The following is a 45,940-nucleotide window of genomic DNA, read 5'->3' as shown; positions in this document are numbered from 1 at the left end:
AAATGTTTTGATCTTCTCTTTGGTGCTCATATCTTGCTTTATAAGCTCATAAAGGTGTTTTTCCAGTTCTACGATAAATACTGAAATGATCTCAAAAACGATATCCTCTTTATTGCTGAAGTACTCATAGACCGTACCTTTACCTACACCGGCACACTCCGCTATTTTAGATATGGTAATGTTTTTAATGCCATGTTCAAGCAACAGGCTTTTGGAAGCAAGCGCTATCGAACGGCGTTTTTCTTCTTTGTTTACAATGATTGCCATACTGCTCCTTTATATGACTGACCATCGGTCAATTAAAAAAGTATAACACTTTTTACATACAAACATCATTGTTTGGTCTGCTCTTTATTGTTCTAGTACTTCTCTATGTTGTATGGTGCTTTGTATAGAAGGCTTATACGGTATGCATGAACCTTTTGACCAATACTACAAAACTCACCCAAAAAAGCCCAAGCCCTATACCTGCGATGACATCACTCAGCCAATGCACATCCAGATAGACGCGTGAAAAAGAGATCAAAACGATCCAACTGATACAGAGGGCCAGCAAGCACACTCTCACACTGACCCTGTGTACCCTTTGACTGAAAATGAAGTAAACAGCCATTGCCATGGCTGTTGCCATGGTCGCATGCCCTGAAGGGAACGAATAGGTTGATAGAGAAAGAAGCTCTGAATCCGGTCTGAGACGCTGTACGATCATTTTAACGGTCACAAAAGCTGCGTTGGCACCCACCACTGAAACCAGATAGAACCAAAGTTCTTCATACCATTTCTTAGAGAGAAACCAGAGTACCATACCTGCCGAAAAGACAGAGATACCTATAGTACCATTGAAATTGGTGAGTGCAAGCATCACTGTGTTGAACAGCGGAGTCTGCACTGCATTGATATGCATACTGATCCATCTATCGATCACCACAACATATTCTTTTTCGATCACATCCTCGGCCATCTTGGCAAATAGATACGATCCTAAAAGATTGACCCCGATAATTGCTTTGTTTTTAAATAGAAATGAAAAAAGTTTATATTTCATGATCTGGAAAAGTACTTAGTAACATACTAAAGCTCCTTCACCCCTCTGGCCACCTCTTCTTCCAGTTGCGCGAATGCGCTGTTCATAGCGTCAACGATACTTCCGGCATCCGCTTTTGTTGGCACCGTCGTACTGAACAATTTAAGCGCTCTTCTGTCTGTTCGCATATCTTTGACTTCCCAACTGGCATCAAGATAGACAGTCTCTCCTTGTGCTATGAAGCGTGTGACATGTACTTTTATCTTGATATCCGGCTGTCTGTCTGTGCCCCAGGGGTACCCATACACACCTGGGTGCTGGAACTTTTTTTGCAAAAAGGCTATCAATCTGTGGGTTAGACCCGTATCCATATCTTCAGCCCATTGCGAACCGCTTAGAAAGGTCACCTCACTGGATGATCTGGCTACAGCGATCTCTCTTTTAAAAAGATACTCAGGCACCGTGACCTTCTCCACTCCTATCACTTGAGGCTTATAGGCATAGCTCTCTTTGGGTTGTGACGCGGTAGAAAGCACATAATAGTTGCTGAAGGCACAGCCGCTTGCTAGAAACAGGGCACTCAATATGAGCAATAGCTTGATTCTTGTCATTATTTATCTCCAAAGATCAGTGAATTGGGTTTGCGGTTCATCAGTTTCAGGAACTCCTGCATCTCTTGAGAGGTCTCCGTCACCTCTTTGAGCGTCTGCGAAACCTGATGCGTCAAGAGCGAATCGCTGTCATACCCCTTGAGCACCTTCTGGGCTGTCTTGAGCGTTCCGTTCAACTCTTTCATCGTTCTGTTCAGTTCATCCGGCATCGTTTTAAATGCACTTGTACCGGTCATGGCATTGAGGTGATGCACCGTCTGCTGCAGTTCTGAGACTATTTTCTGCAGCGGTTCTGCATTGTCATCGACCACTTCGTTGAGAGATGCGAGCAGTGCTTCTACCCCCTCTACCAGACCTCTTGCATCATTGGGAAGAGAAGGAATACGTACGTACTTCTCTCCTTGCTGTATGCTTCTGCCCGTCGTGTTCCTGTCAAACACCAGATCAACAAAAAGCGTACCGGTCAAAGGGTCTGTAGACGATATTTTCGCACTCAGCCCCTCCTCCAGTGCCTGGGTGAACTTGTTGCTGCAGCGTGTCATATCATCCTCTTTCAAAGCGAAGGAAGAGAGATCGATATCGACCAGTACCTGTCCGAGTATCTTATGGGTATCCTTGTTATACGAAAGTGCTATCTCTTTGACACGGCCTACTTCATACCCTTCATACTGTACCAGTGCATCTTTTTTCAGTTTTGCGATAGAGTCCTCGGTCAGGATCTCAAAGGTCGTGATAAAATCCCCGCCCTTTCCGATCACCTGACCTTCTGCAAGCGTGGCGTTTTTATGCAGGTGGAAAACAAATTTATCAGGTACTCTGTCAGAGACATTCTCTCCCGTGGAGGAGAACTCTATACCCCCCTGCACCAAATGCGTCACAGGTGCTACGCTGACATCCAGCCTGCCATGCACAAAACTTACCTCGACCGCACTCTTCACCCAGAACTTGGAACTCCTGTGCACATAGGGTACATAGAGCTTGTTGACAAAGACCACGAACTCGACGCTCTGCCCATCGATGGAGATATTCACATGCTCTACCTGTCCCGCCTCGATATTTTTAAAGTACACCGGTGTGCCCTGTTTGACACCGTAGCTCGAAGGGGCGCTTAGCTGAAAGTATTCACCCTCTTCCGTATATCTGTATGGCTGTGTCAATCCCGGAAAAGTCTTTTTGGACTCTCCCCCTTTCTCGGAGTACATATCGATATAAGTACCGGATATCAACGTCTCCAGACCTGACACACCGCTGATGCCCACTTCGGGTTTGACGATCCAGAATCTCGCATTGCTATTAAGGTATCTGGTTGCAGATTTTTCCATTCTTGCGATCACCGTCACCCCTTCACCGTCCTTCTGCAATACGATCTTTTTGACCGTTCCTATGGGGACATTTCTGTATTTGATCTGGCTCTGTCCCGCGATCAGCCCCTGGTTTTCCGGAAAAACGATCTTTATTTCAGGTCCCAGTTCAGAGAAATACTGATAGGCCAACCAGCCCGCTATGATCAGTGCGATGAAAGGTACGATCCATATGGAGGTGATCAAATTGAATTTGCTGGATTCATCTATCTGTGGTATCTCAGTTGACATCTATCTATTTTCCTTAATGAGTCGTTCATCGAATGCATGGGCAGCCAAAAGGGTAAAAAATACTGAAATGGCAAATGCCGTTGCCGCTGTGCCCGCAATGATCTCGATATTGGCCAAATGTATAAGCGCTGCCAGTATCGCCACGACGAACACATCGATCATGGACCATGGTCCTACGGCTTCGGTCATAAAGTACAGTGTATGTTTACTGACCTTTTTATCTTTCCCTATGGGGTATTTTACACTAATAAGCAGATAAATCAAAACAAGGAACTTTAGTACCGGAATGAGGATGGAGGCAACAAAGATGATCAGGGAGATCGGATAGGAACCCTGTTCCCACAGCATCACTATACCGCCGAGTATCGTGCTGCTCTGCACTGACCCGAACTGCTTGGTGATAAGCATAGGGTAAAGGTTCGCAGGAATATAGGCGATGATCGCCGTAATGAGATAGGCCCAGCTTTTTTCTGTACTGAAACCGCGGTGTCCATAAAGAGAAGAGCCGCAGCGTCGGCATTTGTTCTCTTTACCCTTGTCTATATTGACGGCCCCGCATACGGGACAGCGTATGAGTTCATCTTGACTGACCTCTATCATGACCGGTCCTCTTTCGCAGGGCTGAGATCCGTGAAAATTCTTTTCCTTGCCCTCCACAGCTCTGTGACATGTATGCGTTTGGTAAGATAGAGGTCGGTCAGTACCAGTGCCATCAAAGCCCAGAATGCCATTCCCATATGTATCTGGGCATATGCTATCAATTTTACCAGTGCCACAAGTATGCTGATAAAAAAGATGTCGATCATGTTCCACGGCTTGATGTGGGAGAGCAGCAGCAGTAGCTCTTTGCTGAGATTTTCCCCGCGTTCACGCTTCAAAAGAATGAAAAGCAGCATATGGATGGAAAATATCATTAACGGGAATATAAAGGTAAGAAAACTGCAGAGGAGTCCGACCAGATAGAATCCGCTTTCAAAGAGACTGATGAATGTCTGCGTGATGGTAATGAACTGTTCATGCCCCAATATCTCTATTTTCACCAAAGGGAAGAGATTCGAAAGGATAAAAAAGATAAGCCCAGTGATGCTTAAAGCCAGCCCTTTATCGATCAGCTTGCTGTCATACCTGTAGAGCATCGCGCCGCATTTGGAACAACGGGCCGTTGTGCCATCTTTGAGAGGGATCTCTTCATGCAGGGTATGACACTGCTTGCATAGTATAAGGTGGTCAAGTGCATCTTCATTTTCAAGTTTCATAGCTATAATTATATCTGATATAACTAAGGAGAGACATGCGTATTCTTTCTATCGGCCAAAGACTCCAGCACGCTGCACTTCCTATCACTTCGATAGAAGCATCCGAGCTGGCTGGACATGAAGATATACCGCTGTATGACTATATCATTATCTCCGGCGGGGACGGCACGATCAGGCGGGTGATCAACACGTTGCAGCATATCCCGCACTCAGCCGCATTCATTCTCAACCCGACAGGTTCTTTTAATGTGGTGGCGAAACTGCACAGGGTACCGAAAGTGGAAAAGGTCCTGAAACGTTTGGCAGAGGGTGAGACTCTTCGCACCCAAAAACACCGCTACTATACGCTCAATCAGGAGGTATTTCTCTTCTCTGCAGGGAATATGGGCGACCTGCAGCATATCTTTCTTGCCGAAACACTGCGTTTTGGTCTGCTCAAAGGAAATATGCTGAAGTATCTATTGGCTGTGCTGTTTCTTCTCCCGCTGCATCTTGTGATGACCCCCTTCATGCTTTTGAGCGCCAACCGGTTTTTCATCTTCACCCCGGCATCGTTCATTAAAAAGTTCGGCAGTTTTTACGGAGAAGTGAAGGAGTTGCGTATAGATCTGGGGAACAGCTATAATTTTGTAGAGCTTGACGGGGACATCGTCACCATCGAGGAACCTCTCCTACACATCAAGCCTGCAGGCGATATCGATATCGTCATTGCGTACTGAGACGTTCGTAGTACTGTACCACACGCGGATCGACGTTGATCACCCTTTTGAGATACTGTGTCAGATCACCCCTGTTGAAATCGATCCTTAAATGTTTGGGATTGATGGCACGTGAGATCGCTACATAGAACTGGCTCGGTGCAAAAATGTTATCTACGTTACATACCAAATGGTCTATGCTCATGCCCTGGGATTTGTGTATCGTCACCGCATAGGCCAGCTTGAGCGGAAACTGTGAAAGTGTCGCAAGAGACACGGTCTCTACGGTGCCGTCCTCTTTCACCAGCATATCGACCAGATCGAAATCATGTCTCTCCACACGCACGAACTCATCCTCTTTTTCTACGATAAGATGGTCCTCTTCTATTTTTCTGAGTATCCCTCTCTCACCGTTGACGAATTTGCCCCACTTGTTCACCGTAAAAAGAACGGGAACCCCCTCTTTCAGGGTAAGCTGTTCTGAAATGGGCAGCATGTTTTTCCATCCCGAAAGTTTCTTCTCATGCACCGAACCGAACATCTCTATGTTGGCAAAGAGTATGGTCTCTTCGCTATCGAGTTCATTGATCTTCGCCCTGTTGGTCTGTTCTACTTCCAGATTGCGCCCGTACAGATAGGTCGGTTCTTTTTCAAGTGTTTCCGTGTTCCAGAGCCTGGTCATGTAGTGTATGACCTCATCGTCACACACTCCTTTGCGTACTTTGGAGAGTATATGGGTAAATTCCGCGTCTGTCGTACGCTTCATCTCGGTGAGTTCTATGACCATCAGTTCAAAACGCTCCCAGGCCATGCTCTCAAACGCGTAGAGCTTCTCTCCGAAAATGTCATTGCTGCCCTGCTGTTTTTGTACAGGAGGCAGCTGAAAAAAGTCTCCTACAAAGAGCACCTTTCCCAGGTATCCGTAATGGTTGAGTCTGTAGGCTATCATCTCCATCAGGTCCGTACTCACCATCGAGATCTCATCGATGATGATAAGGTCCGTGGCCTTGAGCACTTTCTTCAGGTCTGCAAGCCTTTTCTTGGCCCGTTTGTCTCCCGCAACCAGTGCTTCAAAATTGTTAGCGATCCCGAACACAAAAAAGCTGTGTACCGTAAATCCGCCTATATTCACTGCACTCACACCCGTGGATCCCAGGGAGACCACCTGCTTTCCTCTTTGGCGGTAGTCAGCGATCACCTCATTGGTAATATAGCTCTTTCCTACGCCCGCGCCGCCTGTCAGAAAAACATTCGTGTGTTTCAGTGCTTCCAGCACCTCTGTCTTGTCGCTCAAAATCCAGCCTTGTCTACCGGTACGTCCTGGAACGGACCGGTCTCTTTGTTTCCGTTATTCATACGGGATATCAACGATCTCTTCTGCATCGTATCGACAACGCATGCCGTCCATGGAGGCTTGCGTTTGTAAAGAGGGTATTATACTGTAATAAGATTGAACCCCCGAACACTCCTTCAGAGGCTTTTGTAAGATTTAAAAGTGGGAGAGGATCTCGGAAGTACGGGTATTGATCAGATCAGAGGCTACATTTTTTACCAGCACAGCTTTTGTTTCCTGTGTCAATGCATCGATCAGTTGGGCATTTGTCTCCTGTGGAAATGCCAGCAGCAGCTGTTTCGGTTTTTCATTTTTGACGATCATGTTGATATCATTGGCTACATCTTTAATGGAACGTCTTTTTCTCTCGTTTTCAAGGTTATGAGGTTCGCCTGTTGAGCTTCCCCATTTCCCGGCATTTGGAGTTCCTGAGGTCCCAAGTCTGCCTGCACTGTCGCTTACAACATCCTGAACTCTTTTATGCGCATCGATATAGCTGATGTCATTGAGCATTTCAAGCGAATAGGAGATCTTCAACTCATTCTCTACCATTCCCTCATTTTTCTTTACGTGAAACGCTTTCAATTCTCCCAAATCAGCAACAATCACCATAGTATCTTCATAGTTCATCTTGTTCTCCTTCTATTTGATTTATAAAACCGCAACAGTTCAACTGAATGTATTTTTACTGTTATTTTATCATAGCATATTTTATGAAATAAAACACTGTCTTCTATAAAAACTTTTCTTTCAGACAAAAAGCAAAAAAACAAAAGGTCCTCCCCTGCGATACCATCAAAACCACTCTCACTTTTGAGTGAATTTTAGATACCATAGCAGTATGATATTTGATACCCTAGAGACACTACCTACCCAGTTTGGAAATAAGCATAAAGCTCCCACGGCCATACGGCGTCACAGATCCAACATGATGCTCAATCCTCTCAATCTTAAGCATCTGAACCGTATGGATGAGAGCCGGGCCGATATGATCACCCTGAACCTTGAAGATGCCATCGCCCCTTCACGCAAGAAAGAGGCCCTGCACAACATTGCGCTTTTCCTTTCCCATATGGAACGCTCCGACTCCTTCATCATCGTGCGAACCAATCCTCTCCATGAAGGCGGCGCGGAAGAGATCGCATTTTTAAATGATTTCGGCTTTGATGCCGTACGTGTGGCCAAGATCAAAACCCAGACAGAGATAGCCCAGGCACTGACCCTGCTCTCAGAAGACAAAGAGCTGCATATCTCCCTGGAGACCAAAGAGGCGTTTAACAGCTTGAGCACACTTCGCATAGACGAACGCCTCACCACGGCCAATCTGGGCATTCTGGACCTGCTTACTTCCCTTGGGCTGCCTCAGTCCATCGTGACACTGCAAAATCCTACCATAGATTACATACTCTCCAAGTTTTTGGTGGATACCAAGACCGCCGGGATCCATCCGGTCTCTTTCATGTTCCAGGAGTACAATGATACGGAAACGTTCAAGGCATGGTGCGAACGGGAAAAAATGATGGGGTTCGAGAGCAAAGCATGCATGGGGCCCAAGCAGGTGGAGATAGCGAACCGCATCTTTCATACCGACAGCGATGCCATAGAGAGGGCCCTGCATATCAAAGAAGCGTTTGAAGCCCGTTCGGCAGAAGGGGTCAATGGATTCATGGATGAGAAATACGGATTCATTGATGAACCCATCTACCGTGACAGCCTCCTGGTACTTGCGAAAACAGAGGGGGCATAGATGAAATTTCTCAAACGCTGTCTACTTGTCATGCTGCTGCCGCTATGGCTTTTTGCCAATGAGGACCGTCCGCCTGTCCCCTATGATTTCCTGGCCAAAAAAGAGGTCAGAGCGTTCATCGACATGATGGTCAACAAACACCATTTCAAACGCAGCTATATGACCGCTGTCATGAAAAAGGCAAAGAAGGATCGGGATACCCTGGCGCGTTATACGGGAAAATACAGGGTAGGAACCACCAACGGACCATGGGAACGCTACAAGGCGCATGTACTCGACCCTGTCAGCCTGAAAAAGGCCAAAAAGTTCAAAAAGAGATACTACAATACCCTGCTGCGTGCAAGCAAAGAGTACCATGTCGATATGGACTATATCGTAGGTTTTATCGGAGTGGAGAGCAAGTTCGGAGAGTACAGCGGAGACTATAGTGTGCTCGATGCCCTGGCCACGCTCGCCTTTCATCCCAACCGTATGAAGAAGTTTTTCAAATCGGAATTCGGACATCTTTTTCTGATGGCAAGAGAACAGGGGTATGACATCACCGCACTGCAGGGATCGTTTGCCGGGGCCATGGGAGTGGTACAGCAGATGCCGTCCGTATTCAGAAAGTTCGGTATGGATTATAACCGTGATGGTCTCAGGGATCCATGGGACCTGGAAGATGCCATCGGTATTATCGCAAGATTCATGCAGCAGAACGGATGGAGAAAAGGTGCATTGGTCGCAGTACCGACCAGGTTCAAAGGAAAGCGCTACACGGCACTCAAAGCAAGCCACAGACGTACGCTGCCTCTACGTACGATCCTGAAACACGGCATTACACCGCTCGAGCCTTTTAATGAGCCCAAAGCATACCTGCTGAAAAACCAGAACCTGACCCATGATGATATCTGGCTGGGTGCTAAGAACTTTCGCGTGCTCACACGCTACAACAACTCGACAAGCTATGGTATGGCCATCCATCTTATCGCCCAGTCTGTGAAGTAAACGCTAGTTCAAAAGGTAGTTCTCTTCAAATTCACCTTTTGGAATGACATTTCCAAAATAAAAACCCTGATAGAGATCACACCCATTGGCCGAAAGGAAATCGAACTGTTCCTCTGTTTCAACGCCTTCGGCCACAATCGTCAGATCAAAATTCTTTGCGATAGAGATAATGGTCTTGATCATATTTCTATTACTTTCATCCTTGCCAGACTGCTCTATGAACGATCTATCGATCTTGAGTTCTGTGACAGGCAGGGTATTTAAGTAGCTCAAAGAGGAGTACCCCGTACCGAAATCATCGATCGAAAAGAAAATACCCAGTTTTCTTAACTTATGCATGATCTCGAGCACATTATGTACGTCTCTTGCAAAAATGCTTTCTGTGATCTCAAACACTATTTTTTGGTCACTACTTTGCAGTTGGTACATCTGCAGTAAAGCCTCTACCTCTTTGACAAAAGAGTAATGCAGCAGCTGTTTGATACTGACATTCACAGATACATGTTTCAATGCCACTCCCCTTACATTCCAGTCATGGAGGGTTTGGAACATTTCATTCATCACATAACTGCCCAGATCAATGATCAGCCCTGTCTTTTCTGCGATAGGTATAAAGACATCCGGTGCTATGACACCGAAGCTTTTATCCTCCCACCTTATCAATACTTCACACCCTATCATCTGCCGTGTACTGTCAAATTGCGGCTGATAATAGACATCCAGCTGATGATGTTTAAGCGCCGAATGAAGTTTCTGTTCGATCATCAAGTGTTCATTGATCTCATATGACAATGATTCATCGAACAGCATCACCGTATCACGTCCTTTGGTTTTTGCATCATACATGGCGATGTCAACATTTTTAAGCAGTGTCATGCTGTCCAGGCTGTCAGGATGTATCTGATGCACCCCGATACTTGCAGAGACATAAAGATGATGCTGGTCCACGATATACGGCTCCCGGATATTGTCTAACAGACGCAAGGCAAAATCGTAGGCATCCTCTTCACTACAGCTCTCTTTGCTTACCAGGACAAATTCATCACCGCCTAATCGTGCCAATACATGCGTATCTTGAGAAAAAAGCTTGATGCGTTTTGAGACTGCGATGAGCAGTTCATCTCCGATATCATGACCCAAAGAGTCATTGATCGTTTTAAAATAATCCAGATCGATCAGGTAAATATGTACGGTTTCTCCTGTCTCATACACCCGCTTAAGGAGTTCATCCATATAGTCCAGAAAATACCTTCGGTTATACAAACCCGTCAGTTCATCCTGGTTTGCCTGGTAGTAGTTTTTTTGAAGCAGGGTATAGGTATTGTTGGACGCATAAAGAAGGACGATCAGCAACACCAATGAAAAAGAAGAGAGGATATAGCCATACCATGTTCCGATCAGAAAAAAATATCCTGCCAGGGGGAGTATCATAGTGAACAGGATAGGCACAAAGATCTTTTTATCCGAAACCAGCAACGCAGAAGCCACAACAGAAGCACCGATCTGTGTAAATATCGCTATATAATGCAGATCGTATTCCGATTTGCCAACATAGAGTAAAAAGACGACTGTCCATAAAGCAAATATGCTATACATAAAGACTCTAACGCCGTCATACCAATGCTTTAAGGTTGCTTCGTTCATTTTAAGGGATTGAAACTGTGTATAAAGTTTCCATCCGTACAAAGAGACAAGGAGCATCAGCGCATACCAGATCAATGCTGGCATCATGATGCCGAATATCCATCCGGCAAACAGATAGACGACACCCGGTATCAGGGAGAGGGCGATCATCACAAGGATCTGTTGTTGAAAAAACGTATAGTATTTCTGCTGTCTCATAGAGAGATTATATAATAAATTTAAATAATTTAAAAATCTATTATTTAATCTTCGAAAATAATAATATCGTAAGAGCCTTTGGCAACCAGCGCCTTGCTCGAATGTACAGAACCGTTACGGTTTGCTTTGCTGAGCTCGTCACGCAACTGGTCTATCTCTTCCTGCATCTGGTCCATCTGCTCTTTGAGTTGAAGCACCATGTCCACGCCTGCAAGGTTCACACCCATCTGGCGTGTCAGACGTAAGATCAGCTTCATACGCTCAATGTCCCTCTGGGAGTAGAGGCGCATACGCCCCTGCGTCCGCGAAGGTTCCACCAGACCTTCACGCTCATACTGTCTGAGTGTCTGGGGGTGTATGTCGAGCATTGTAGCCACTACGGAGATAAGATATACCGGTTCATCATAACTATGCATCAATAATCCTTTATAGTTTTGCTTCCATCATCGTTTTAAGTTCCTCATCCAATGTATCCACATCAGGCAGAACCACATTGGCTACAAGATAGAGATCACCTCTCAAGGCTGTCTTTCTATCAGGAACACCTTTTCCTTTCAGTCTGAACTTTTGACCGTTTTTGGTATTTTGCGGTACTTTGAGAGAGACCTCTTTTTCTGGGGTATCGACTGCGATCTTGCCGCCGAAGAGTGCTTCTTTCAACGGAACGTCAAAGGTTTTGTAGAGGTTGTCGCCTTTTCTTTCATATTCGTCCGAAGATGCCACTTCTATCTGTATCAGCAGGTCGCCGGCATGTCCCTGATACTGTTTGCCTTTACCGCGGACACGCATCGTCTCACCGCTTTTGATCCCTGCAGGTATCTTGATATCAAAACTTTGCCCCTGTACCGATACCGTATGCTTTCCGCCGTTGACAGAGACCATAAAAGGTACCGTGATACGTGTCTGCAGATCCAGATTCGGACCGCCAAAGCCGCCGAAGCCGCCAGCACTGCCGCCGAAACCGCCTCCAAAGCCGCCTCCGCCGCCACCGAACATTTGTCTGAGTATCTCATCAAGGTCAACACCGCCGCCCTGTCCTCTTGCAAAGTCATGAAAGTTCTGTCCGCCGAACATCTGATCACCGAACTGATCATACTGTGCTTTTTTCTCCGGGTCAGAGAGCACTTCATAGGCAGCGTTGATCTCTTTGAACTTTTCTACCGCACTCTCGTCTTTATTGATATCCGGATGATATTTTCTTGCGAGTTTTCTATAGGCTTTTTTGATCTCATCCGCCGAGGCATTCTCTTTTACACCAAGTGTTTCATATAAACTTTTTGACATAATGATCCTAAAATAATGGTATTGTATTTTTAAGGATTATATCAAAAAAGTTTAGTCTATGTCAATCAAGTTTGGTCATTTTATGGCTGATAGGGTACTGTTCTGTAGCCCTCATAGATCATTTTCATGATACCGCCCTGAAGGTTTATGACCCTGTATCCCAGTCTCTCCGACAAAAACTCAGAAACCATGGCAGTGCGGCTCCCTACCCTGCATATCAGGGCAAACGGCTCATCCTTCTCTACCACCCTGTCCAGCTCCTTCAAAAAGGCCGCTACATCAAAGCCTCCCTTTTCATCAAAGAACATGATGGTATAAGAACCTTTCACAATGCCGGTTTCTCTCCACTCAGCAGGCGTGCGGATATCTATGATCTTTATATTCTTTTCCGCAAATGCCGGTGTTGCCCAAACCTGTTGTAATTCCGCCATTACTACGGTCATGGTCACAAGCAATCCCACTAAAATCTTTTTCACGAAGATTCCTCTTATAATTATTATAAATTTTTCATATTATAGCAAAATCAAAGTGCAATCATTGTGAATTTCTGTACAATACCTCCATGAATTTTATACAGATCAACGACATACACGCCAAAGAGCTGGAGATCTACCATCAGTTCCGTGAACATGCATTTCAGGCTGACGGAAGTTTTGTCGCAGACAGTCCGAAAGTAGTGAACCTGCTGCTGGAACAGGATATAGAGGTGAAAAGCATCCTTGCCACGCAAGCGTACTACGATACCTACCGATCGCTGTTGGCATCGAGGCACACTGCCACTTTTTATGTGGCCACCAAAGAGCAGATGCAGCAGATCGTCGGCCACAAGATACACCATAACGTGATGATGCACGGTATACGTCCGAAAGAGACCCCGCTTGATAGACTAGGTGATCAGATCATCATGCTCGATGAGATCAGCTCCACGCAGAACATAGGCGCGATCGCACGCTCCGCTGCTGCGCTGGGCGTCGACTCCTATCTGCTGCCAGGACATGGGCCGCATCCCTACTCGAGAAGGGCCCTGCGTGTTTCCATGGGGCATGTCAGCATGCTCAAAGTGCATATCTACAATGAATTGAAAGAGACACTGGCGGCACTTAAACGACAAGGGTACCGACTCTATGCCGCTGAAGTGACAGAAGACTCCACGCCTCTCTCTTCCGTCAAAGTGTCAGACAAATGGGTACTTCTGATGGGGCATGAAGGATCAGGGCTCTCAGAGGAAGTACTCTCCCTCTGTGATGAAGTCGTGACGATCGAGATGACCGAGGGTGTCAAGAGTTTTAATGTGGCTGTGGCAGCCTCCATCATGATGTATCAGTTCAGACACAGGAAAGATTAAAAAGTGATCACTTTCCAGTCCTCTTTCAATGCCTGGGTCAGTATCTCTCCGGTATGGACCATCTCTATGCCCATCGACCCCAGCTTTTCGGTCACACCGTAGTCATCACTGCATACCACACAGCATGAGAGTTCAACACCCGTCGCTTTGACACGGTCCAGCATCTCCTGCAGTTCGCTGTTTTCTGATAAAAGTTTCGCAGAGGGGCCCCATATCATCAAATGCGCTTTGTCCCAGTATCCTCTTGGAAGTATCACGCTCGAGTAGAGCAGTACCATCTTTTTGGCCACTTCTATCTCGGCCGTGCTCCATACGATAAGCAGTTTGTCCATAGTGGTTCCTAGTGTTTTGATGATCTATTATACTCTTTTAGAGAAGATCAAAAAAGGGAGAAAAATAAATAAGTAAAAAGACCGTACCCGGCCGGTACGGTCCTGCCATTAATGCAGGAAGTGTCTTACCGTCGTAAAGTAAAGCGAGATACCGTGTTCGTTGGCAGCCTCGATCACTTCATCATCCCTGATGCTTCCGCCAGGCTCGATGATCGCTTTGACTCCCGCAGCCGCCGCCGCATCGATACTGTCACGGAACGGGAAGAATGCCTCGGATGCCATCGCCGCACCCGATACGTCAAGGTCCATCTCTTTTGCCTTTTTAAGGGCACACTGCGCCGCATCTACACGGCTGGTCATACCCATACCCACAGCGACCATCGCCGAGTCTTTGACATACACCACACAGTTGGACTTTGTAAGCCCGGCCACTTTCCATGCGATCTCCAGGTCTTTCATCTCCTGCGCTGTGGCTGCAAGTTTGGATTTCTGCTGTGCATTGTGTACTTCGTTGTCACAGATACAGTCTGCATTCTGATAGACGAATCCGCCATCGACATGTTTGAAGTCATGGCTGTCATTTGACATGACCAGTTTCGTACCGCCCTGCGCAAAGAGTTTCAGACGCTTTTTCTTTTCAAATACTTCCAGTGCTTCCGGCTCGAAATCTGCAGCCATCACCACTTCTAGGAAGATCTCGTTCATTTTCTCTGCAAGTTCCTTCGTGACGATCCCATTGACGGCTACCACCCCGCCGAAGGCAGAGACAGGATCGCATTTCAGTGCTTCTGTATAGGACGCCAACAGTGTCTCTTTGATCGCAAATCCGCACGGGTTACCGTGTTTGACGATACATACCGCATTTTCATCCCCGAAGCTTGAAGCGATCTTCAGTGCACCGTTCACGTCATTGATGTTGTTGAAGCTTGCTTCCCCTTTGACCTGTTTGAAATGCTTGGTGAAGTGGTTGTCGAACTCATAGAGTGCACCTTTTTGATGCGGGTTCTCTCCGTAACGTGTCTGGAACGATTTTTTTCCTGTAATGAACTGGTATGCACCGAAACCGTCATTGAAACGGCCGTTCATATAGTTGGCGATCATCGAATCATAGGCTGCAGTATGTTCAAAGGCTTTGATCATAAGCCCGCGTCTGAACTCCAGTGTATCTTCCTTCTTCTCAAGTGCCGTCAGTACCGCACCATAATCGCCGGCATCCGTGACGATCAGCACATCATTGAAGTTCTTCGCAGCACTTCTCACCATCGTAGGTCCGCCGATATCGATGTTCTCTATGATCTCATCGAAGTCTTCCGTTCTCTCAATGGTCTCTTTGAACGGATAAAGGTTCACGCAGACAAGGTCGATACCTTCCACACCCAGCTCTTTGGCCTGTGCCACATGTGCCTCATCGCCTCTTTTATGAAGGATCCCCCCATGCACATAGGGGTTCAGTGTTTTTACACGCCCTTCAAAACACTCCGGAAACTTTGTCACTTCATCGATCTCGATCACTTTGACACCCGCTTCATTCAGCTTCTTATAGGTACCGCCGGTAGAAATGATCTCCCACCCCAAACGCTCCAAACCTTTGGCAAACTCAACGATACCCGCTTTGTCACTTACACTTAATAACGCTCTCATTTTTTCTCTCTTTTAAACTTTTCTTTACATTTTTATGTCACTTTTCACTGAGTGTGCCGATGTGAAGGCGCAAATATTGCGAAGCATGCGTCGTAACATTGAAGCACACTTGAAAAGTGACGCTTTTTTGCTCTACTTTTTTTTAAAAAAAGTAGAAATAAAACTCTCATCCTCAAAATAAAATTAAAAATGCATACATCAATCCAAACAATAAACTCAAGTATGCACCCCAAGGGTACTTCCTCATTTCATTCACAGCGCATTCCCACTCAGGAGAGTGGGAACGAGGTCAGATCAGACGATTACAGGTCCTGCTCGATCGTACGGGCAAAGGTATTGAAGTAGATATCTTTGACCTTCTCAAGCGGAAGGCCCACATTATTGACCTTCACCATGTCGCCGCCCACTTCACCGATAGTGGTCACTTTAAGCCCCAGCTCCATTGCCATACGAACCACGCCTTCGACATTCTCTTCGGAAACTTCCAGCAGTGCTCTGCTTTGTGACTCATCGAAAATATGTTTACTCTGATCCAAAGCGATCTCAGCAGTGATACCTTTGTTCGAAACCGCTGCCATTTTGGAAAGCGCTATCGCGAGCCCACCGACGTTCACATCTTTTGCTGACCGTAAAAGTCCTTTTTTGTTCGCTTCGATCACAAGCTCCCAGAGTGCAAGTTCAGACTGGTAGTCAAAAGTCGGCAGGGAACCTGCCGTTTCGCCATGCAGTGCTTTGATGTAGAGTGAACCGCCGAATTCCCCTTTGGTCTCACCGATGAGAAGCACCTTGCTTCCCTCTTCCTGAAAAGCAGAAGGAAGTACCCTGTTCTGATCCTCGTTGAGTCCTACCATCGCAATGGCCGGCGTAGGGAATACGCTTACCCCGTTCGTCTCATTGTAGAGAGAGACGTTCCCGCTGACCACCGGTGTATTGAGCGCCGAACATGCCTCTTTGATCCCTTCACAGCCCTGTGCGAACTGCCACATCACTTCCGGGTTCTCCGGGTTGCCGTAATTGAGACAATCCGTAATGGAAAGCGGTCTCGCTCCGCTCATCGCCACGTTACGACCAGACTCTACTACGGCAAGTGCCGCACCTTTCTTCGGATCGATGTAGCAGTAACGCGGGTTACAGTCTGAGCTCATCGCCAGTGCTTTGCCGTTCTCTTTGATACGGATACAGGAAGCATCCAGACTTCCCGGCCCCTTGGTCGTATTGGTCTGCACCATCGAGTCATATTGGTTGTATACCCAGGATTTATCTGAAACTTCGATGTTCGAAAGCAGCGCTTCATAGGCTTGCTGATCCTCAACTGCCGGATAGCTCTCTACTGTTTTTGCATTGACCTCGTCAAGGTACTTCGGTCTTGCCACAGGTCTGTCGAGTACCGGAGCTTCCTCGCTCACCGGTGCGATCGGCATGTCTGCACATTTTTCACCGTGCCAGAAGAGCTCCATACGGCCCGTATCTGTTACCTCGCCGATCACAGCAACATCCAGGTCCCACTTCTCAAAGATCTCGATGATCGCCTGCTCGCTTCCCTGTTTTGCACAGATCAGCATACGCTCCTGAGACTCGGAAAGCATGAAGTCATAGGGTGTCATCCCCTCTTCGCGCGCAGGCACTTTATCCAGATGCATGATCAGCCCCGCTCCTGTCTTACCTGCCATTTCAAATGAGGAAGAGGTCAATCCCGCTGCACCCATGTCCTGAATACCGACCACGTGGTCCGTTTTGAACAACTCCAGACATGCCTCAAGCAGCAGTTTTTCAGTAAACGGGTCACCTACCTGAACGGTCGGACGGAGTGATTTGGACTCTTCGGTAAAGCTGTCTGAACTCATCACCGCTCCACCAAGACCATCACGTCCAGTTTTGGATCCCACGTACATGACCGAGTTCCCTACACCCGATGCGACACCCAGGAAGATCTCATCAGCCTTTACCAGTCCCAATGAAAAGGCATTGACAAGGATGTTCCCGTTGTAGCTTTCATCAAAGCTCACTTCACCGCCGATAGTAGGCACTCCCATACAGTTACCATAGCTTCCGATACCGTCTACCACACCGCGAACAAGGTGTCTTTGATACTTTGCGGTATCGCTGTTGCCTGTCACGGTACCAAAACGCAGCGCATTCAGGTTGGCCACCGGTCTTGCACCCATCGTAAAGACATCACGCAGAATTCCTCCAACGCCTGTTGCTGCCCCCTGGAACGGCTCAATAAAGGAAGGGTGGTTATGGCTCTCCATTTTAAATACGGCCGCCATACCTTCACCGATATCGATCACACCGGCATTTTCGCCGGGCCCCTGTATCACCCATGGCGCTTTGGTCGGGAACCCTCTAAGATATTTTGTACTTGATTTATAGGAACAGTGCTCTGACCACATTGCAGAGAAGATACCTATCTCAACAATATTCGGATGACGACCGTCAAGGATGCGCAGGATATCTTCATACTCGGCTTTGCTTAGTTTGTGGTTCTTTAAAACTTCATCTAGATTTTCGATCTGTGCCATGTTTTTCTGTCCTTTTTAAGGCGGTAAATAAGGGTCATATTATAATGAAAAAGTACTAAATAAGTGATGAGGCGTGCGAAGTAAATGACAATCTGCTGCATTTTTTATTCCTGCGATAAAACAAAACCGTGATGGGCGTGGAGGCAAGGCAATTTTTGATACAATCACAGACAAGAATCAAACGACGGGAATTTTTCATGGACAAAATTTTACAGATGCTGCTTTTGCAACAGGAACTCAATGATGCGACCAACGGTGAAGGTTGGGAAAAAGGGATCACCAAGAACGGCAAACGTATCGATTGGAAACGCTGCACCTATCTGGAGTGTGCAGAGCTCATAGAGTCCTATCCCTGGAAACACTGGAAGAATATCGATGCCCAGCCCGATTATGCGAATATCAAGATAGAAGCGGTGGATATATGGCACTTTATCATGTCTCAGGGACTCGAGGACTATAAAATACAGGCGCTTGGAACGATCGAAACACTGGCCGAAACGATCAATGCACTGCCGAACTTTCCAACCTTCTCTGCCGAGATCACCCCCACCACCAAGGACCATTATGGCCAGATAGAAGTGGTAGAAGACTTGATGAAAACAGTTTTTTGCGGGGAGTCTACAGAAAAACTGATGGAGGCATTTATCGATGTGGCAGTGCAGTCGGGATTAAATCTTGATGCGCTCTATAGCCTCTATGTAGGGAAAAACATCCTGAACAAGTTCAGACAGGACCATGGATACAAAGAAGGTACCTATATCAAAATATGGAACGGAGAAGAAGATAACGTCGTGATGCAGCGTGTGCTTGAGGAGAATGACACTGTCACGCCTGAAGGACTCTATCAGGCATTGGAAAGCGCCTACCCGAAAGGGTAAAATAGCCGACCGGCCGGCCGTTGACGGCGATCCGCTACTCCAGGTTTTTTGTTAGGTCTTGGGTGACGACCTGCTTGCCTACGACCCTTACTCTGGTCGCTATACGTATATTTTTCATACTCTCATAACCGCACTCCTGCCCGCACTTCACCGTCCCTATCAGATAGTAGCTTCCTGATGGCACCCCGTAAAATGCGAACTTGCCGTTCTTGTCCGAAGCGGTGAACTGCAAGTAGTTAAAGAGTCTGGGGTCCGCCTCTTCCATCTTGGCTCCGCCCAGATAACTCTCTTCATACCACTGCTGGGAATAACTTGTGATAGGGTTCAGGTACAGCCTTGTATTCTCCCCTACGACTTTCTGGGCATAGAGATCCCTGATATAGATAGAACCCTTGATCGTACCCCTTCCTATTCGTCCCAAACGGCTGTATTCTGACACAGGGAATTCGATGCGCGCCATCCTGTTGGCTTCATCGCCTTCTGTCAGCATCATTTCAGACTCAGTGAGGTTTTCATCAAAGTCTGACATATCGACATCATCCACGTTCGTCAGATCAGCCCAAAAGTTCTGGCTTGACTGCTTCTTATTTACAGTGAGATCCGTCTGTACACATCCGGTAAATAAAAACATTGTCATCAAGGACAGTATCATGATAGTAACTATTTTAAACATTTTAACACCTATTTGTAATTTCGCTATTATACACAATTTACTTTACGCTTTGTGATTAGCAGCGTTTCTTTTTACGAATCTTCTCTAAAAACTGCTTTGCTTCATCATGACCGGAAAAAGCGGCTTTTTGATACCAGAAGGCCGCTCTGTCGCAGCTTTTCTTGACCGCATCGCCCTTGTGGTACCTTTGGGCCAGAGATTGTTGCGCTTCCGCTTCACCCTCTTTGGCAAAGCGGTGCAGATGCTTCACTTTTCTTTTTTCACCCTTGTAGTAGGCAATGGTATTTCGAATGAACCAAAGCGTAAAAAGAGACAGCCCTGCTATCATATACAACTCGAACGTTCCATTGTAATCAAAATATTCCATGATCTGCACCTTATTTCCCCAGACAGAACTCACCGAACATTTTGTCCAGTATCTCTTCACTGTCGTAGGGTTTTGAGATCGAAGAGATGGACTTGACCGCTTCTTGCAGATGGTAAGAGAAGAACTCCAGTTCTCCGTCCATCAGAGGGGTCTTTGCTTCTTCTATCGAGGCTTTTGCCTGATTGACCGCTTCGATCTGTCTGGCGGAGATCAGCATGAGCTCTTCCCCCTCTCCGATACTGTCAAACAACGCTTCGAGTTTTTCTGTCAATCTTACAAAGGCTTTTTTGGCACTGACCTCCAGCGGGTCAAAAGAGCGGAGTCTCTCTGTATCGAGTACCCTGGGAAGGTCCGACTTGTTCAACGCGACCACTATGTGCTTCCCCTCAAGCGCTTCAAGGATAGAGAGTATCTTTGCATCTTCTTCGTCAAATGCACGCGAACTGTCGAAGAGTGCCACGATGACATCTGCATCGGCTACAGAGGAGAGTGAACGCTCTATCCCGATCTTTTCGATGGTATCCTCCGACTCACGTATCCCAGCTGTATCTACCAGCCTGATGATATGCGAGCCTATACGTACCTGCTCCTCGATCGTATCCCTCGTCGTTCCCGCGATGTCACTGACGATAGCCCTCTCATAGGAAAGCAGCGCATTCAGCAAAGAACTTTTTCCCACATTGGGCTTCCCGATGATGGCCACCTTGAACCCTTCGATCAATCCTCTTCGTCTGTAGCTTGCCGTCACGATCTTCTCTATCTGCTCTGTCAGGCCATCCAACTGTTTGCGGATGCTCTGCATGATGTCATCAGGGATATCTTCTTCTGCATAGTCGATCATCACTTCAGAATAGGCCAGAGCCCTCAACAAAGCATCCCTGCTCTCATCTACAAAGGTTTTAAGCTCCCCCTTCATCTGTTTGGCGAGTATCTTTGCGGCGTCGACACTTTTGGCCTCTATCAGTTTTGAGATCGCCTCTGCCTCGGTCAGGTCTATCTTGCCGTTGAGGAATGCCCGTTTGGAAAATTCGCCAGGCTGGGCGAGTCTGACACCATAGGAGGTAATGGTGTCCAGTATCTCCTGAGCCACGATCATCCCGCCGTGGCACTGGAACTCCACCACCTCTTCCCCGGTAAAACTGTGCGGCGCGGCAAAATAGATCATGATCGCCTGGTCTATCAGTTCATCGTTGAAATTGTAGAGGGAAGTAAGGTGCGCATACCTCGGAGTGATGTGATCCCTGTGGGAAATTTTATGCGCGATCTCCAGGGCAGCATCCCCGCTTATCCTGATGATGGAGATGGAAGAGACACCGTGTGCGGTGGCAATGGCAGCAATTGAGTTATTCATGGGACTTGTGGTTGTAAAATTCGTTGATGACCACGAACTTTTTACCCTCACGGCTTGTCTTCACGGCGACATATTTGTCGGGAAATCTTTCACGCAGCTGTTCCAGGGCTATCTGCACCAAGATGCCGTCAAGAAAACGCGTTTTGCCTTTACCCTGCTTTTCAACGGTTTCGATGACCGGCTTGATATAGTTACGGATCATCTCCTGCTGCGAGGTCAGGAACTCTGCGATCTCAAGCTTAATGAAAAGTTCATATTTGGTGTGCAGCCAATTGAAGAGCATGTAGGAGAGCGCATTATAGCGATATCCCTCTTTTCCTATCAGCAGTGCTGCATCCTCGCCGTCTATAAAGATAAGTGCGGTATTGTCCCTCACGTCCACTTCGACCACATCGATATCAAAACAGGAATGGGAAAGCAGTTCTTTGAGCTGCTCCTCGATCAGGCGGGCCAGCTCGTCATAGACCATCTCTTCGTCTTCAAATGCCTCATCCTCGTGACGGTCCGCGTCAAAGAAACTGTCGACAATGGCATCTTTTTCAAAGGTAGGTTCTGCAGGTGCCGTATACTCTTCTTTCACGGTGGCAAGGATCTCAGCGGCCACACTCTCTTCTGCGCTTGGGGCAGCAAGCGTTTCTTCCTGTGATGCTTCAGGCTCAGCCTCTTTTTGTACAGGAGGTTTGCATGCGGCTACGATGATCGCATTTTTTTTGAAAAAGCCCAGGATACCTTTAGAGGGATGTTGCACGACTTCTGATTGAAGTTCGGAGATAGAACATTCTAACAATTGGGAAGCTTTTTGGTAAGCTTCTTCCAGTGTCGGTGCTTCAACCTTCCGCATACACTAGTCCTTTGCCTTTTTGTGCGCTGCGATAGCAGCTGCTTTGTGCTTTTCATACATATGGTTGATGAAGTATTGCTGTGCAATGGTAAAGAGGTTGTTCACCAGCCAGTACAATACCAGACCCGACGGGAAATAGATAAAGAACACGGTCATGATCACCGGGAACCATTTAAAGATCTTCTCTTGCAACGGGTCGGTAAAGTTGCTTGGCGTGATCTTCTGCTGGAACCACATCGATGCACCCATCAATACAGGCAGTATGAAGTACGGGTCCATCACGGCAAGATTCTCTATCCAGAGTATCCACGGCGCACCCTGCAGCTCATCCGCATTCAAAAGCACACGGTAAAGTGCAAAGAAAACAGGGATCTGGAGAAGCAGCGGAAGACACCCGCCCATCGGATTTGCCCCGTGTTTTTTGTACATCTCCATCATTTGGGCATTCATCTTTGCAGGATCGCCCTTATACTTCTCTTTGATATCTTTCATTTTAGGTGCCAGGTCTTTCAGCTTCTGCATAGACATCATCCCTTTATAGGAAAGCGGGAAGAGGACCACCTTTACCAGCAATGTGAAGAGAATGATCGCCCATCCCCAGTTACCTACATAGTCATTGATCCACAGCAGGACGGTAAAGAACGGCTTTGCAAGGAATGAGAACCAGCCGAACTCAATGGCATCGGTCAGTTCCGGATGAATGGCTTCGAGTATTCTCTGCTCTTTGGGACCGATATAGGCACTGAGGGTCAAGGTATCTGCCCCTTGCACAAAGATGAGCGGATCCCCGTTCGCCTCTTTTAAGATAGAAACATTCAACCCTTTGTCGAAATCAAAGAAGATCGAAGCGACGTATCTGTCGAAGGCAGAAGCTATTTTGGCATTTTGGAACTTTTCATACCCTTCCGCATCACCGTCTTCGATCGTATGGATGATGTTGTCTGCGCCTTTGATCAGTGCACCCCTTACCAGCATATACATAGAGTGGTCAGCTTCAGGTCTGTGGCCCGGTGTGATAAAGTACGGTGTTGATGCAGAGGTCGCTACGGTCACACTGTACTCACCGGTAGGCTTGAAGGTGATCTTTTTGGTGACTGTCACAGAAGAGAGCGTCTGCGTCAGGGTAAGCGTTTGCTCACCTTCACCCAGATCTATGCTCTGATTTCCAGCGTTCACATAAGGCGTCTTGAATGCTTCTTCGTTCAGCTTGGCATCAGAGAACCTTACTTCCAAAGGTTTGACCTTGTCGACATTGAGCATCTTTAGATTATTCCCCTCATCATCACGATACTTTGCCTCCAGCAGTTCCACTTGAGCGATACGTCCGAACGCATCCACGGTGATAATGAAGTTTTCAGATCTCACCGTTGCCAAAGGGGCAGTTGCGGTTTGTACCGGTGCAGTTGCGGCCGCTGTAGCACTGCTTGCTGCAGGTGTACTCGTATCAGATGCGGTATCGACCGAAGGCGTTTGATGGGTAGAGGCTGCTGTCTGTTGCGTACTTTGTGAAGGTGTCGGGGCCGGGAAAAAATAACTGTATCCTATGAATACAAAAAAAGAGAGTGCCAGTGCCAGAAGAAGTCGTCTGTTTAGATCTTGTTGTTCCAAAATTGTGCCTTTAATAATATATGATTGATAGTATAGTGTTTACTGGGTTAAATTATGTTGCAGCCACACTTCTTAAGTGCATGTAGATACGCTTTACTGGTCACAGAATAGTTTTCTTTTATCAGTGCAGGTTTTGCAACCAAGACATAACTACCTTGCGATAAGAGGTCAATATTTTCGATGAAATGTGCTCTTAACAAACGTTTTGCTCTGTTTCGATGAACTGCATTTCCAATTTTCTTAGAGGCAACAAAACCTACTTTGTACGCTTCATTCTTTTTGAAGAAAAGTACAAAGTAAGGGGTATGCCACGTTGCTGTAGCGTGTTTGTATACGCTGTTAAACTCTTTACTGGTCTTGATCCTAGTAAAATGTTTGATCGAGCTTATGATTTTATACCGGTCGTTTTATACGGCTAATCTTTTTCTACCTTTAGCTCTTCTTGCAGAAATCACTTTTCTACCGTTCTTTGTCTTCATTCTTGTTCTGAATCCGTGTGTTCTTTTTCTTGGTGTACTATGCGGTTGGTATGTTCTTTTCATGCCGAATCATCCTTAATATGTTTTTACCTGCATTCCTGCGGTATATTTGGTCGGGATTTTACTGTAAAATGCCTTAAAACCTACTAATTAGTTAAGGCTTCTGAAGACAATTTCATCCGACTGTTCTCCCTGTTTGCTTTTGACAAATGTCTCAAGCAGTTTTAAGATCACCTGTTTGGGGCTGTAATGTCTCGATCGTATCTCCAGTTCCGTACAGTAGATCTCCTTCCCCTTCTCTTCCTGAATGTTCCGGATGATCCTTTGTGCAAAATGATATCCGCCGTCCACCTTGGTATCCTGGCAAAGCATGACATACAGCGCATCCTCTTTGTCGATCTCGAACAGGATATCGGTATCGCGTTTCTCATTCTCCAGCAGCGTTCCCAGGTCCATCTCCCTGGCAGACACCAGCATAAGCACGAACGTTTGCTCATCCTCATGCTCCATCAGATAGTAGACGATATCGATAGTGGTCTGCAGTGATTCCAACATCTTGGCAGCAAGCTGTATCTCTTTACCGTTAAACCTCAAACTGTTCTTACGATTTTCATATTCCCTTGTACTCATGACGACCTATCCCCCTAAAATATTTTTTTCATTATAACAAAATTTTTTGGATTCTATTGCTATAATGTGTCATGAACAAGATACTATCAACTTTACCTTCCCCCTGTTGGCTGCTTGAAGAGGAAAAACTTCAACATAATCTCGAACTGCTCAGTGCTGTAAAGCAACAAAGCGGCGCTAAAATATTGCTTGCGCTCAAAGGGTATGCCCTATGGAAAAGTTTTCCGTTCATCAGACCCTATCTTGACGGATGCTGTGCCAGCGGTCTGCATGAAGCGAAACTGGCAGAGGAGACCTTCGGCAAAGAGGTGCATACCTACTCTCCTGCATTCAAAGAAGAAGAGATAGAGGAGATAGCTTCCATCTCCCACCACATGGTATTCAACTCGCCTGCACAGTTCCACAGGTTCGCCGCACAGGCAAAAGAGATCAATCCCGCACTCTCCCTGGGCCTGCGCGTGAATCCGGAGTATTCTGAATCTCCCAAAGAGATCTACAACCCCTGCGGACTCTACTCCAGGCTCGGGACGACCCTGGAAAATATGGATGAGTCCATCTTAAGCCTCTGTGACGGGCTGCATTTTCATGCACTCTGTGAGCAGGACAGCAGTGCCCTTGAGAATGTACTGAAGAACTTTGAAGAGAAGTTCGGGTCTTATCTGCCAAAAATGAAATGGATCAACTTCGGCGGAGGGCACCATATCACACGCAAAGGGTATGATACGCAGAAACTGATAGCACTCATCCAAGCGTTCAAGAAAAAGTATGGTGTAGAGGTCTATCTTGAACCCGGAGAAGCCGTAGGATGGGAGACAGGCCCTCTTGTCACCACGGTACTCGACATCGTACACAACGGTATGGATATCGCCATTCTCGACTCTTCAGCGGAAGCCCATATGCCAGATACGATCATCATGCCCTACCGTGCAGAGGTCCGGGGCGCAGGAAAAGCAGGAGAAAAAGCACATACCTACCGTCTGGCGGGCAACACCTGTCTCGCAGGAGATATCATGGGAGACTACAGTTTCGATGCACCTTTGAAGATAGGAGATAAAGTGATCTTCGAAGACCAGATGCACTACACGATGGTGAAAGCCACTACCTTCAACGGGGTCAAGCTTCCCTCCATCGCGATCAAAAGAATCGACGGCAGCGTAGAAGTGGTACGCGAATTCGGGTATGAGGATTTTAAGAACAGACTCTCTTGAGAGCCCTTCGCCTAGGCTGAAAGCACTTCACTCTCTAGCTCTTCTCAACGATCCTGTCTTCAAAATACTTTATCAAAAGCGCTCGTAAACTGTCCAACTCTATAGGCTTGGAGAGAAACCCGTCCATACCGGCAGAGAGATACATCTCTTTGTCGCCGACGATCGCATTGGCCGTCAGTGCGACGATAGGGATATGTCTTTTCTTATGTTCCCTTTCGTGGCTGAATATATTTGCCGTCGCTTCCAGGCCACCCATGACAGGCATTTGAATATCCATAAAGATCATGTCATACTGGTTATTCATACGATGTTCCAGCGCTTCTTTTCCGTTATTGGCGATCGTCACCTCTATGCCGAACCCGTTCAGAACATGTCGTATCAGCTTTTGGTTGATGAGATTGTCCTCTGCTACCAGCATATGCAGATTGGCGAACTTGATCTTCTTCGTACTTTCCGAGACCTCCTCTTTCTCACTCAGTATTTTGAGTGTTTTGGTAAAGTTGATCGGCTTATAGAGTACTCTGTGTATACGTGACTTATATTGCTCAAGGAATCTCTTTTGGTTTCCTGTGGACATCAACACTATTTTGGTATCAAGGTCCAGGAACGGCTCGAGTTCGCCCTGGCGTGAACGGAACTTATGATCAATGAAGAGAATGTCCGGAAGCGCTGAAGTACCTTTTAGCGCCAATAGGGATTCATCCGTATAATGTGTGATCTTCGCACCCGTAGAAGCGATATAGGCTTCGAGGTTCCTATCTATCTCATACTCGGTGCCCAGATGAGGGTCAAGGATACCCACAGAGAATCCGCTCATATCGATCACTTCTCTTCTCTTGGCCGCTTTAGGCTTCTTGAGCTTTATAGTGAAGTAGAACGTAGAACCTTGGTCCTTGACGCTTCTGATCTTAAGCTCTCCCCCCATCATATCGACAAATTTTCCTGAAATGGAGAGTCCCAGGCCTGTACCCCCGTACTTTCTGCTGGTACTGACATCTGCCTGTGAAAATGCTTCAAATATTCTATCTTTTTGCTCAGGTGTAAGCCCGATACCTGTATCCGATACGGAGAACTTGATCTCAGCACTGTTATCATTTTCAAACAGCTTCTCGACCCGTACATTCACTTCACCGTTCTCCGGAGTGAACTTGATCGCATTACTGATGAGATTGACAAGGACCTGAGAGATCTTGGTGGGATCGCCTGAAAGCAGTGTAGGCAGTTGCGGATCCAAAAAGATATTGAAGTCAATATGCTCTTCGGCTGCCTTGGCCGCATAGGATTCTACGGCCGATTCAAAGCTGTCCACAGGATCGAACTCTATCGTTTCAAGCTCGACCTTCTGCGCCTTGATCTTGGAGAGGTCCAGGATATCGTTCACGATCGTCAAAAGATTTGCAGAACTCTTCTCTATCACGGAGATGAACTCTTCTCTCTCTTCTTTCGAATCGGCATCTTTCAGCAGTTGTGTAAATCCGAGGATACCATTGAGCGGTGTACGGATCTCATGGGACATACTGGCAAGAAAAAGATCTTTGGTCTGATTGGCATCCTTGATCGCCTGAATCAGGAATTTATAGATATAATCGACTTTTCCGCTGTCGATCAGCCGCTGTATCTCCTGCTGCTGTTTTTTATCAAAGATCAGCTCTATCTCTTTCATGGTATCATCCGAGATCTGTCTCTCTTTATTGGTTTTCAATCGTATCATAAAAAGCTGGATCAGCAGCAACAGCAGCACCAATATGGCTGCTCCGTACTTTATCAGGCCATCCCTACTCTCTGTGATACGCTCTTCTTCAAGGTTTTTGATCTCGCTATGCAGCAATGACAGGATCTTCCCGAAGTAGGCCGTCTTTTCTTCTATCTTGTTCTGCCATCCCGGAACAGAAACCGAATAGTTGCCTCTTCTTGCTTCGGCCAGGATCATTTCGCGCTCTCCAGAGATGATGGCGCGGTACGCTTTATTTGAGAGCAAGGCTCCCATTTCAGCACCTGCGATGCTCTCTTTCAGGCTCTCTGAGGAAGGCAGGCTGTCCTTGGCGATCGTTTCCTTCCAAAGTGCGATCTCTTCACTCCCCATCGTCCGTGACCCCAGCAGCACTGGATAGACCACCGTATGCTCTGCAACCGTGTTCTCCTTGAGACCCGTGTACGTCTGATACTCCGATAGATACTTTTTGATCTTCTTCACATCCTGCATTGCAGAAACAGATCCCAGCATCTCCAATAACGATAGGGATATCTTCTGGTAATAGCTTTGAACCTGCATGTTTCTGCGCCCGTCATTCAGCTGATCCAGCTCTTTTCTTGCAGTGGAGAGTTCTTTGGCGGTCCTGTCTATCTGCTTGATATACGCTTCATACCTGGGATGGTCATAGGCAAACGTTTCCAGATCCCTCAATGCAAGATCGGTGCTGTTTCTTGCCTCTTTCAGTTTTCTAAGGTTGCTTTTGCTCTGTACTGCGAGGTACGCGGCACTGCGGATCCTTTCCGATACTATCTTCTCCAGTGCAGGTTCGAACACATCCAGGAAGGAAGAAAGTTTTGCACTCTTTTTTACCGAAGTGTAATGCTGATAAGCAAGATAGGTATAATACGATGTCACCCCGAGTGCCACGATCATGACAAGTTTGAGTACATTGAGCATTATTTTATTCTTCAGTATTTTCATATCTTTCCTTTACGTTGATCAGACTTGCCTATTGCCAGTGTTTCCCGTCTGATAAAAAATCTTTATACTTGGATTTTTTAATTATATAATATTAAAATATAAAGTATACAGATAAAACGGGTATTTCAGACCTGATACGCCAAATATGGACCTACCAGTATCATCTTTTCTGCAATTCGCTCTTAAAAATCCTTCTTATAGATGATATCGTAGGATTGGGACTCTTCACTCACCCCTATGACACTCTCCATGCGCTTGCCGTGCCTGTATTTAAGTTTTACCCTGGAAATCTCATCTTTCACGTAGATAATAATGATGTCCTCAGTCAACTTTCTACCTACTTCCACACTGTTTCCCTCACCTATGACAAGATGATCAAGCTGCACGCCCAAGTTCGAAAGCGCGGATTTTGCCATCGCCCCACCCATCATTTTCATCATCTCTTCACCGCTGTTCGTCCCCGCGCCTCCTTCAGAGTCAAACAATATGATCGAAAGTATCTGTTCTTTGGTCAAAGCCGGTTTGGAGGAGAAGTTGATATTGGGGGAATCTGCCGTACCCGTGACGGCAATGGTGATCAAATGATCCAATGACCTGTAGTTGACGCTGGCTTCAATGAGGGGTCTATTGGGGTTACCTGTGAAGTGTACATAGCTTTTGTCAAATACGAACTTTTTGTCTTCGAACCTGTAAGTGCCGCCTTCGTGTATCTCAACGGATCCCAATACCATTAACTCTGACTGTTCCGCTTTAAAAATGTTCACATCTACATCGGCCCTGATATCGATATCGCCTTTGTTATAAACAAGCGGTTTTTCTGTTTTGACCTGTATCGACGTACTGAGATACTCCATAAATGGACTCTGTTCTTTCTCTTTCATCTCCTGGACAATGATAATATCACTGTCTGACGCATAGGTCTTTTGACCGAGGTCATAGTGGATGTTTCCGCCCAAAAGCGTGACCTTCCCGTTGACCGATGTCCTGTTCCCATCCAGCTCGGTCTTGAGGTTCACCCTGCTGTCCAGATCGATGATCTCATGTGCAATATGCAGTTTCTCCGCCTCGGCGTCAATGGTTCCTTTGCGCTCTATGAGATCATATTCGCCTGTGACCTGCAATTCGTCATTGATCCAAAGCGGTGCGATGGTCACCCTGTCCTCTTCCAGTGTCATCAGCGAAGGCTTGGTGGAGAAAAGTTTCTGTTTCGCATAGGTAAGCCTGTACTCTTGCAGTTCAACCCTTGAATCTTCCAGATGGAGCGTCAGGGCGATATCGTTCACAGCTTCTTCTGTTTTACTGTCGGCCTGATAGATGATCTCAGGTGATGCAAGTCTGATATCTACGGCTTCAAGTTCGCTGATCACAACGGATATGTCAACCCTTCCCTTGAGAGGGGGAACCCCTTCCATACTGTAGATCTGATCGATATTCTCTTTCAGGGAAGCCAGAGAGTCTATCTTCGTATCAATATTGATCTTTTCATCCGCGACCCCTGAGATAGCTGTATAGAGGCTTCCCAAAGCGATATTTCCCTCTATTTTTTTACTCTCTAACAGATATGCTGCTTTGGCGGACAAGGGCCCTGCGGCAAGCTCCCCCTCAACCTGATCCTCTTTCATTGCAGCCTGAAATGCAATAGGGCTCAATTGGTCCCATTTGACCTCTTTATTGAACGCGTACAAAGGAGAGTCCTTGGGGATAGAGACGAGTGATCTTATCTGCAGGTTCTCTTCATAGCTCACATTTGCATCCATCCTCAGCAGATCGGAATCTATGTTTACCATGGCTGCCAGTGAAAGATTCCCATCAAGATCCATAGGTACGTCTATCTTCAGGTCTGCCCTGCTTTGGTTCAGTTCGGCAGGCAGAGAGATAAATGCATTCAGCGGCAGTGCCTCCTTGCTCTCCAGATGCAGTAAGGCTTTTTTCAGATCAGGTGAAGTGAACGTACCTTGCAGGTTCCGTGCTGTAATGTTGGCGTCGATCCCCTGCATGTCACCGCTATAGTCTATTTTCAGGTCATGGAGCGGTTTGACGAACTTTGCCTCCACGCCTGTGATCTCCGGCACATGTATCTCACCGCTGTAACGTATAGTGTCGTCCATCATCAAACGGTTCGTCAGCAGTAACTCTTTTCCATAAGGGGTAGTGAGGATGACCCTGGAGTCTGCCCTGGTCGTCATACGCTTGATATCATACACTACATGCGACTGCAGACGGTCTATATCCAGGTTGAAAGCGTCTTTTTCACCCTTGAGCAACTGTTTCATCTGGGTATCTATGTCTGCCACTACCTCTTTTTCCGAAGCAGTGAAGTCGATCACGATATCACCCACCGCTTCTTTTCTGACCGGCAGTGCATAACGTTCGAAAAGCACTTTACCGGGACTGATCTGTACTGCTCCTGCCAAAGTATTCTCTTCGATCTTTGCATTCACCGTCACATTCATCAGATCGGAGTCTGCTTTCAACTCGATGCTGTCCGCATCCAAACGCTCATTGCCGTACTGCAGACGATTGACCTTCAACGCAATGGACGAAATGGTCATATTCTGCTCCACGAAAGGATCGATAGTGACCAAAAGATGATCGATCTCTACACCAAAGGCAAAAGAGGCAGTGCCGTTGCTTTCACTGCTCTCATTACGCTCCGTATCCTGAAAAGAGGCGACCAGTCTTTTGATCGTATCGACATTGGCCTTTTCTATCTGGATGGTATTGACAATGATGTTTTTATGCAGCAGCCCGTTGGGATTCCATTTCAATGTCACTTTTCCGGCCAGAGGATCACCCTTATAGGCCAGCTCATCTATCTCTACTCCCGTCAATACATTACCGTGAATGCGGCTGTAGGAGATATTATGATCCGGTGCGAATCGCTCCGCCGCTTTTTTGATGACCCACGGCGAGTTGGCAGCGAAATAGACCACCAACCCCGATATGATCGCTGTCAGCAGAAGATAAATGACGACCTTTCTCAGCCAAAGCAGTGGTCCATAGAGCAATAGCTGTTTCAAAATGACTGTCCTATCTGAAATGAGATACCGTACTGCGCATGATCTTCAACGTTAAACCCGATATCGAGTTTGAACGGTCCTATGGGTGTCATGTACCTTACCCCCACCCCTGCGGAAGTGATGACCTCCCCTGCAAAATCATAGCTCTCCTCTGTCAGCATGGTATTGTCCGTGAAAACCGCTCCATAGATATCGCCCCAGACCGGGTAGTTCGCTTCTAAAGAGAGGTTGGCCATCGTGGAGGCACCCTTGATCGTATCTTCCGTAGGCGAAACGATCACACCGATCTCTCTAAAACCGTAGGCACGGTTCGAATAGACCCCTCCTCCAAAGAAATATTTTGATTCAGGCAGACCCTTGTCGGACTCATCATCCAGCACACCCACTTTTCCTACCGCTGCCAGTGTCAGCTTGTCAAAGGTATGGATGATCCTTCCTTCCAGCTGTGTCTTCATATAGACACTGGGGTCATCCCCTCTGGAGAGTCCGAACTCACTGTAGGCAGCAAGGTAATATCCGTACTTCGGATTGAGCTTGTCATCCCTGGCATCGTAGACAAGGTCCACATAGGGATAGAACAAGTTGAAGGTCCCTTCGTTCACCGCCTGCGACAACGTTTGTCCCGCAGCAAGGTCCAGTGCCTCAATGATAATGTTCTCCAGCGCAATACCTGCTCTTAACTTCAGCCTCTCTGCTTCATGTTCCAAATAGCCTCTGATGAATGTTTTTTCTTCTCTAAACCCCTCAAATTCGAAATTGGAATATCCCAGGTTTCCGCCTGTATCAATATAATAGCCCCAGATATCAAAGAGTGCAGGCTTGAAGTAAGCCAACCTGATCAGCTGCTCTCTCTCCGACCAGGCCGCATTGAGCTTTAGCTGCTGGGCATTGCCCAGAAAGTTGTTTTTGGTGATCTCACCATGCACACGCATCCCCACAAAGGTATCATATCCCACCCCGGCTTCCAAATGGTAGGGTTTTTCCATTTCTGAGAATGTGATATCCACCGGCACGACATTATAAAATTTCCGGTCCGCATTGATCACGACACTGTCAAAGGCATTCAGCCTGTACAGGTTGTTGGATGTGTCCTGTATCCGTTTCGTACTGAACCTTTCACCCTCTTTCGCTTTGACACGGGAGAGAATGACCTCTTCATCGATCGTCTCCAGCCCCGAAGTGGTCAATTTCCCGAAGGTACACACGCCGCCTTTTTGCAACTTGTAGCGCAGATCGACGGTATGCTGCTCCAGGTCCACGTAGGCTTTCGTGTCCAGGTCATAACTGCAATACCCGTCATTGAGCAACTGTTTCGTGATCTCGCTTTTGATCACTGTAAATGTCTCCGCCCTGAAAATTTCACCTTTTTTCATCGTGACCAGAGAGGCAATGTCATAGTCGCTGCTTATGTTGATATCCCTGACCTTCACCGGTTTGTTTTCATTCACCGTCACAAAGAGGGTCGTATTGGTCTCTCTGATGGTGAAGTTGGCATCATAGAAGCCTTCGGATTCATAAAAGCTTTTTAGAGAGAGTGCGAGCGTGGGGATCAGTTTGTCTTTAATGCGCGGGATATCCTCTTTCCAAAACTGAAAAAAACCAGGTGTATCAACGCCTAGCGCATCCTGAAGGCTCTCTTCGTCAAAATGCTGCTGTCCGGTAAAATAGATCTCATGGGTAGGCAGTTCGATCTCCTCTGCAAAAAGAACAGTAAACGTACAGGCAATGATGAATATTTTGATGACACGGTACATCCACTCTCCTCCTTAACTCAAGGTATTGATCTCACATTAACGCAAAAGGTCCTTGACACTTTCCATAGGATCTTTGCCCTCTTCTATCATAGCATACACTTCTTGAGCGATGGGAAGATAGATCTTTTTTTCTTCTGCTATTTTATGGATCGCTTTCGCCGTCGGTACCCCTTCAGCGACTTCACCCAGCTCTTCGAGTATCTGATCCATGCGCTTCCCTTTGGCAAGCCCGAGTCCCACCCGGTAGTTGCGCGAAAGCGTAGAGCTGGCTGTCAGAAAAAGGTCCCCTGCACCGCCCAGGGAAAGAAAGGTTTCGATCCTTGCACCGAAGGCTTCGCCAAAGCGGGTCATCTCGACCAGCCCTCTGGAGATCAGGGCCGCTCTGGCATTGTTCCCCAGTCCCAGTCCGTCACACACCCCGCCGGCGATAGCGATGACATTTTTATAGGCACCTGCGACTTCGGCACCCACCACATCATCGTCGACGTAGCCTTTAATGAAGTCAGGGAGTGCCTCTGCATAGGTTTTCGCCAATTCCAGGTTCGTTGAACTGATCTTCAGTGCCGTAGGAAGTGATCTTTGGACCTCTGCCGCAAAGGAAGGGCCGGAGATGAATGCAAGCCTGTCCGAAGAGACGAACGAGCCGTAGACCTCATTGAGAAATGCCCCTGTGGCGGTCTCGATCCCTTTGGCCGCAACCAGTATCTTTTGTCCATGGTCCACAAAGTTTTCCTCCATCCATCCTCTGACAGCCTGCGCAGGAATGGCGATCACCAGGTATTCACAGGCCAGCGCCTCGCTCATCGGCACAAAGTTCTCCAGCTTCTTCGTATGCCTGGAAGAGATGACCACTTCATTCTTTTGACTGTAGGCATGGTACAAGGCCTGCCCCCATTTTCCCGCACCAATGATCGCTATTTTCATCATGAAATTCCTCTTCTGAACATAGCCATGTGACCTCTCACATACGGTTGATGTTCTCTAATAATCTTTTTCATTTTTCAGCCTCTCTTGCATTGGTTTCGATCATTTCAACGAACTGCGAAGCACTCTCTTCATACATATCAAAGATCATGCTCACACCTGCCAAAAGGAGTTTTCTGTTATCCTCTTTCGTATCGGACAGCGCCACGATCTCATCCCTGAATCCATTCGCACGCAAAGTGATCGTATAGTAGACATTGAAGGTTTCATCATCCATCGCACACACCACAATACCCTCCTCTATCTCGGGTACATCACTGCTTTTTTTGTCGATCAGGGTGACATCGGTGAACCCGTCACTTTTGGCCGCCTCAAAACTTTCATCCTCTATCACATAGATCGTAGCTTCGATGCCTTCATCCTTGAGCATGTTACAGATATGCTTGCTCTTGTGTGTGTATCCGAAAAAGAAGATAGGTTTTTTCTCTTCCTGGCAATGTTTCTTCAGATAATTAAAGGCTTTCCCGTCTACCACTTCGTATGTCTCGACCAGTCCGTCCACTTTGGTGGCTTTATACTGCGGACGCAGCTCTACCTGGTTCATACGGGCATAGACCACAGAATCACTCTGCACACTTTTTGCATTGAGTATAAAGTAGATATTGTCTATATCCGAGCTGCTCAGCGTCAGCATCGCTGCGATATTTCCTCTTTGGTACAGTGTACCGATAAGCTTTGCAGAGGAACCGTCTGCCTGTATCACTTTATAGCCCTCTTCCATGGCCATTTTGCTTTTGCTCTCATCATTCTCAATGAAAACGGGTTCAAAAGTATGGTGTATTCTCAATTTCCTGGCGATCGTGGCACCCATATGACCATAGCCATTGATGAGGACCACATTGTGCATTTTATGGACATCCTTGATGCTGTCCTGGTTACGCAGTTCATCGAACCTTTGGGAAAAGGCAGAGACCATCGTGGAAGTGACAAAAGAGATCATCGCGATACCGAAAATGATCCCGAACATCGACACCACTTTCCCCAGGACCGTGACCGGAGAGATATCGCCGTATCCCACCGTCGAGATCGTCACCATCGCCCAGTAGATCGCATCCAGATAAGATCCCAAGGCTTCATTGATACCGAATTCAAGCAGATAAAAGATGGAACCCAGGGTAAAGGTCACACCCAAAAGCATATATCCCAGGAAGATAAATTCAAAACGTTTCTTCAGCAGCGCATTGAAGAGGCTGGAGGCCCCATGCATATAGTGGTAGAGCTTCAGCAGCCTGATGATCCTGAATTTCGGGAAAATGGCTATAAGGTCGATCAGTGCCGGCAGAGAGACCATGTAGCGCAATTTGGACCTGACCATGTTCCAAAACCGTTCAGAATAACTCTGTTCAGACTCGGAAGAGACGTTATAGCTGTAGCTGTCCTGATTGACCCAGACCCTTAACAGGTACTCCAGGGCAAAAATGGCTGTAACAAAATAGAGATCGAACTCTACCAGCCATTGGGGCACTCTCCCGGATTTGCTTAACACCAGTATAGCGATAGAGAGTACGATCAGAATGATCATAAAGATATCGAAGTATTTCTTATAAGGGTAGCTCACATCATCAAGCAGCGAACGGAAAAATGATTTTATTTTTTGATAGCGTACAGAGCTGTCGATCTTGTCTGAGAGTTTCACTATGAAGTCATACATGTGTTTCTACCTCCCGCTATTTATCCGGTCTGTCCATGGCATGGGCCATGGATGACCGCTTCTATCCTAGTCTCTGTTTCAGCAGTTCATTGACCTTGGCAGGGTTCGCTGACCCTTTACTCGCTTTCATCGTCTGCCCGACAAAGAAACCGAAGAGCTTCTCTTTACCGCTTCTATACTCTTCCACCTTATCCTGGTTTGCCGCCAATATCTCATCGATGATCGCCAGGATCGCACTGTCATCACTCACCTGGGCAAGCCCAAGCTCCTCGATCAGCGCATCGATATCGCGGTTTTCATGTTCCATCATATGATCAAGGATCTCTTTGGCACCTTTCCCGGAGATCGCATCATCCGTAATTTTTGAAACGAGTGTACCCAGTGTTTTCGCATCCACAGGGGAATCTTCTATCGTGCGTCCAGCTTTGTTCAAACGGCCAAGAAGTTCAGAGGTCAACCAGGTGACAGCCGTTTTTGCCGCAGCACCGTGCTCGAGCATCTCTTCAAAATAGTAGGCCATCTCTTTATCCGAAGTGATCACATGGGCATCATACGGTTTGATACCAAGGGCTTCCACATAGCGTTTTGCTTTCGCATCCGGAAGCTCCGGCATGATCTTTGCCTCGGCTACCATCTCATCCGTTACGATGAGCGGCCGCAGGTCAGGGTCCGGGAAATAACGGTAATCCGCAGCTTCTTCTTTCCCTCTCATGGACTTCGTGACACCCTCTTCCACATTCCAAAGACGCGTTTCCTGATAGACCTCCTGCGCATAGACACCGTCCTCATATGCTTCGGTCTGTCTCTGTACCTCATAGGCTATGGCCGCAGCGACGAATTTGAACGAGTTGATGTTCTTGATCTCCACTCTGGTCCCAAATGCCTCCTGGCCTTTGGGACGGATGGAGACATTCACATCACATCTGAACGATCCTTCCTGCATGTTCGCATCGGAGATGTCCAGATAGCGTACGGTAGCGTGCAGCTTTTTGAGGTAGGCCACCGCTTCATCCGCACTTCTCATATCCGGCCCGGATACGATCTCAAGCAGCGGCGTCCCCGCACGGTTCAGGTCCACTTTCGAGTGGTTTCCCTCATGCATGTTCTTTCCTGCATCGGCCTCCAGGTGCGCCTGAGTGATACTGACACGTTTCTGTGTACCGTCCTCAAGGTCTATAAAGAGCTCACCCTGCTGCACGATCGCCTTGGTAAGCTGTGTGATCTGATACGCCGAAGGACTGTCCGGATAAAAATAGGATTTTCTGTCAAAGGTAGAGGTGTGGTTCACATTGGCATTGACCGCATAGCCGAATCTCATCGCTTTGATCGCTGCTTCTTTATTGGCCACAGGCAGTGCCCCCGGCAGTGCCAGACAGGTAGGACAGGTGTTGGTGTTCTGGTGCTCTGCAAAAGAGGTGGGACAGGAACAAAAGAGTTTTGTTTTCGTGTTCAGCTGCACATGTACTTCAAGACCGATGACGGTTTCAAACATTGTAGTCTTCCTTATAGATATAACGCGTATTTAATTGGATAGATTATAGCGTTTTGCTTATTTAAGAGAGTTTATGCAGCGCTACTGCCGTATGATCCGTACATCGCCAAAAAAGAGCAGGTCTTTCAGGACCGCTTTGTCCACAAATCCCTCTTTGCCGATCCTTACATCCAGTTCACCCTGCTTGCTCTGGTAGAGTTTGCGATGCACCACCACTCTGCTGTGCCAGCTGCCCTCTTTGCCTTTCCCCACAAGCGCTTTGATGTCTTCCAAAAGGTCCGGTGAAGGTATGGTCACATCCACACGTCCGTTTTTACGGTCCTCGCCGACCGCTTTAAAACGATACTTTTTAGGCGTATGTTTCTCCTGGATATGCTTCGGGAGGTTCAAAAAGAGCGTCAGCAGGTCATCTTCGCTGTAGTACCCAAGGGTGTCCGTTTCATTGGTGATGAGCTTGCCGTATCTCCACTTCTTGTACTGGCGTGTCAGCTTCTTTTTTTGATGGTCCACCCTGTAGATCGTCGTACTCGTATACTCCCCGTAGGATTTGATCATCTGGTACATATGGGTCACCAGAAAACCGTCGACGATATACCCTTTGGAGATGTGTCTCTCTTTGAGATCATCCGTAACGGCTTTGGCTATGCCCAGAGCCGTTACATTGGCATCGATCCTATAGTATCTGTCCTCGGACGTTGTCAGTACCGCATGGGCCCTGCCCACTTCACCAAACACACCGAACGACACTGAGTAATCCGCTTCTGCCCGTTCAGCATGTAAAAGGGAGGAGAGCGTCAGCACCAGAAACGTCAAAAGTGCCAAAGGGGTATACAGCATGCTACGCTCCGAAATAACGGATAGAAGCAAAACCGCTGGCCCCGTGTGCCTCACATGCCTCTATCTGCTCCTGCGTCAAGATGCCTCCCAGGGCCAGGACGGGCAAAGTGACCTGTGACGTCACGGATCTCAACGCTTCCAGTCCTACAGGCATGCCTTTACCGGGCGTCTCAAAGATGGGGCTGAAGGTGGCCATATCAGCCCCCAGTGCTTCTGCTTTTTGAAGCTCTTCCAGCGTGTGTGTACTGACGACCACAAAGAGACCCTGCGCTTTTGCCTCGGGGATCTCGTCGATCTGCAGACTGGAGAGATGGACCCCGTCTGCACCTAGTCTTTTTGCCAGCTTATGGTCACCATGTATGAGTACCTTTTCAAAATCAAACTGCTTCGCTGCTTTGACAAATGCCGGGGCATTTTTCATAGAAATACCAGATCTGTCACGGTAAACGATCATAGAGGCTTTTTGTGAAAAACGTTTCAGGTCACGTTCTAAATGGTGTAGGTCTAAGGTAGAAGGGTCCGTGATAGCATAGCGTATCATTGCGGAGGATTGTTTGCTTTCTGTGCGAGAAGTTTTTCCAGCAATGCTGTCTGTTTTTGAAGTTCCAGATGTCTCTCTTTGGCCGTAATGACATGTTCAAGCACCACGACCAGTATCATGCCCGGTACTGCACCCATGAGCGCTGAAATGATGCCTAGAAAAATGCTGACCTGATAAAAAGAGAGGAAGGAGGTAACGACGCCAAGCAGGACAGATGCCCATGCGACGCCTAAAAGAAAGTTGACCACAAAACTTAAAGGTCCGTTTTGGAGTCTCATATATGATGTTCCCTGCCGGTCTTAGTGTGCTTCGTCCAGTGCGATCGCACCTGCAAGATACACATAGGTGAGGATCATGAAAACAAAGGTTTGCAAAAATGCCATGAATGTAAGAAGCACAAGCGGCGTGATAGGCACGATCCATGGTGTCAACATCAAAAGAACCCATAAGAAGAGGTCATCCCCTTTGATGTTACCGAAAAGTCTGAATGAAAGTGAAACGATACGGGAAAGGTGGGACACGATCTCGATAGGGTACATTAAAAGTGACATAGCGAACTTCGCTATCGGGTTCATCTCACCAAGGTGTACAAAGTTCTTGAAGTAGGTGAAAGCACCCTGTTTCTTGATACCTTCATAGTTGTAGTAGAAAAACACGATCAGTGCCAGGGTCAGTGTCACGTTGATACTTGAAGTCGGAGATTCAAATCCCGGAATAATACCGATAAGGTTGTTCACAAGTACGAAAAGACCGATCGCTGCGATCAAAGGCAGATATTTACGTGCATGCTCTTCACCGATCACATCCTTACCCATCGCGATCACACCGCCAAGGAACGCTTCCATCACGTTCTGTGTACCTGTCGGCACTGCTCTAAGGCTTTTTGTAGCCATTCTTGCAATGAACAATATAATGATCGCTGTCAAGATCAAATGTATTGCCATTAATATGGCAACATCATCTGGATTGTCATGATGTAGACTAAATAGCCCACCAATATAAGTAAAAATACCTTCCATAAAACATCCTCTTGTAAGTTAAATATTGCGGGATTATATCCTTTTTCACCTTAGGAAACCTCTAATTCAGGCCAATTTTTCCTGTCCCAAACGATAAAGGGCAAAATCATATTTCACAGGATCCGTTTCATCGAAAGCACGCAGGGTCTCTGTCAATTCCATGCTCGCCTTCATATCGTACGTTCTGCGCTGTAACAGCCCCAAACGGCGGGAGACATTGAAGGTATGTGTATCCAAAGGCATCAGCAGGTCTTTTTTGTCTATTTTTGACCACAACCCCATATCCAGCGCATCCTTTCGTACCATCCATCGCAGGTACATCATATAGCGTTTGTAGGTCCCTGAGGCACTCAGCTTTTTGGGTGGGGAGCCTGTCAAAAAGCTGTACCCCCTTGTCTGCCTTGGATATACGGACTGCAACCTCTTCATGAACTGCCAGAGCCCGTCCAGGATGTTCTCCTCTTTTTTATACCCGGCATAAAAAATATTCTCAATGCTCTCTTCGGACCTCAGCCGTTTTAAGGCTATAAAAAGCGACATGACATCTTCGCTGTTCTGAAAACGGTAGTAGTGGGAACTGAGCGCCTGTTTGATCTTTTCCTCGCTCGCATCCAATAGCGAAAAATCCAGACTTTGCAAAAATTGGACGATAAGCCCTGCATTCCCATAGCCGAACAATGCACAGATAAGCGCTATGGATTCATCTTGGTATTGTGATGCGACAAGAAGAGGATCAGGTTTGTCAAAAGAGAGTTCAGCACTGTTGTTCCTTGCTTCCACTTCATTGTCCAAAAGGGTTTTTATTTCCGACAGTTCCAATCATTTGCTCCGATACTTTTTCTCATCTATCCCCCACACGCTTGTCCATCACAGGTTTGTACTATTCGTCATCCTCGTGCTAGAAACAGGGATCCACACACCACAATGCTCTCCTCCATTAATCGTACAAAGTACGCCACCTGTCACGGTGAACGACCTTGAAAGCGTAGCGATTCGAGAACCGTGACGATTTTTTGTTTCGTTTTTTCTAAAAAAATGAAAAGGGAAACATCACCGCAGTTTGGATTTTATGGAAATCCGAAAAAACGAACGAGTTATATTATCCAGGAAGGTTTTGATCTCAGATGCTCTCAATAAGCATTCCAATCATTCGTAATACGTAGCACTTAGCACGTTACACTTCATCCTAAAACGTAAAATGCTCACCCAGATAATACTTCCGTACATTGGCATCATTGGCGACCTCATCGCTCGTTCCCGTTGCCAGCATCTCTCCGCTTCGCATCACATAGGCCCGGTCGCAGATCCCGAGGGTTTCACGCACGTTATGGTCCGTGATCAGTATACCCATATCAAGATCGACCAGTTGTTTGATGATATTCTGGATGTCTATCACCGCGATCGGGTCCACCCCTGCGAATGGCTCATCCAGCAGCAAGAACTTCGGTTCACCGATCAAAGCCCTTGCGATCTCTACCCTTCTTCTCTCACCCCCGCTGAGGCGTATCCCCAGACGTGCACGTATCGGTTCGATATTGAAAATCTCCAGCAGTTTTTCTATCCGAGGCTGGACCGTCTCTTTTTTAAGCTCCAGGGCCTCTGCGGCCATCAGCAGGTTCTCTTCCACGCTCAAGTCTTTGAAGATGCTCGATTCCTGAGGCAGGTACCCTATACCCATCTGTGCACGTGCGCTCAAAGGGAGCTTGGTCACATCTTCTCCATCCAGAAAGACCTGACCTTCGGTGGCATCTGTCAACCCGCATACCATATAGAAGGAGGTCGTCTTTCCTGCACCGTTCGGCCCGAGAAGCCCTACGATCTCTTTGCTCTTCACATACAAAGAGATATCATGTACGATCTTTGTCTTTTTAATCGTCTTCGCAAGGTGTTTTGCCTGAAGTGTATGCATTATACGTCTATCCTCATTATGCGTCTATTCTATAGGTTCTACTGTTCTCATTGGGTTCGATCTCTATGGTCGCAACATTATAGCCTACACCTTCTAAAAAGGATTTAAGCGCATCGGACCCCCACTCTACCATATGCCACCCCTCTTTTTCAAACTCTTCGAAGAGGCCAAGCCGCATAAACTCCTCATGCTCGAGGCGGTAAAGGTCATAATGGTAGAGCATGCTGCCGCCTTCCATACCGTAACACTGCTGCAGGGAAAAGGTGGGAGAGGTCACTTCCCCTTCAATGCCTTTGGCTTTTGCAATGGCCTGCGTCAGTGTCGTTTTCCCCGCAGCCAGATCGCCGCGCAAAAAGACAATGGCGTGGGGTGGGAGGATCGAATCCAGGTAGGTGACGACCTTGTCCAGGTCGTCCAGTGACGCGATGATCTCTTTTATCATGTTTTCTCCATTCTGTAGGGGTGGACCCCTGTGTCCTCCCATGCTGCGAATCATATTTTGGTTTCCGGGAGGACATGGGAGTCCTCCCCTACACGTTCGAGATGACATTATGTTGATTATATTATGCCAGCTGCTGACTGAGCTTTGCCATCATTTCCAGGTGTTTGGCGGCCTTTCCGGTGTCGATCCCGCTTTTGGCTCTCTCTATCCCTTCTTTGATGTCACGTACATCCCCCTCTACGAACAGGGCGAAGGCCGCGTTCAGCAGGACGATATCTCTTTTGGGGCCCTGCTCTTTTCCTGAAAGGATATCCCGGGTGATCTGGGCATTGAACACAGCATCCCCGCCCAAGATGGCCTCCCGGGGCGCCAGGGCAAGCCCGTAGGTCTCCGGATTGATCTCTCCCTCTAAGATACGGCCCGAGTCCAGATAGGCAAATGTGGTATTGCATGCCAGTCCTATCTCATCCATCCGGTCATTACTGCTGACCACACAGGCTCTTGTTGCATCCAGTTCAAACAACGCTTCGGCGATGCGGCTGACATACGAAGGCTCAAAGACACCCAGAAGATATTTGCTGGCCCTTGCAGGATTGGTCAGGGGGCCCAGTATGTTGAATATCGTACGGTGTTCTATCGATCTTCGTACAGGCATGATGTGCTTCATCGCGGGATGATGGTCCGTGGCAGGGAAAAAACAGAACCCTGTCTCTTCAAGCATTCTGATCTTGTTCTCTATAGAGAGGTCCAGGTTGATCCCCAGTGCTTCCAGCACATCGGTGGAACCCGAGTTGGACGTAATGCTTCTGTTGCCGTGCTTGGCCACCACATAGCCCAAAGAGGCCAGCAAAAGCGAAACAGTGGTAGAGATATTGAAACTCCCGCTCTTGTCCCCTCCTGTTCCGACGATGTCGATGGCTTTTTCTTTCAGCGCATCCGAGAGTTCAAGAGTGATGGAGTGTGCACGCATCACAGAAGCAGCCGCAGCGATATCTTCCGCCGTCTCTCCCTTTTCATAAAGGTCTATCAGAAATTGGCGTGCAACTTCAGGATCCATCTCATTGTTAAACAGTTTTTCGAATTCTTCTTTCACACTCACAACACTCTCCTCTCTACGCTGATAACTCTTTGACATATTCGTCTTTTTGGCTTTTGGGTATCGTTTTGGTTGTCGGTATCTGCAGCACCTCATAGTGCTTAGCGCCTTTGAGATACTCTATGGTGACCTTATCCCCGACCTTGATATCCTTCGAAGCCTTTGCTTTGATGCCGTTGACCAACACCACGCCGGACTTCAGCATATCCGTCGCGATCGTACGACGCTTCACCACATTCACCGCCGCCAACCACTTATCTACACGCACCATATGCTCCTAAAAATAAAATATAAACATGTCGTTGCGAACGCCCTTGAAAGCGAAGCGATTCGAGAGCAACGACGATTTTTTCTAGTCCGTAGGGGCGGTACCCCTGTGTCCGCCCATGCATGTTCACATGCAAACAGATATTGCATCATCATTAATTTTTGTCTGTACCCGTGGGAGAACACAGGGGTTCTCCCCTACAATAACCGTCCGAGCGCAGCGACAACCCCGCAGGAACGAGGACCATAACCAATCACCAATAACCAATCACCATGTAATCCCATAGGGGAAGACCCCATACATGCAAAATATTAATGCAGTTCCGCGTTCAATTTCACTTCTCTCGTACTTCTCTTCAGTATGATCTCACCCGTTGTCGAATCCTGTCTGAAGTGCAGCCCGTTGAGTCCCTGGAACTCGTCCGCTCTGAACGTCGTTTTGTTCTCAAGTACCGCATCCGGGTTCGCCGCTTTGATCTTTTCCAGCTCGGCCGGGGCCACTTTCACTTTGGTACCTGCAAAGATAGCCACACCGCCATCTATGATACACGCATCCCCAAGCGGGATACCCGTGGTGGAGTTCGCTCCAAGCAGCGTATTTTCTCCGATGCTGATAGGGTTGCCGTCTGTACCAGAAAGTACACCGAGTATACTCGCACCGCCGCCTACGTCCGAACCTGCACCCACGATCGCAGAAGAAGAGATACGCCCTTCCACCATCACCGGTCCTAGCGTACCGGCATTGAAGTTGATGTAAGAGGCACCCGGCATGACCGTCGTACCCGCAGCAAGCTGTGCACCCATACGTACTTTGGACGCTTCCAGGATACGTGTATTTTCCGCAGGGATGATGTGCTGCAGGTATCTTGGGAACTTGTCCACAGAGTCTATCGTCGGGAAGGTACCGTTCAGCTTGAGCTCTATCTCGTTGTCTCTGAGGTACTCCAGTTCATACGGTGTATTGCCTACCCATGCCACGTTGGACAGTATGCCGAACGCACCGTTCAGGTTCACTTTTCTGAGCTCTGCTTTGCTCTGCGAAAGGGCGTAGAGTTTTAGGTACACCGCTTCGACAGACGCCGGATTGGCATCTTCGAACAAAAAGACGATCCTGAAGTTCTTGCCGATATCCTGCATATGGGAAAGTGCTTTGATCACCTGTACGTTCTTGTGCGCATCGCCTGTTGCTTCTCCAAGGTACGGTGCAAAGGCTGCCATGGCATTTTGCACAAAGTTGTCATTGATCGTTGCCACAAATTCGCTTCCAGAGAAATCCACCGCACATTTTGCCTCCTGCAGCGCTTTGATGAACACGGCCGCCGAACCGAAGTTCTCTTTCCAGTTGATCAGTCCAAAGTTCGCCTGAAGGATCTTCTCGGCGTTTTTCTGCCCTCTGTCCACTCTTGCGATACCGAATGCCATAGGCTCTCTGTATCCTTCCTGTGAAGTAACCTCTGCTACCAGTGCCTTAAATGCGTCTGTTGATGCGATAGTTTCTATTGCCATAATTAAAAATCTCCTGTAAATAATGAAAAAGATTATACTCGATTTTCTTTAAACGTTCGGGAATCACACTGTCTTCTAACCGATATTACTGTACAATCCGTCCATGAAACATCTCAGAGGCTACAAAAAGAACTATTTTAAATTAGCGGTCATCGCCATGTACTCCACGCTTGCAAAGCTGTGTTGGATCGACAGCAAATTTCAGTACCATAAAAAAGCCTTTGTCTACCACGAATACAAAACCTCCCCTCCCTGTTTGTCCCTTTTTTATTGATCATTACACTATTACATAAATTAAACAAACAAGGAACAACCTATGACATGCAAGTCACTCAGCCTCATCACGGCTGCACTACTATTAACAACCAACACGCACGCAGACGAAACACTCGAACCGATCACCATCGTCACTGCCAACAAAACCGCACAGTCCATCCAGAACACCACTTCCAATGTGACGGTCATCACTGCTGAAGATATAGAAGAGAGGGGGTACCAG

General features: G+C 47.2%; 47 protein-coding genes. 8 read left to right on the top strand and 39 right to left on the bottom strand.

Annotated features, from left to right (window positions below):
• The 6 genes from VIM88_RS05315 to VIM88_RS05290 form a co-directional block, all read right to left on the bottom strand.
• A partial coding sequence (locus VIM88_RS05315) for a TetR/AcrR family transcriptional regulator (RefSeq protein ID WP_331861845.1) occupies positions 1 to 267 on the bottom strand: 267 nt, incomplete at its 3' end.
• A 133-nt stretch (positions 268 to 400) separates the two neighbouring features.
• Positions 401 to 1,045, bottom strand: a complete 645-nt coding sequence (locus VIM88_RS05310) for a phosphatase PAP2 family protein (protein WP_331861844.1) — start codon at positions 1,043 to 1,045, stop codon at positions 401 to 403.
• Positions 1,046 to 1,071: 26 nt separating this feature from the next.
• Positions 1,072 to 1,635 carry a PqiC family protein gene (locus VIM88_RS05305; RefSeq protein ID WP_331861843.1) on the bottom strand — a complete coding sequence of 188 codons (564 nt, stop codon included), beginning with the start codon at positions 1,633 to 1,635 and terminating at the stop codon, positions 1,072 to 1,074.
• Positions 1,635 to 3,227: an intermembrane transport protein PqiB gene (locus tag VIM88_RS05300; RefSeq protein WP_331861842.1), complete on the bottom strand. Its 1,593-nt coding sequence runs from the start codon at positions 3,225 to 3,227 to the stop codon at positions 1,635 to 1,637. Before VIM88_RS05300 ends, VIM88_RS05305 begins: the two co-directional genes overlap by 1 nt.
• Positions 3,228 to 3,827, bottom strand: a complete 600-nt coding sequence (locus VIM88_RS05295) for a paraquat-inducible protein A (protein WP_331861841.1) — start codon at positions 3,825 to 3,827, stop codon at positions 3,228 to 3,230.
• Positions 3,824 to 4,483 carry a paraquat-inducible protein A gene (locus tag VIM88_RS05290; protein ID WP_331861840.1) on the bottom strand — a complete coding sequence of 220 codons (660 nt, stop codon included), beginning with the start codon at positions 4,481 to 4,483 and terminating at the stop codon, positions 3,824 to 3,826. The genes VIM88_RS05295 and VIM88_RS05290 overlap by 4 nt, the downstream gene beginning before the upstream one ends.
• Positions 4,484 to 4,518: 35 nt before the next feature.
• Here VIM88_RS05290 and VIM88_RS05285 point away from each other — a divergent pair, with 35 nt between their 5' ends.
• Positions 4,519 to 5,202 carry a diacylglycerol kinase family protein gene (locus VIM88_RS05285; protein ID WP_331861839.1) on the top strand — a complete coding sequence of 228 codons (684 nt, stop codon included), beginning with the start codon at positions 4,519 to 4,521 and terminating at the stop codon, positions 5,200 to 5,202.
• Here VIM88_RS05285 and VIM88_RS05280 read toward each other — a convergent pair.
• Positions 5,189 to 6,475 (bottom strand): ATP-dependent DNA helicase, encoded by a 1,287-nt coding sequence (locus VIM88_RS05280; RefSeq protein ID WP_331861838.1) that lies wholly within the window; start codon positions 6,473 to 6,475, stop codon positions 5,189 to 5,191. The genes VIM88_RS05285 and VIM88_RS05280 overlap by 14 nt on opposite strands.
• 195 nt (positions 6,476 to 6,670) lie before the next feature.
• The gene (locus VIM88_RS05275; protein WP_331861837.1) at positions 6,671 to 7,144 is read right to left on the bottom strand and encodes a host attachment protein; all 474 of its coding nucleotides are present in this window, start codon (positions 7,142 to 7,144) and stop codon (positions 6,671 to 6,673) included.
• A 211-nt stretch (positions 7,145 to 7,355) separates the two neighbouring features.
• Between VIM88_RS05275 and VIM88_RS05270 the strand changes: the two genes are divergently transcribed.
• Both VIM88_RS05270 and VIM88_RS05265 read left to right on the top strand, forming a co-directional pair.
• Positions 7,356 to 8,261 carry an HpcH/HpaI aldolase/citrate lyase family protein gene (locus VIM88_RS05270; protein WP_331861836.1) on the top strand — a complete coding sequence of 302 codons (906 nt, stop codon included), beginning with the start codon at positions 7,356 to 7,358 and terminating at the stop codon, positions 8,259 to 8,261.
• Positions 8,262 to 9,248, top strand: coding sequence for a lytic murein transglycosylase (locus tag VIM88_RS05265; protein WP_331861835.1), 987 nt, complete (start codon positions 8,262 to 8,264; stop codon positions 9,246 to 9,248). It begins immediately after the preceding gene.
• A 3-nt stretch (positions 9,249 to 9,251) separates the two neighbouring features.
• Here the strand turns inward: VIM88_RS05265 and VIM88_RS05260 are convergent, their stop codons facing one another.
• The 4 genes from VIM88_RS05260 to VIM88_RS05245 form a co-directional block, all read right to left on the bottom strand.
• On the bottom strand, positions 9,252 to 11,090 hold the full coding sequence (locus tag VIM88_RS05260) for a putative bifunctional diguanylate cyclase/phosphodiesterase (protein ID WP_331861834.1): 1,839 nt from the start codon (positions 11,088 to 11,090) through the stop codon (positions 9,252 to 9,254).
• A 44-nt stretch (positions 11,091 to 11,134) separates the two neighbouring features.
• Positions 11,135 to 11,506, bottom strand: a complete 372-nt coding sequence (locus VIM88_RS05255; RefSeq protein ID WP_331861833.1) for a heat shock protein transcriptional repressor HspR — start codon at positions 11,504 to 11,506, stop codon at positions 11,135 to 11,137.
• 10 nt (positions 11,507 to 11,516) lie between these two features.
• The gene (locus VIM88_RS05250) at positions 11,517 to 12,374 is read right to left on the bottom strand and encodes a DnaJ C-terminal domain-containing protein (RefSeq protein WP_331861832.1); all 858 of its coding nucleotides are present in this window, start codon (positions 12,372 to 12,374) and stop codon (positions 11,517 to 11,519) included.
• A gap of 80 nt (positions 12,375 to 12,454) precedes the next feature.
• The gene (locus VIM88_RS05245; RefSeq protein ID WP_331861831.1) at positions 12,455 to 12,850 is read right to left on the bottom strand and encodes a rhodanese-like domain-containing protein; all 396 of its coding nucleotides are present in this window, start codon (positions 12,848 to 12,850) and stop codon (positions 12,455 to 12,457) included.
• 86 nt (positions 12,851 to 12,936) lie between these two features.
• Between VIM88_RS05245 and VIM88_RS05240 the strand changes: the two genes are divergently transcribed.
• Positions 12,937 to 13,719, top strand: a complete 783-nt coding sequence (locus VIM88_RS05240; RefSeq protein WP_331861830.1) for an RNA methyltransferase — start codon at positions 12,937 to 12,939, stop codon at positions 13,717 to 13,719.
• On the opposite strand, the gene VIM88_RS05235 is transcribed toward VIM88_RS05240, so the two are convergent.
• The 3 genes from VIM88_RS05235 to purL all read right to left on the bottom strand — a co-directional run bounded on the left by VIM88_RS05235 (position 13,716) and on the right by purL (position 18,214).
• On the bottom strand, positions 13,716 to 14,051 hold the full coding sequence (locus VIM88_RS05235; protein WP_331861829.1) for a DsrE family protein: 336 nt from the start codon (positions 14,049 to 14,051) through the stop codon (positions 13,716 to 13,718). The two genes, VIM88_RS05240 and VIM88_RS05235, sit on opposite strands and share 4 nt — an antisense overlap.
• A 108-nt stretch (positions 14,052 to 14,159) precedes the next feature.
• Positions 14,160 to 15,692: a bifunctional phosphoribosylaminoimidazolecarboxamide formyltransferase/IMP cyclohydrolase gene (purH, locus tag VIM88_RS05230; protein WP_331861828.1), complete on the bottom strand. Its 1,533-nt coding sequence runs from the start codon at positions 15,690 to 15,692 to the stop codon at positions 14,160 to 14,162.
• Positions 15,693 to 15,994: 302 nt separating this feature from the next.
• A complete protein-coding gene (gene purL / locus VIM88_RS05225; protein WP_331861827.1) occupies positions 15,995 to 18,214 on the bottom strand; it encodes a phosphoribosylformylglycinamidine synthase subunit PurL in 2,220 nt (739 codons plus the stop codon).
• A 197-nt stretch (positions 18,215 to 18,411) separates the two neighbouring features.
• Here purL and VIM88_RS05220 point away from each other — a divergent pair, with 197 nt between their 5' ends.
• Entirely contained in the window at positions 18,412 to 19,092 is a 681-nt protein-coding gene (locus VIM88_RS05220) for a dUTP diphosphatase (RefSeq protein ID WP_331861826.1), read from the top strand.
• A 34-nt stretch (positions 19,093 to 19,126) separates the two neighbouring features.
• On the opposite strand, the gene VIM88_RS05215 is transcribed toward VIM88_RS05220, so the two are convergent.
• From VIM88_RS05215 to VIM88_RS05180, 8 genes are all read right to left on the bottom strand, one after another.
• On the bottom strand, positions 19,127 to 19,729 hold the full coding sequence (locus tag VIM88_RS05215) for a carboxypeptidase regulatory-like domain-containing protein (RefSeq protein ID WP_331861825.1): 603 nt from the start codon (positions 19,727 to 19,729) through the stop codon (positions 19,127 to 19,129).
• A gap of 91 nt (positions 19,730 to 19,820) precedes the next feature.
• Positions 19,821 to 20,132: an SEL1-like repeat protein gene (locus VIM88_RS05210; RefSeq protein ID WP_331861824.1), complete on the bottom strand. Its 312-nt coding sequence runs from the start codon at positions 20,130 to 20,132 to the stop codon at positions 19,821 to 19,823.
• A gap of 10 nt (positions 20,133 to 20,142) precedes the next feature.
• Positions 20,143 to 21,483 carry a tRNA uridine-5-carboxymethylaminomethyl(34) synthesis GTPase MnmE gene (gene mnmE / locus VIM88_RS05205; RefSeq protein WP_331861823.1) on the bottom strand — a complete coding sequence of 447 codons (1,341 nt, stop codon included), beginning with the start codon at positions 21,481 to 21,483 and terminating at the stop codon, positions 20,143 to 20,145.
• Positions 21,476 to 22,324 carry a Jag N-terminal domain-containing protein gene (locus tag VIM88_RS05200; protein ID WP_331861822.1) on the bottom strand — a complete coding sequence of 283 codons (849 nt, stop codon included), beginning with the start codon at positions 22,322 to 22,324 and terminating at the stop codon, positions 21,476 to 21,478. The genes mnmE and VIM88_RS05200 overlap by 8 nt, the downstream gene beginning before the upstream one ends.
• 3 nt (positions 22,325 to 22,327) lie before the next feature.
• Positions 22,328 to 23,932: a membrane protein insertase YidC gene (yidC, locus tag VIM88_RS05195; protein ID WP_331861821.1), complete on the bottom strand. Its 1,605-nt coding sequence runs from the start codon at positions 23,930 to 23,932 to the stop codon at positions 22,328 to 22,330.
• Positions 23,933 to 23,979: 47 nt separating this feature from the next.
• Positions 23,980 to 24,294, bottom strand: coding sequence for a ribonuclease P protein component (gene rnpA, locus VIM88_RS05190; RefSeq protein ID WP_331861847.1), 315 nt, complete (start codon positions 24,292 to 24,294; stop codon positions 23,980 to 23,982).
• Positions 24,295 to 24,339: 45 nt separating this feature from the next.
• The gene (rpmH, locus tag VIM88_RS05185; protein ID WP_008243576.1) at positions 24,340 to 24,474 is read right to left on the bottom strand and encodes a 50S ribosomal protein L34; all 135 of its coding nucleotides are present in this window, start codon (positions 24,472 to 24,474) and stop codon (positions 24,340 to 24,342) included.
• Between the two features lie 87 nt (positions 24,475 to 24,561).
• Positions 24,562 to 25,041: a hypothetical protein gene (locus tag VIM88_RS05180; protein ID WP_331861820.1), complete on the bottom strand. Its 480-nt coding sequence runs from the start codon at positions 25,039 to 25,041 to the stop codon at positions 24,562 to 24,564.
• Between the two features lie 71 nt (positions 25,042 to 25,112).
• Between VIM88_RS05180 and nspC the strand changes: the two genes are divergently transcribed.
• The gene (nspC, locus tag VIM88_RS05175) at positions 25,113 to 26,249 is read left to right on the top strand and encodes a carboxynorspermidine decarboxylase (protein ID WP_331861819.1); all 1,137 of its coding nucleotides are present in this window, start codon (positions 25,113 to 25,115) and stop codon (positions 26,247 to 26,249) included.
• Between the two features lie 34 nt (positions 26,250 to 26,283).
• On the opposite strand, the gene VIM88_RS05170 is transcribed toward nspC, so the two are convergent.
• The 16 genes from VIM88_RS05170 to VIM88_RS05095 form a co-directional block, all read right to left on the bottom strand.
• Positions 26,284 to 28,923, bottom strand: coding sequence for a hybrid sensor histidine kinase/response regulator (locus tag VIM88_RS05170; RefSeq protein WP_331861818.1), 2,640 nt, complete (start codon positions 28,921 to 28,923; stop codon positions 26,284 to 26,286).
• A gap of 182 nt (positions 28,924 to 29,105) precedes the next feature.
• Positions 29,106 to 31,943: a translocation/assembly module TamB domain-containing protein gene (locus VIM88_RS05165; protein ID WP_331861817.1), complete on the bottom strand. Its 2,838-nt coding sequence runs from the start codon at positions 31,941 to 31,943 to the stop codon at positions 29,106 to 29,108.
• Entirely contained in the window at positions 31,940 to 33,697 is a 1,758-nt protein-coding gene (locus VIM88_RS05160) for an autotransporter assembly complex protein TamA (protein WP_331861816.1), read from the bottom strand. Before VIM88_RS05160 ends, VIM88_RS05165 begins: the two co-directional genes overlap by 4 nt.
• 36 nt (positions 33,698 to 33,733) lie before the next feature.
• Entirely contained in the window at positions 33,734 to 34,621 is an 888-nt protein-coding gene (locus VIM88_RS05155; protein ID WP_331861846.1) for an NAD(P)H-dependent glycerol-3-phosphate dehydrogenase, read from the bottom strand.
• A 70-nt stretch (positions 34,622 to 34,691) separates the two neighbouring features.
• Positions 34,692 to 36,332: an ion channel gene (locus tag VIM88_RS05150; RefSeq protein ID WP_331861815.1), complete on the bottom strand. Its 1,641-nt coding sequence runs from the start codon at positions 36,330 to 36,332 to the stop codon at positions 34,692 to 34,694.
• 61 nt (positions 36,333 to 36,393) lie between these two features.
• Positions 36,394 to 37,824 carry an Asp-tRNA(Asn)/Glu-tRNA(Gln) amidotransferase subunit GatB gene (gene gatB, locus VIM88_RS05145; protein ID WP_331861814.1) on the bottom strand — a complete coding sequence of 477 codons (1,431 nt, stop codon included), beginning with the start codon at positions 37,822 to 37,824 and terminating at the stop codon, positions 36,394 to 36,396.
• An 81-nt stretch (positions 37,825 to 37,905) separates the two neighbouring features.
• Positions 37,906 to 38,661, bottom strand: coding sequence for a hypothetical protein (locus tag VIM88_RS05140; RefSeq protein ID WP_331861813.1), 756 nt, complete (start codon positions 38,659 to 38,661; stop codon positions 37,906 to 37,908).
• A gap of 1 nt (position 38,662) precedes the next feature.
• Positions 38,663 to 39,202, bottom strand: coding sequence for a thiamine phosphate synthase (locus tag VIM88_RS05135; RefSeq protein WP_331861812.1), 540 nt, complete (start codon positions 39,200 to 39,202; stop codon positions 38,663 to 38,665).
• Positions 39,199 to 39,480, bottom strand: a complete 282-nt coding sequence (locus VIM88_RS05130) for a hypothetical protein (RefSeq protein ID WP_331861811.1) — start codon at positions 39,478 to 39,480, stop codon at positions 39,199 to 39,201. The genes VIM88_RS05135 and VIM88_RS05130 overlap by 4 nt, the downstream gene beginning before the upstream one ends.
• 21 nt (positions 39,481 to 39,501) lie before the next feature.
• Positions 39,502 to 40,221, bottom strand: coding sequence for a F0F1 ATP synthase subunit A (locus VIM88_RS05125; RefSeq protein ID WP_331861810.1), 720 nt, complete (start codon positions 40,219 to 40,221; stop codon positions 39,502 to 39,504).
• Positions 40,222 to 40,287: 66 nt separating this feature from the next.
• The gene (locus tag VIM88_RS05120; RefSeq protein WP_331861809.1) at positions 40,288 to 41,040 is read right to left on the bottom strand and encodes a TIGR02757 family protein; all 753 of its coding nucleotides are present in this window, start codon (positions 41,038 to 41,040) and stop codon (positions 40,288 to 40,290) included.
• Between the two features lie 367 nt (positions 41,041 to 41,407).
• A complete protein-coding gene (lptB, locus tag VIM88_RS05115) occupies positions 41,408 to 42,130 on the bottom strand; it encodes an LPS export ABC transporter ATP-binding protein (protein ID WP_331861808.1) in 723 nt (240 codons plus the stop codon).
• 16 nt (positions 42,131 to 42,146) lie between these two features.
• Complete coding sequence (gene tsaE, locus VIM88_RS05110) at positions 42,147 to 42,572, bottom strand: tRNA (adenosine(37)-N6)-threonylcarbamoyltransferase complex ATPase subunit type 1 TsaE (RefSeq protein WP_331861807.1); 426 nt, start codon at positions 42,570 to 42,572, stop codon at positions 42,147 to 42,149.
• Positions 42,573 to 42,693: 121 nt separating this feature from the next.
• Positions 42,694 to 43,707 (bottom strand): anthranilate phosphoribosyltransferase, encoded by a 1,014-nt coding sequence (gene trpD, locus VIM88_RS05105; protein ID WP_331861806.1) that lies wholly within the window; start codon positions 43,705 to 43,707, stop codon positions 42,694 to 42,696.
• Positions 43,685 to 43,936, bottom strand: a complete 252-nt coding sequence (locus tag VIM88_RS05100; protein ID WP_331861805.1) for an RNA-binding S4 domain-containing protein — start codon at positions 43,934 to 43,936, stop codon at positions 43,685 to 43,687. Before VIM88_RS05100 ends, trpD begins: the two co-directional genes overlap by 23 nt.
• Before the next feature lie 311 nt (positions 43,937 to 44,247).
• Positions 44,248 to 45,441: a tetrahydrodipicolinate N-succinyltransferase N-terminal domain-containing protein gene (locus tag VIM88_RS05095; RefSeq protein WP_331861804.1), complete on the bottom strand. Its 1,194-nt coding sequence runs from the start codon at positions 45,439 to 45,441 to the stop codon at positions 44,248 to 44,250.
• Positions 45,442 to 45,544: 103 nt separating this feature from the next.
• Here VIM88_RS05095 and VIM88_RS05090 point away from each other — a divergent pair, with 103 nt between their 5' ends.
• Together VIM88_RS05090 and VIM88_RS05085 are read left to right on the top strand one after the other, a co-directional pair.
• Entirely contained in the window at positions 45,545 to 45,715 is a 171-nt protein-coding gene (locus tag VIM88_RS05090; RefSeq protein ID WP_331861803.1) for a hypothetical protein, read from the top strand.
• Between the two features lie 42 nt (positions 45,716 to 45,757).
• Positions 45,758 to 45,940: hypothetical protein (locus VIM88_RS05085; RefSeq protein WP_331861802.1), on the top strand; the 183-nt coding region annotated here is incomplete at its 3' end.

Source organism: Sulfurovum sp. (genome assembly GCF_036568385.1).
Lineage (GTDB): Bacteria > Campylobacterota > Campylobacteria > Campylobacterales > Sulfurovaceae > Sulfurovum.
The sequence above is the reverse complement of the archived record's forward strand: the minus strand, read 5'-3'. Positions and strand labels throughout refer to the sequence as shown.

Bases quoted from the DNA above. Each gene is read 5' to 3' on its own strand.
- VIM88_RS05210 (WP_331861824.1), bottom strand. From the start codon at position 20,132: ATGGAATATTTTGATTACAATGGAACGTTCGAGTTGTATATGATAGCA.
- purH (WP_331861828.1), bottom strand. From the start codon at position 15,692: ATGAGAGCGTTATTAAGTGTAAGTGACAAAGCGGGTATCGTTGAGTTT.
- VIM88_RS05180 (WP_331861820.1), bottom strand. From the start codon at position 25,041: ATGAGTACAAGGGAATATGAAAATCGTAAGAACAGTTTGAGGTTTAAC.
- VIM88_RS05310 (WP_331861844.1), bottom strand. From the start codon at position 1,045: ATGAAATATAAACTTTTTTCATTTCTATTTAAAAACAAAGCAATTATC.
- VIM88_RS05090 (WP_331861803.1), top strand. From the start codon at position 45,545: ATGAAACATCTCAGAGGCTACAAAAAGAACTATTTTAAATTAGCGGTC.
- VIM88_RS05215 (WP_331861825.1), bottom strand. From the start codon at position 19,729: ATGACAATGTTTTTATTTACCGGATGTGTACAGACGGATCTCACTGTA.
- VIM88_RS05265 (WP_331861835.1), top strand. From the start codon at position 8,262: ATGAAATTTCTCAAACGCTGTCTACTTGTCATGCTGCTGCCGCTATGG.
- VIM88_RS05155 (WP_331861846.1), bottom strand. From the start codon at position 34,621: ATGAAAATAGCGATCATTGGTGCGGGAAAATGGGGGCAGGCCTTGTAC.
- tsaE (WP_331861807.1), bottom strand. From the start codon at position 42,572: ATGATAAAAGAGATCATCGCGTCACTGGACGACCTGGACAAGGTCGTC.
- rpmH (WP_008243576.1), bottom strand. From the start codon at position 24,474: ATGAAAAGAACATACCAACCGCATAGTACACCAAGAAAAAGAACACAC.
- VIM88_RS05170 (WP_331861818.1), bottom strand. From the start codon at position 28,923: ATGAAAATACTGAAGAATAAAATAATGCTCAATGTACTCAAACTTGTC.
- VIM88_RS05275 (WP_331861837.1), bottom strand. From the start codon at position 7,144: ATGAACTATGAAGATACTATGGTGATTGTTGCTGATTTGGGAGAATTG.
- VIM88_RS05150 (WP_331861815.1), bottom strand. From the start codon at position 36,332: ATGTATGACTTCATAGTGAAACTCTCAGACAAGATCGACAGCTCTGTA.
- VIM88_RS05300 (WP_331861842.1), bottom strand. From the start codon at position 3,227: ATGTCAACTGAGATACCACAGATAGATGAATCCAGCAAATTCAATTTG.
- VIM88_RS05270 (WP_331861836.1), top strand. From the start codon at position 7,356: ATGATATTTGATACCCTAGAGACACTACCTACCCAGTTTGGAAATAAG.
- mnmE (WP_331861823.1), bottom strand. From the start codon at position 21,483: ATGAATAACTCAATTGCTGCCATTGCCACCGCACACGGTGTCTCTTCC.
- trpD (WP_331861806.1), bottom strand. From the start codon at position 43,707: ATGTCAAAGAGTTATCAGCGTAGAGAGGAGAGTGTTGTGAGTGTGAAA.
- VIM88_RS05135 (WP_331861812.1), bottom strand. From the start codon at position 39,202: ATGATACGCTATGCTATCACGGACCCTTCTACCTTAGACCTACACCAT.
- VIM88_RS05130 (WP_331861811.1), bottom strand. From the start codon at position 39,480: ATGAGACTCCAAAACGGACCTTTAAGTTTTGTGGTCAACTTTCTTTTA.
- VIM88_RS05095 (WP_331861804.1), bottom strand. From the start codon at position 45,441: ATGGCAATAGAAACTATCGCATCAACAGACGCATTTAAGGCACTGGTA.
- VIM88_RS05140 (WP_331861813.1), bottom strand. From the start codon at position 38,661: ATGCTGTATACCCCTTTGGCACTTTTGACGTTTCTGGTGCTGACGCTC.
- VIM88_RS05240 (WP_331861830.1), top strand. From the start codon at position 12,937: ATGAATTTTATACAGATCAACGACATACACGCCAAAGAGCTGGAGATC.
- VIM88_RS05260 (WP_331861834.1), bottom strand. From the start codon at position 11,090: ATGAGACAGCAGAAATACTATACGTTTTTTCAACAACAGATCCTTGTG.
- VIM88_RS05255 (WP_331861833.1), bottom strand. From the start codon at position 11,506: ATGCATAGTTATGATGAACCGGTATATCTTATCTCCGTAGTGGCTACA.
- VIM88_RS05125 (WP_331861810.1), bottom strand. From the start codon at position 40,221: ATGGAAGGTATTTTTACTTATATTGGTGGGCTATTTAGTCTACATCAT.
- VIM88_RS05235 (WP_331861829.1), bottom strand. From the start codon at position 14,051: ATGGACAAACTGCTTATCGTATGGAGCACGGCCGAGATAGAAGTGGCC.
- purL (WP_331861827.1), bottom strand. From the start codon at position 18,214: ATGGCACAGATCGAAAATCTAGATGAAGTTTTAAAGAACCACAAACTA.
- lptB (WP_331861808.1), bottom strand. From the start codon at position 42,130: ATGCATACACTTCAGGCAAAACACCTTGCGAAGACGATTAAAAAGACA.
- VIM88_RS05200 (WP_331861822.1), bottom strand. From the start codon at position 22,324: ATGCGGAAGGTTGAAGCACCGACACTGGAAGAAGCTTACCAAAAAGCT.
- nspC (WP_331861819.1), top strand. From the start codon at position 25,113: ATGAACAAGATACTATCAACTTTACCTTCCCCCTGTTGGCTGCTTGAA.
- gatB (WP_331861814.1), bottom strand. From the start codon at position 37,824: ATGTTTGAAACCGTCATCGGTCTTGAAGTACATGTGCAGCTGAACACG.
- VIM88_RS05250 (WP_331861832.1), bottom strand. From the start codon at position 12,374: ATGTCAAAAAGTTTATATGAAACACTTGGTGTAAAAGAGAATGCCTCG.
- VIM88_RS05285 (WP_331861839.1), top strand. From the start codon at position 4,519: ATGCGTATTCTTTCTATCGGCCAAAGACTCCAGCACGCTGCACTTCCT.
- VIM88_RS05160 (WP_331861816.1), bottom strand. From the start codon at position 33,697: ATGTACCGTGTCATCAAAATATTCATCATTGCCTGTACGTTTACTGTT.
- VIM88_RS05290 (WP_331861840.1), bottom strand. From the start codon at position 4,483: ATGAAACTTGAAAATGAAGATGCACTTGACCACCTTATACTATGCAAG.
- VIM88_RS05220 (WP_331861826.1), top strand. From the start codon at position 18,412: ATGGACAAAATTTTACAGATGCTGCTTTTGCAACAGGAACTCAATGAT.
- VIM88_RS05295 (WP_331861841.1), bottom strand. From the start codon at position 3,827: ATGATAGAGGTCAGTCAAGATGAACTCATACGCTGTCCCGTATGCGGG.
- VIM88_RS05305 (WP_331861843.1), bottom strand. From the start codon at position 1,635: ATGACAAGAATCAAGCTATTGCTCATATTGAGTGCCCTGTTTCTAGCA.